The 57,671-nt window shown below is 42.9% G+C and carries 51 protein-coding genes, 1 rRNA gene, 3 pseudogenes and 1 riboswitch (1 of these 56 running past the window's edge); of the genes and pseudogenes, 44 read left to right on the top strand and 11 right to left on the bottom strand.

Annotated features, from left to right (window positions below):
• The 15 genes from ABHC48_RS15680 to ABHC48_RS15610 form a co-directional block, all read left to right on the top strand.
• Positions 1–362 carry the end of a DUF3825 domain-containing protein gene (locus ABHC48_RS15680; RefSeq protein ID WP_118581369.1) on the top strand. The gene continues 379 nt to the left of window position 1, outside the view, so only the last 362 of its 741 coding nucleotides appear in the window; the start codon falls outside the window, past its left edge; the stop codon is at positions 360–362.
• Between the two features lie 295 nt (positions 363–657).
• A complete protein-coding gene (locus ABHC48_RS15675) occupies positions 658–1,383 on the top strand; it encodes a hypothetical protein (protein ID WP_195700155.1) in 726 nt (241 codons plus the stop codon).
• Between the two features lie 332 nt (positions 1,384–1,715).
• Positions 1,716–3,821: an NAD(P)-dependent oxidoreductase gene (locus ABHC48_RS15670; RefSeq protein WP_195700154.1), complete on the top strand. Its 2,106-nt coding sequence runs from the start codon at positions 1,716–1,718 to the stop codon at positions 3,819–3,821.
• Positions 3,818–4,723: a hypothetical protein gene (locus ABHC48_RS15665; protein WP_118581381.1), complete on the top strand. Its 906-nt coding sequence runs from the start codon at positions 3,818–3,820 to the stop codon at positions 4,721–4,723. The genes ABHC48_RS15670 and ABHC48_RS15665 overlap by 4 nt, the downstream gene beginning before the upstream one ends.
• Positions 4,699–6,540 (top strand): DUF2194 domain-containing protein, encoded by a 1,842-nt coding sequence (locus ABHC48_RS15660; protein WP_207749356.1) that lies wholly within the window; start codon positions 4,699–4,701, stop codon positions 6,538–6,540. Before ABHC48_RS15665 ends, ABHC48_RS15660 begins: the two co-directional genes overlap by 25 nt.
• Positions 6,541–6,624: 84 nt before the next feature.
• Positions 6,625–8,049, top strand: coding sequence for a GT4 family glycosyltransferase PelF (gene pelF, locus ABHC48_RS15655; protein WP_195700153.1), 1,425 nt, complete (start codon positions 6,625–6,627; stop codon positions 8,047–8,049).
• A complete protein-coding gene (gene pelG / locus ABHC48_RS15650; protein ID WP_187565589.1) occupies positions 8,030–9,499 on the top strand; it encodes an exopolysaccharide Pel transporter PelG in 1,470 nt (489 codons plus the stop codon). The genes pelF and pelG overlap by 20 nt, the downstream gene beginning before the upstream one ends.
• On the top strand, positions 9,486–11,291 hold the full coding sequence (locus tag ABHC48_RS15645) for a CotH kinase family protein (RefSeq protein WP_272067051.1): 1,806 nt from the start codon (positions 9,486–9,488) through the stop codon (positions 11,289–11,291). Before pelG ends, ABHC48_RS15645 begins: the two co-directional genes overlap by 14 nt.
• A complete protein-coding gene (locus ABHC48_RS15640) occupies positions 11,281–12,009 on the top strand; it encodes a polyphosphate polymerase domain-containing protein (protein ID WP_177969031.1) in 729 nt (242 codons plus the stop codon). Before ABHC48_RS15645 ends, ABHC48_RS15640 begins: the two co-directional genes overlap by 11 nt.
• A gap of 106 nt (positions 12,010–12,115) precedes the next feature.
• Entirely contained in the window at positions 12,116–12,787 is a 672-nt protein-coding gene (locus ABHC48_RS15635; protein WP_118581390.1) for a DUF4956 domain-containing protein, read from the top strand.
• Positions 12,784–14,154, top strand: a complete 1,371-nt coding sequence (locus ABHC48_RS15630) for a DUF4832 domain-containing protein (protein WP_187565588.1) — start codon at positions 12,784–12,786, stop codon at positions 14,152–14,154. The genes ABHC48_RS15635 and ABHC48_RS15630 overlap by 4 nt, the downstream gene beginning before the upstream one ends.
• Before the next feature lie 63 nt (positions 14,155–14,217).
• Complete coding sequence (locus tag ABHC48_RS15625) at positions 14,218–14,454, top strand: hypothetical protein (RefSeq protein WP_173735146.1); 237 nt, start codon at positions 14,218–14,220, stop codon at positions 14,452–14,454.
• 169 nt (positions 14,455–14,623) lie between these two features.
• The gene (locus ABHC48_RS15620; protein WP_255610631.1) at positions 14,624–14,746 is read left to right on the top strand and encodes a hypothetical protein; all 123 of its coding nucleotides are present in this window, start codon (positions 14,624–14,626) and stop codon (positions 14,744–14,746) included.
• Positions 14,743–16,311 carry a recombinase family protein gene (locus ABHC48_RS15615; protein ID WP_187565587.1) on the top strand — a complete coding sequence of 523 codons (1,569 nt, stop codon included), beginning with the start codon at positions 14,743–14,745 and terminating at the stop codon, positions 16,309–16,311. Before ABHC48_RS15620 ends, ABHC48_RS15615 begins: the two co-directional genes overlap by 4 nt.
• 131 nt (positions 16,312–16,442) lie before the next feature.
• Positions 16,443–16,940, top strand: a complete 498-nt coding sequence (locus ABHC48_RS15610) for a GNAT family protein (RefSeq protein ID WP_187565586.1) — start codon at positions 16,443–16,445, stop codon at positions 16,938–16,940.
• Between the two features lie 107 nt (positions 16,941–17,047).
• On the opposite strand, the gene ABHC48_RS15605 is transcribed toward ABHC48_RS15610, so the two are convergent.
• Together ABHC48_RS15605 and ABHC48_RS15600 are read right to left on the bottom strand one after the other, a co-directional pair.
• Positions 17,048–17,746, bottom strand: a complete 699-nt coding sequence (locus ABHC48_RS15605) for an ABC transporter permease (RefSeq protein ID WP_173771055.1) — start codon at positions 17,744–17,746, stop codon at positions 17,048–17,050.
• On the bottom strand, positions 17,739–18,506 hold the full coding sequence (locus ABHC48_RS15600; RefSeq protein WP_118581408.1) for an ABC transporter ATP-binding protein: 768 nt from the start codon (positions 18,504–18,506) through the stop codon (positions 17,739–17,741). The genes ABHC48_RS15605 and ABHC48_RS15600 overlap by 8 nt, the downstream gene beginning before the upstream one ends.
• Before the next feature lie 144 nt (positions 18,507–18,650).
• Here ABHC48_RS15600 and ABHC48_RS15595 point away from each other — a divergent pair, with 144 nt between their 5' ends.
• The 6 genes from ABHC48_RS15595 (at position 18,651) to asd (ending at position 25,014) form a co-directional block, all read left to right on the top strand.
• Entirely contained in the window at positions 18,651–19,685 is a 1,035-nt protein-coding gene (locus ABHC48_RS15595; RefSeq protein WP_179988298.1) for a lysylphosphatidylglycerol synthase transmembrane domain-containing protein, read from the top strand.
• 24 nt (positions 19,686–19,709) lie between these two features.
• Positions 19,710–20,348, top strand: coding sequence for a CDP-alcohol phosphatidyltransferase family protein (locus ABHC48_RS15590; RefSeq protein ID WP_330386377.1), 639 nt, complete (start codon positions 19,710–19,712; stop codon positions 20,346–20,348).
• A 177-nt stretch (positions 20,349–20,525) separates the two neighbouring features.
• The gene (locus ABHC48_RS15585; protein ID WP_118581411.1) at positions 20,526–21,407 is read left to right on the top strand and encodes a phosphatidylserine decarboxylase; all 882 of its coding nucleotides are present in this window, start codon (positions 20,526–20,528) and stop codon (positions 21,405–21,407) included.
• Entirely contained in the window at positions 21,376–22,035 is a 660-nt protein-coding gene (locus tag ABHC48_RS15580; RefSeq protein WP_195700152.1) for an epoxyqueuosine reductase QueH, read from the top strand. Before ABHC48_RS15585 ends, ABHC48_RS15580 begins: the two co-directional genes overlap by 32 nt.
• Before the next feature lie 290 nt (positions 22,036–22,325).
• Positions 22,326–23,705 (top strand): argininosuccinate lyase, encoded by a 1,380-nt coding sequence (argH, locus tag ABHC48_RS15575; RefSeq protein ID WP_195409004.1) that lies wholly within the window; start codon positions 22,326–22,328, stop codon positions 23,703–23,705.
• Between the two features lie 223 nt (positions 23,706–23,928).
• Positions 23,929–25,014, top strand: a complete 1,086-nt coding sequence (asd, locus tag ABHC48_RS15570) for an aspartate-semialdehyde dehydrogenase (protein WP_118581417.1) — start codon at positions 23,929–23,931, stop codon at positions 25,012–25,014.
• Here asd and ABHC48_RS15565 read toward each other — a convergent pair.
• Positions 24,917–25,192 (bottom strand): DUF6783 domain-containing protein, encoded by a 276-nt coding sequence (locus tag ABHC48_RS15565; RefSeq protein ID WP_334285715.1) that lies wholly within the window; start codon positions 25,190–25,192, stop codon positions 24,917–24,919. The genes asd and ABHC48_RS15565 overlap by 98 nt on opposite strands.
• Positions 25,193–25,265: 73 nt before the next feature.
• Positions 25,266–25,382: pseudogene (locus ABHC48_RS15560) on the bottom strand (DUF6783 domain-containing protein); the annotation flags it as partial.
• On the opposite strand from ABHC48_RS15560, the pseudogene ABHC48_RS15555 reads away from it, so the two are divergent.
• The 4 genes and pseudogenes from ABHC48_RS15555 to ABHC48_RS15540 form a co-directional block, all read left to right on the top strand.
• Positions 25,359–25,469: pseudogene (locus tag ABHC48_RS15555) on the top strand (DUF6783 domain-containing protein); the annotation flags it as partial. The pseudogenes ABHC48_RS15560 and ABHC48_RS15555 overlap by 24 nt on opposite strands.
• 4 nt (positions 25,470–25,473) lie before the next feature.
• Positions 25,474–26,622, top strand: coding sequence for a selenide, water dikinase SelD (gene selD, locus ABHC48_RS15550; protein WP_243284577.1), 1,149 nt, complete (start codon positions 25,474–25,476; stop codon positions 26,620–26,622).
• 88 nt (positions 26,623–26,710) lie between these two features.
• Positions 26,711–27,466 (top strand): formate/nitrite transporter family protein, encoded by a 756-nt coding sequence (locus tag ABHC48_RS15545; protein WP_195700151.1) that lies wholly within the window; start codon positions 26,711–26,713, stop codon positions 27,464–27,466.
• A 1-nt stretch (position 27,467) separates the two neighbouring features.
• Entirely contained in the window at positions 27,468–29,561 is a 2,094-nt protein-coding gene (locus ABHC48_RS15540; RefSeq protein WP_195700150.1) for a DNA topoisomerase, read from the top strand.
• Positions 29,562–30,026: 465 nt separating this feature from the next.
• Here ABHC48_RS15540 and ABHC48_RS15535 read toward each other — a convergent pair.
• A pseudogene (locus ABHC48_RS15535) lies at positions 30,027–30,353 on the bottom strand (DUF6783 domain-containing protein); the annotation flags it as partial.
• Between ABHC48_RS15535 and ABHC48_RS15530 the strand changes: the two are divergent.
• Positions 30,291–30,452, top strand: coding sequence for a DUF6783 domain-containing protein (locus ABHC48_RS15530; RefSeq protein WP_306797080.1), 162 nt, complete (start codon positions 30,291–30,293; stop codon positions 30,450–30,452). The pseudogene ABHC48_RS15535 and the gene ABHC48_RS15530 overlap by 63 nt on opposite strands.
• Before the next feature lie 59 nt (positions 30,453–30,511).
• On the opposite strand, the gene ABHC48_RS15525 is transcribed toward ABHC48_RS15530, so the two are convergent.
• A complete protein-coding gene (locus ABHC48_RS15525) occupies positions 30,512–31,255 on the bottom strand; it encodes a TraX family protein (RefSeq protein ID WP_195700148.1) in 744 nt (247 codons plus the stop codon).
• A gap of 271 nt (positions 31,256–31,526) precedes the next feature.
• On the opposite strand from ABHC48_RS15525, the gene ABHC48_RS15520 reads away from it, so the two are divergent.
• The 4 genes from ABHC48_RS15520 (at position 31,527) to ABHC48_RS15505 (ending at position 35,460) form a co-directional block, all read left to right on the top strand.
• Entirely contained in the window at positions 31,527–32,219 is a 693-nt protein-coding gene (locus tag ABHC48_RS15520; RefSeq protein WP_118581434.1) for an iron-sulfur cluster assembly scaffold protein, read from the top strand.
• Positions 32,220–32,246: 27 nt separating this feature from the next.
• The gene (locus tag ABHC48_RS15515) at positions 32,247–33,257 is read left to right on the top strand and encodes a GGGtGRT protein (protein ID WP_118581437.1); all 1,011 of its coding nucleotides are present in this window, start codon (positions 32,247–32,249) and stop codon (positions 33,255–33,257) included.
• Positions 33,258–33,922: 665 nt separating this feature from the next.
• Positions 33,923–34,405, top strand: coding sequence for a Cys-tRNA(Pro) deacylase (gene ybaK / locus ABHC48_RS15510; protein WP_195700147.1), 483 nt, complete (start codon positions 33,923–33,925; stop codon positions 34,403–34,405).
• A 224-nt stretch (positions 34,406–34,629) separates the two neighbouring features.
• Positions 34,630–35,460 (top strand): hypothetical protein, encoded by an 831-nt coding sequence (locus tag ABHC48_RS15505; RefSeq protein ID WP_173719454.1) that lies wholly within the window; start codon positions 34,630–34,632, stop codon positions 35,458–35,460.
• A gap of 154 nt (positions 35,461–35,614) precedes the next feature.
• Here ABHC48_RS15505 and ABHC48_RS15500 read toward each other — a convergent pair whose 3' ends face one another.
• Positions 35,615–37,255, bottom strand: coding sequence for an ATP-binding cassette domain-containing protein (locus ABHC48_RS15500; RefSeq protein ID WP_118581462.1), 1,641 nt, complete (start codon positions 37,253–37,255; stop codon positions 35,615–35,617).
• 296 nt (positions 37,256–37,551) lie between these two features.
• Between ABHC48_RS15500 and ABHC48_RS15495 the strand changes: the two genes are divergently transcribed.
• The 10 genes from ABHC48_RS15495 to ABHC48_RS15450 all read left to right on the top strand — a co-directional run bounded on the left by ABHC48_RS15495 (position 37,552) and on the right by ABHC48_RS15450 (position 49,669).
• The gene (locus ABHC48_RS15495) at positions 37,552–38,073 is read left to right on the top strand and encodes a shikimate kinase (RefSeq protein WP_195700146.1); all 522 of its coding nucleotides are present in this window, start codon (positions 37,552–37,554) and stop codon (positions 38,071–38,073) included.
• A 154-nt stretch (positions 38,074–38,227) separates the two neighbouring features.
• Complete coding sequence (locus ABHC48_RS15490; protein WP_118581465.1) at positions 38,228–38,641, top strand: Rrf2 family transcriptional regulator; 414 nt, start codon at positions 38,228–38,230, stop codon at positions 38,639–38,641.
• A gap of 202 nt (positions 38,642–38,843) precedes the next feature.
• Positions 38,844–42,386 carry a pyruvate:ferredoxin (flavodoxin) oxidoreductase gene (gene nifJ / locus ABHC48_RS15485; protein ID WP_195588995.1) on the top strand — a complete coding sequence of 1,181 codons (3,543 nt, stop codon included), beginning with the start codon at positions 38,844–38,846 and terminating at the stop codon, positions 42,384–42,386.
• A 324-nt stretch (positions 42,387–42,710) separates the two neighbouring features.
• The gene (locus ABHC48_RS15480) at positions 42,711–43,526 is read left to right on the top strand and encodes a hypothetical protein (RefSeq protein ID WP_118581471.1); all 816 of its coding nucleotides are present in this window, start codon (positions 42,711–42,713) and stop codon (positions 43,524–43,526) included.
• A gap of 61 nt (positions 43,527–43,587) precedes the next feature.
• A complete protein-coding gene (locus tag ABHC48_RS15475) occupies positions 43,588–44,364 on the top strand; it encodes a DUF4428 domain-containing protein (RefSeq protein ID WP_195700145.1) in 777 nt (258 codons plus the stop codon).
• 185 nt (positions 44,365–44,549) lie between these two features.
• On the top strand, positions 44,550–46,217 hold the full coding sequence (locus tag ABHC48_RS15470) for a histidine kinase N-terminal 7TM domain-containing protein (protein ID WP_195700144.1): 1,668 nt from the start codon (positions 44,550–44,552) through the stop codon (positions 46,215–46,217).
• A complete protein-coding gene (locus ABHC48_RS15465; RefSeq protein ID WP_195700143.1) occupies positions 46,214–47,557 on the top strand; it encodes an ATP-binding protein in 1,344 nt (447 codons plus the stop codon). The genes ABHC48_RS15470 and ABHC48_RS15465 overlap by 4 nt, the downstream gene beginning before the upstream one ends.
• Positions 47,505–48,131: a response regulator transcription factor gene (locus ABHC48_RS15460; RefSeq protein WP_195700142.1), complete on the top strand. Its 627-nt coding sequence runs from the start codon at positions 47,505–47,507 to the stop codon at positions 48,129–48,131. Before ABHC48_RS15465 ends, ABHC48_RS15460 begins: the two co-directional genes overlap by 53 nt.
• A gap of 39 nt (positions 48,132–48,170) precedes the next feature.
• Positions 48,171–49,022 carry a hypothetical protein gene (locus tag ABHC48_RS15455; protein WP_195700141.1) on the top strand — a complete coding sequence of 284 codons (852 nt, stop codon included), beginning with the start codon at positions 48,171–48,173 and terminating at the stop codon, positions 49,020–49,022.
• A gap of 122 nt (positions 49,023–49,144) precedes the next feature.
• Entirely contained in the window at positions 49,145–49,669 is a 525-nt protein-coding gene (locus ABHC48_RS15450; protein WP_173719453.1) for a hypothetical protein, read from the top strand.
• A 212-nt stretch (positions 49,670–49,881) separates the two neighbouring features.
• On the opposite strand, the gene folK is transcribed toward ABHC48_RS15450, so the two are convergent.
• The 4 genes from folK to folE all read right to left on the bottom strand — a co-directional run bounded on the left by folK (position 49,882) and on the right by folE (position 52,730).
• Positions 49,882–50,715 (bottom strand): 2-amino-4-hydroxy-6-hydroxymethyldihydropteridine diphosphokinase, encoded by an 834-nt coding sequence (folK, locus tag ABHC48_RS15445; RefSeq protein ID WP_173716184.1) that lies wholly within the window; start codon positions 50,713–50,715, stop codon positions 49,882–49,884.
• Positions 50,716–50,829: 114 nt separating this feature from the next.
• Positions 50,830–51,639 carry a dihydropteroate synthase gene (gene folP, locus ABHC48_RS15440; protein ID WP_195700140.1) on the bottom strand — a complete coding sequence of 270 codons (810 nt, stop codon included), beginning with the start codon at positions 51,637–51,639 and terminating at the stop codon, positions 50,830–50,832.
• A gap of 39 nt (positions 51,640–51,678) precedes the next feature.
• Positions 51,679–52,176, bottom strand: coding sequence for an HD domain-containing protein (locus ABHC48_RS15435; RefSeq protein ID WP_195700139.1), 498 nt, complete (start codon positions 52,174–52,176; stop codon positions 51,679–51,681).
• Positions 52,173–52,730 (bottom strand): GTP cyclohydrolase I FolE, encoded by a 558-nt coding sequence (folE, locus tag ABHC48_RS15430; RefSeq protein ID WP_187565518.1) that lies wholly within the window; start codon positions 52,728–52,730, stop codon positions 52,173–52,175. The genes ABHC48_RS15435 and folE overlap by 4 nt, the downstream gene beginning before the upstream one ends.
• A 251-nt stretch (positions 52,731–52,981) precedes the next feature.
• A riboswitch (THF riboswitch) is annotated at positions 52,982–53,078 on the bottom strand.
• Between the two features lie 133 nt (positions 53,079–53,211).
• Here folE and ABHC48_RS15425 point away from each other — a divergent pair.
• The 4 genes from ABHC48_RS15425 to ABHC48_RS15410 form a co-directional block, all read left to right on the top strand.
• Positions 53,212–54,999 carry an aminopeptidase P family protein gene (locus tag ABHC48_RS15425; RefSeq protein WP_195700138.1) on the top strand — a complete coding sequence of 596 codons (1,788 nt, stop codon included), beginning with the start codon at positions 53,212–53,214 and terminating at the stop codon, positions 54,997–54,999.
• A gap of 105 nt (positions 55,000–55,104) precedes the next feature.
• Positions 55,105–55,566: an 8-oxo-dGTP diphosphatase gene (locus tag ABHC48_RS15420; protein WP_195379766.1), complete on the top strand. Its 462-nt coding sequence runs from the start codon at positions 55,105–55,107 to the stop codon at positions 55,564–55,566.
• 108 nt (positions 55,567–55,674) lie between these two features.
• Positions 55,675–56,895, top strand: coding sequence for a serpin family protein (locus ABHC48_RS15415; RefSeq protein WP_195700137.1), 1,221 nt, complete (start codon positions 55,675–55,677; stop codon positions 56,893–56,895).
• Between the two features lie 594 nt (positions 56,896–57,489).
• Positions 57,490–57,671, top strand: a 16S ribosomal RNA gene (locus ABHC48_RS15410); the annotation flags it as partial.

The following is a 57,671-nucleotide window of genomic DNA, read 5'->3' as shown; positions in this document are numbered from 1 at the left end:
CCAAGCTGCCGGTGGTGCCTCAGTATGAGCATATTTTTGATGATGAGGAAAATGTGCAGCGGCTTCCTTCCGCAGTGAGGGAGAGCGGCATGCGGGTACAGCTTTTTGATGGAGCCTTACAGCAGACCAGACGGATACTGGAGTCAGACTACAAGGCTGCAATTCCTCAGTATTATAACCATTCCATTCAGCTTTTAATCCCAATCTGCCTTCAGAATCCGGGAATTCCGGATCTGGCACTGGCCTGTATGAAAACTCCGGATGGGACCAAATATCTGGGACGAACCTGTCTGACTCTCCGGATGGCCTATCACAATGCCAGACTGCTTGCAAGGCTGGACGGGAGCTGGCTGAGGGCGTGAAGAAGTTAGAGAAAATGAAATACCTTCAAAGAGGATATTGGAACAGCAATCGGAAAGCTGCAGTTTCCTGGCAATGTCCTGCTGTTATGGGGCAGATTGTGAACAGGGATAAAGAGTGTGAAAGAACTGTGACTTTCTTTCGGAAAAACTGTTCAAAATATATAAAATGTGTTACAATATAAAACTATCACAGAGAGAAAATCAGAGGTAAGGACTACATAAGACAGCAAGTCCTGGATCAATCAGAGAGGCAGTAATCAGACCTTGGATTTTCTTATGGAACACAGGAGAATGTATGAGAATCGAATTAAAAGACGAAAATCAGGAAGAACCGCAGAAAATTGATGAGAACGACATCCGTTACAAACACGAGACCGATCTGACGAAGAAAGAGAAGCGTGAACTTGAGAAAATGAAGCTTGCCAGTATGGGCTGGAAGGGAAAGCTTCAGTATATCTGGGCCTATTATAAGCCACAGATGGCAGCCATTGTGGCGGTGATCGCCATAGCCTTTTTTGTAAAAGATCTTTACGAAAATTCCAGGATCCATACAGCACTTACGGTTATGGTAATTGACTCCTACGGAACGAAACAGGAGGAAGCCGAAGAAAAGGTACAGAAAGCGCTGGGAATCCAGGATGATCCATATGAAATCGTCACAGTAGATGAAAGCCTGCGCACCGGTGAAGACGGAGTTGCATTGGAATCCTACAGCCAGATGGCCTTTACCACCAAAGTATCTGCCAGGGCAGTGGATGTGCTTATTGGTTCCGAAGATTATATGGACGGTTTTGAGTTCAAAGATGAGTATTTTATGGATCTGGCAGAGCTTTTGCCAGAGGATGTTTACCAGGTATTTGGGGAGCAGAATGACAAATACAGCATTACCATTGATTCTGATGAACTGGCAGAGGAACTTGAGGTGACCTATGAGCCTGTTAAGATCGGAGTTCTCGCTAATTCAGAGAATGTGGAGAATGCAGTGAAATGGCTGACGAAACTGGCAGAAGAATTATCGTAAATAATGAAGGGAGACGTGTGAAAGCTGCCACGTCCCCCTTCCTTTTTCTGTAAAAATATGCCGGATTTTCTGGGTGCATTTCACATCAAAGCTTTTTCAGATAGTGTTTTTCAATAAAAGAGAGAACTCCATATAGCCCCATGGCAATCAGACACAAAACCACAATGGACATCAGCACCCAGGTAAGCTTGAAGAAGTGTGTCTGCAATCTGAAAGAAAATTATATAAAATTTAGAAAAAATTTCGTAAAAATGTCAATAGGATATTTGAACGAAATAAGATATCCTAAACAGACAGAAGAGATTCTAAAGGATAACAGGAGAGAGACGGATATGAAGGTTTTGCTGGTCGGGAATACCGGCTATGTGACAGAAGAATTTGTAGAAGAAGCATTTCCAGAATGTCAGGTAATGGTACTTGGAAATAAAATGATAAAGACAGTCCGGAGAAGGGAACTTATTTCCAGACCATTTCCCAGGACGGAACTGGAACTTGGAGATATTTTCAGAACATACGAATTTGAAGCTGTGGTATACTTTTCTAATTATCTGACCTTACATGGAGAACTGGAAGGGGAAGCAGAGAATCTGCGCAAGATCCTGCAATACTGCAGGAAAGGGGTTCAAAGCCATTTCCTTTACGTGACAGGACCAGAGGGAATGTATGATGTACCAACAGGCAAGACTCTGCTGGTGCAAAATGCAGAGGATGTGTGCAGACGCTATGCGGGACTGTACGGTCTGAAGGTAAAAATACTGCGGGTACCCTATTTATATTCAGGAATCTATAAAAAAGATTTTTTTTACAGAATTTTCCAAGCTTCGAAAGAGAGCCAGAAGCTGTTTTTTCAAGAAGCTTCGGAGCAGAAAGCCTGTTTTTTATATTCTATGGATCTGGCAGAACTGATGTACAAGCTTTTTGATAACTGGAATGATGAGGAAGAGGTATTGAATGTTCCAGATGTATTTGACATCTGTTTTCAGGATGTGACCGAAGAACTGAAAAAGGTTTTATCCCCGGTCTCCATTATCTATAAAAGCAGTGCCGTTGTAGAAAAAATAAAAGAAGACGACAGACAGATCCGAACAAACTATAACTGGTTTCCAAAGATTTCAGTATTAGATCATATTTCGGAAATGTATGAAGAATACAAAAAAAACAATGGAGAAAAAGCAAGCCGGTTTACCAGGCTTTTCAATCAGAACCAAAGATGGCTGCGGGTATGTGAGTTTGTGGTCTGCTTTCTGGCGTTCGAATTTTTGCAGCGTTTTCTGGGAAATCAGGCTCAGTTTAAGATGATTGATCTGCGTCTTGTGTTTATTGTCTTGTTTGGAAGTCTTTACGGTCTGGGATATGGAATTGCCGGAGCAGCAGCCCAGACAGTATCCTTACTTCTGGCATATGAAAGCCAGGGAACAAAGTGGTATACCCTTTTTTACGAACCAGCTAACTGGATCCCATTTATCTTTTATTTTGCTGCAGGTGCTGTGTGTGGTTATGTGCGAATGAAAAACAGGGAAAATCTGGAATTTATATCAGAGGAGAATCAGCTGATCCGGGAAAAATTTCTCTTTATGCGTGATTTGTACCAGGCGACCCTTCAGGACAAAAAAAGATACAAAAAACAAATTCTGGGCAGTAAAGACAGCTTTGGAAAGATTTTTGACATTACCAGAAAGCTGGATATTGTACAGCCAGAGGAATTGTTTATTGAAACGATGCACATTATGGAAGAGGTTCTGGAGAATGAAACCTTTGCGTTTTATTCCCTCAGTCAGAAAAACGGCTATGGCAGGCTGGAAGCTGCATCTCCCAAGTCTCAGGGAATGTACTCTGCTTCTGTCAGATTAAGTGAGTATACGCTTGCCCTGGAAACCCTGGAAAAAGGGCAGGTATGGGCAAATCGGGATTTTATAAAAGGTTATCCCATGTATATGGCTGGTATCCGGAAAGAAGGCAGTCTGGTGATGTTGATCTGTATTCAGGAGGTAAAAAACGGACAGCTGACTTTATACTATATGAATCTGTTTCAGATTTTATGTGGTCTGGTAGAAACATCACTTTTACGTGCTCTTGAATATCAGGAAGCCACGGAATACAAGAAATATGTAGAGAATACGAGGATCCTGAAGCCGGAATACTTTGAAAAAAGTCTGGAGCTTCAGCATTCTATGCGTGAGCAGAAGATGGCATCCTATATCCTTCTGAAACTGAAGTATGGGAATATGACCATTGAGGATGCGGATGAGGCACTGGACCGCTGTATCAGAGAAAACGATATCCGTGGTATTTCTCCGGAAGGGGAGTTGTATCTGATCCTGACCCAGGCAGATGACAAGGCATTGCCAGTCATCCTTGAACGTCTGAAAAGAAATGGATTTGAGGGAAAGGTGCTTGATGTTCCGGTAGGAAAAGAGACAGCAGGAGTGGAATCATGACAAAAACAGCAATTGGAATCACGGCACTGGCGATTCATCTGATCATCTGCATACTGATCTGGTCAGGAATACGCACAGGATTTCTGAAAGCAAAGATGTACATGCTGTCTCTTGCCGTATTTGTACCAGTCTGGGGACCGGTGTGTGTCCTGCTCATACATTTTCAGCTTTTTTCCGGTACGGATCAGGTGAAAACAGTGGGAGTTGAAAAGCTCAGGGTTAACGAGGAAATTTATAAGAACATGTTTCCGGCCATGGAGGAAAATGACAGGGATGTGGTTCCTCTGGAGGAGGCCCTTCTTCTGAATGATCCTTCCAGGCGCCGGGAACTGATCATGAACGTTCTGAATGATAACCCGGGGGAATATGTGGAATTATTAAAGCAGGCACGAATGAATGAGGATGTGGAGGTAGTCCATTATGCGATTACAGCCATGGTGGAACTGTCCAAAGAATATGATTACAGATTACAAAAAATTGAGAAAAAATATACGAATGATCCAGATGATCCTGTTATTCTGGAGGAGTACTGTGATTTCCTGAAAGAATATCTGAGTCAGGGCTTTATGGAGAAGCAGATGGAACAGATTTACAGAAACCAGTATACCCAGCTTTTGTTAAAACAGCTGGAACAAAAGGTGAATCTCCATACCTGTGTCTGCCTGATGGAAAATCTTATGGTGCAAAGGGATTTTTTTCTGGCAGAAAAAATATTGAAAATCATGGATCAGAACTGGCACAGAGGTGAAGAATACTGGATCTGGAAAATTCGGTATCTGGCAGAACGGAAAATGGGGAAAGAACTGAAACAGAGCTTACAGGCATTGAAGGAAGAGCATATCTATCTTTCTTCCAGAGGAAAGGAGGCACTTGGATTTTGGCTGGATGGATCAAAAAAGTGAAAGCTTTTCAATTTAAGGGAATTCTGGTGATCCTGGGCTGTTTTCTGCTTATAGGAGCTATTCTGTTTGCAGAACGATCCGGTCTGTCCTACCGGGAAAAGGCAAAGAAACTGACTTATCTGGATGCAGATAAAGTGGTTACGGAAGAAACCGCAGTAAAGACACTAAAGCCAACCTGCCTTGTTCTTACAGACAGCAGTCAGGCGAACAGCACCATGGCGTGGATCCAGTTCGAACAGATCTTTAAGGACATGAAGGTGGGTACTGATCTGGTTGATGTAAATCATGAAAGTATACCGGATGATCTGTCTGATTATGAGACTGTGGTCGTTCTTTTAAGCGATTTAAGTCCGCTGAAAGAAAATGTGCTGAAGATCAGCGACTGGGTAAAAGAAGGCGGAAGTGCCATGTTCGCCCTTACTCTTCAAAAAGATACTTATGTATCCCTTATTGAGCAGAAGCTTGGAATTGTATCTTCGGGTTACACAGAAGCCATGGTAAACAGCATTTATTTCGACAGTGAGTTTCTCGTCGGAGGAGGAAAAGCATACAAAGTCACAGACGGCTACGAATCGGCCTGGGCAGTGGAGCTGAGTCAGCGTGCAAGGGTATACGCCTGGGCGGATGATACGTCAGGCATTCCTTTGATCTGGGAAGCTGATTATGGAAACGGAAAGTTTGTAGTAGATAATTTTGGGTTTTATGAAAAAGCTTTCAGAGGCTTTTTTGCTGCATCCTACAGTCTTCTTACAGATGTGGGGGTATATCCGGTGATCAACGGATCCGTCTTTTATCTGGATGATTTTCCCTCCCCTGTTCCAAATGGAGATGGAACTTATGTAAAAAGGGATTATGGCACCAGTATTGCGGATTTCTATACCAATATCTGGTGGCCGGATATGATCGCCCTTGCTACGGCTCACAATGTGCAATATACAGGAGTTATAATAGAAAATTATGAGGATGAAACAGACGGAGAGACGGAACGCCAGGATGATGTACAGCGGTTCCAGTATTTTGGAAATATGATCCTTCATCAGGGCGGGGAACTGGGTTATCACGGTTATAATCATCAGCCGCTCAGCTTGTCAGACACGGATTATGGAGATGCACTTCCCTATAAGACCTGGACAAGCTTTTCTGCCATGGAAAAAGCAATGAAAGAGCTGATGGATTTTGGAAAAGAAATGTTTCCGGAGACTACCATGTCTGTTTATGTTCCTCCTTCTAATGTTTTGTCAGAAGCGGGAAGGAAACTGCTGGGTTCCCTGTATCCCAAGATCCGTACTATTGCCAGCAATTATTTTTCCGGCGACTATGCTTATGTGCAGGAGTTTGAAGTGGCTGAAGATGGAATCGTAGAACAGCCGCGTATTATTTCCGGTGCGATCATTGACGATTATATGCAGATGGCTGCTTTGTCTGAGTTGAATATGCATTTTGTAAATACACATTTTATGCATCCGGATGACCTTCTGGATGAGGACAGAGGCGCTGCCCTTGGCTGGGAAAAGCTGAAAAACCGTCTGGATGAGTACATGACCTGGCTGAATGAAGCAGCACCGGCACTCCGAAATCTTACAGGCTCCCAGTTATCCGGTGCCATTGAAAGATATGATGCCCTGACCGTGGAGAAAGACATTACAGACAAGGAAGTGCATCTTCATCTGGGAAATTTTTACGATCAGGCGTATCTGATGGTGAGAATGAATAAAGGAACTCCGGTGCGTGTGACTGGCGGAGACTTGACTCAGGCTGCTGGGAATCTGTATCTGCTGAGCGCAGAACAGGAAGATGTGTACATTGAGTTCGAATAAATATAATGACAGCAGTGTCAAAAGGTCTTTTACTATTGGTAACATAAACATATGTATTGAAAATGCAGATAAAAGGAGAAAACAGTGAGAATCTGTCTGGTTTTGGAAGGATGTTATCCGTATGTATTTGGCGGTGTTTCCACATGGATGCACCAGTATATCAATCAGATGCAGGAGCATGAATTTGTGCTCTGGGTTATTGGGGCAAATGCAGAAAAAAGAGGGAAATTTGTCTATGAACTTCCAGAGAATGTTGTGGCGGTTCATGAGGTTTTTCTGGATGATGCGCTCCAGGTGAAAGAAAAGGGGAAAATGTCCCATATTTTTTCCGAAAAAGAACTAGAAAGTCTGAGCGAGCTGATGCAGATGAGGAGACCGGACTGGGAGACGTTGTTTTCCCTGTATCATGATAAACATTTAAACCCTATGGCTTTTTTGAAAAGTGAGACTTTCCTGGAGCTTCTTATAAAAATCTGTAAGGAACAGTATCCGTATATTGCTTTTGCAGATGCCTTTCACACCATGCGTTCCATGCTCCTTCCTGTTCTGTATCTTATGGGAAGTGAAGTGCCAGAGGCGGATGTGTATCATGCCATATGTACCGGGTACGGCGGACTTCTGGCCTGTCTGGGCGGTTATGTGCACAAAAAGGATGTTCTTCTTACAGAACATGGAATTTATACACGGGAAAGAGAGGAGGAGATCATCCGTGCCAAGTGGGTGGTTCCATCCTTTAAGAAACAGTGGATTGCTTTCTTTTATATGCTGTCAGATATGATCTATCAGAGGGCATTTCGTGTGACCTGTCTTTTTACAAATGCAATGCGCACTCAGATTCAGATGGGTTGTGCACCTGGGAAGTGCCGGGTTATTGAAAATGGGATCGACTATGACAGGTTGTCTGGAATCCCCCTGAAAGAAGAGGATGGCTGGGTGGATATTGGAGCAGTAGTAAGGCTTGCTCCTATCAAAGATATCAAGACCATGATCTACGCTTTTTTTGAACTGTCTGCACATGTAAAAAATGTACGCCTTCACATTATGGGAGGAGTCGATGATGAAGAATATGCACAGGAGTGTTACGAGCTGGTGAAACAGCTGAAGCTGGAAAACATTATATTTACAGGGCGTGTGGACATTGTAAAATATATGGAGAAACTGGATTTTACCATCCTTACCAGCATTTCAGAAGGACAACCCCTGTCTGTGCTGGAATCCTTTGCTGCAAGACGTCCCTGTGTTACCACAGATGTCGGCTGCTGTCGGGAACTTCTGGAAGGAAAGGAAGAGGATGTATATGGAAAGGCAGGCTATTATGTGGCACCTATGTATCGTGACGGACTGGCTCTTGCCATGGAGAAAATGTGTGAATCCAGAAGAAGGCGGCTTCGTATGGGAAAAAATGGACAGGAACGGGTAAAGGCTTATTACAGACAGGAACGCATGATCCGTCTGTACAGGGAGCTTTATGAGGAGGTGATACAAAAGAATGGCCGGAATCGGATTTGAACTAAAAAAACTGTTTAACAGCCGGGGACTGTTTGCTTCCTTCAGAGCTTACGGATATGCGGGAGTCGTATGTACCGGTCCAATGCTTCTTGGAATTGTATTGCTTCTTGGTGTTATGTATCTTTGTGATAAAACAGGAGGCAGCAGACACAGCCGGGAACTTCTGGTGTGTATGATCACGTATACCCTTTTGTTTTCCCTGACAGTTACCAGTTTTTTGTCTATGGTAGTTACCAGGTTTATTGCGGATATGCTGTACGAAGAAAAATATGATATGGTATTGCCTTCTTTCTGGGGCTCTACAGGGATCATGCTGGTGGCCGGCGGGATTCTGTATGGAATTTTTCTTATCTTTTCCGGAGCAGGACTTATGGACAGCTTGCTGTGTCTGTGGCTTTTTGGAGAGCTGACCGTCACCTGGAATGCAATGAGTTATCTCACTGCAATCAAAGATTACAGAGGAATCATGCTGTCATTTACAGCTGCTATTGTGATCACATTTATATCCGGCTGGGTATTGCTGATGCTGGGGATTCCCCATGTGGAAGCTCTTCTGATTGCAGTGGCTGTGGGATACGGAGTGATGCTTTTGTGGGATGTGATCCTTTTGTATCAGTATTTTCCCCAAGGGGAAAAGGGTGCCTTCCTTTTCCTAAGATGGGTGGATCAGTTTCTGCCTCTGGCATTTACCGGGCTTTTTATCAATATTGGACTGTTTGCCCATTTGGTGATCATGTGGGTCGGACCGCTTCAGGTACAGGTGCAGGGACTGTTTGTTGGTGCACCCTACCATGATGTGCCAGCTCTTGTGGCATTTCTTACAATTTTGGTAACAACAGTAAACTTTGTGGTTTCTGTGGAGGTGAATTTTTATCCGAAATATAAAAACTACTACAGTTTATTTAATGATAAAGGTGCTGTAGGAGATATTACCCAGGCTGGTGAGGAAATGTTAAAGGTATTGAATGTGGAATTAAAATACACGGCCTTGAAGCAGCTCCTTGCTACAGCACTTGCTATTTCTCTTGGCGGACTGCTCCTGGAGTATGTGCCGCTTGGATTTAACGATCTTATGGAAGGGTATTTCAGAACCCTCTGCGTGGGATATGGCATTTATGCAGTGGCAAATACCATACTTCTGCTGCTTTTATATTTTACAGATTACAAAGGAGCGCTGGCGGCCTCCGGATGTTTTGCAGGAGGAACTGTGCTGTTTACAGTAATATCCCTGTTTTTCCCAAGAGTATATTATGGTTTCGGGTTTCTCACAGGCAGCGCAGTGTTTTTTCTGATTGCAGCCTTTCGTCTGGACTATTACACAAAGAGGCTGCCCTATTATATTTTGAGTGTACAGCCTGTGGTGGCCAGGGAAAAAAGAGGAACGTTTTCCAGACTTGGTTTTTTCCTCAGCAAAAAACTGGAAAGGAGTCAGAACAGTGAAAAAATATAAAAAACTTGCATGTATTCTTGCCGGAAGTATGACCATGACTTTATTCGCAGGCTGTATAGGAAATGGGGATGTAGTGCCGGAAGAAAAAAATGAGAGCACAGATACAGAAGAACCGACAGCATCCGAAACGTCACAGGAGATAAAAAAAGCAGATTCCCGGGATATTGACCAGATTCATTTAAGAGATAAGGACAGTCTTTATGAAAACGATGACGATACCAGCGTGGTTACCATGTACCTCACTGTTTCAAAGGGGAATTCTTCAGAAAATACAGATCATACCTGGGAAGAAATCAATAGTTATTCTGTCTATGATTATGAAGAGATGGGAGTAGACAGATATCAGGCGGCTGCACTTTTACAGATAGGGGATGAGAATGGTCCGGCAGAGGGAATGGTAGGATACGGGGAGAATGTTCCCAATGCCACGGTACAGATCCGTGGGCAGACTTCAAGCAAGAACGCCCAGAAAAACTATAAGATTGAGTTGAAGAAAAATAAAGGGACCTGGCGCGGACAGAGAACCATTAATTTGAACAAGCATATGACAGAAGGAATGCGGTTTCGGAACAAGCTCGCCTATGACCTGCTGAAGGGCATTCCCCAGCTGATCAGTCTGAGAACACAGTTCGTCCATCTGTATGTAAAAGATACCACAGATGGTTCTGCTGACGCTGAATTTGAGGACTATGGCTTGTATACCCAGGTAGAGCAGCTGAATAAGACTGGATTGAAGAATCATGGACTGGATTCCAATGGACAGCTTTATAAAATTAATTCTTTTGAATTTTACAGATATGAAGATGTGATAAAACTCCAGGATGATCCATCCTACGACAGTGCTGCTTTTGAAAAATTGCTGGAGATAAAGGGAAGTACCGATCATAGGAAACTGATTCAGATGCTTGAAGCAGTAAATGACTACAGTATACCAATTGATACGGTTCTGGAAGAATACTTTAATGAGGAAAATATTACATATTGGATGGGATTTCAGATTTTGATGGGAAATGTGGATACCCAGAGCCGAAACGTGTATTTATATAGTCCATTAAATTCAGATACCTGGTATTTTATTCCCTGGGATAATGATGGCAGTCTGATGAGACCTGAATATAAGATAACCGGTTTTAGTGATCAGAAAAGCTGGGAATCCGGCGTTAGTAACTATTGGGGAAATGTGCTGTTCCAGAGATGTCTGAAATCAGAGCGTTTCCGGGAAAAGCTGGATGAGGCCATTCTGGATCTGAAAGAATATCTCAGTGAAGAGAGACTGGGCACTATGATTGAAAAATACAAGACTGTGGTGAAGCCGTATCTTTATGAGATGCCGGATGTGTTTTATGCACCTCTTACCAGTGAACAATATGATGAGCTTGCTGCATCACTTCCGGAAGAAATAGAAAAAAATTATCAGCTCTATGTAGAAAGTCTTAGTAAGCCTATGCCGTTTTATATTGGTGTTCCTGTTGCAGAGGGAAATAAAATGAAAATAAACTGGGATAATTCCTATTCCTTTGACGCGGAGGATATTACTTATTCTGTAGAGATAGCAAAGGATTATCTTTTTCAGGATGTGATCTATACACAGGATGGTCTTCTGATCCCGGAAACGGAGCTGGAGCTTCCGGAAGCAGGACAGTATTTTATCCGTGTGCGTGCAACCAATGAAAAGGGAAAAACACAGGATGCTTTTGACTATTATGTTACAGATGAAGGAAAGCAGTATGGCATGAGGTGCATCTATGTAACGGAAGATGGTCAGATCGAGGAAGATATTTATGAGGAATAAAAGCAGGGAAGCATTTCGAAATGAATGGAAGTATCTGATCAGTACCAGTGAAAAAGAAATGCTTATGCTCAGGCTGAAGCCATTTCTACAGCCGGATCCCCATGCCGGGGAAGGGGGATATTGTATCCGCAGTCTGTATTTTGACGATTACTGGAATAGTGCATATGCGGAAAAGGAAGCCGGTGTACTGATGCGAAAAAAATACAGGATCCGGATTTATAACAATAATGACAAATTTATCAAACTGGAGCGGAAAAAGAAGTTTGGAAGTTATATTTACAAAGAGAGTGCACCGCTTACAAGAGAAGAGGTGGAGAAAATCCTGAAGGGGGACTATGCGTTCCTTTTGTACAGTCCCCACTCTCTATGCCGGGAATTTTACATAGAATGTGCCTGCAATATGATGCGGCCAAGGACCATTGTGGATTACGAACGGATTCCCTGGATCCTGGATGCCGGAACGGTAAGGATCACCTTTGATTCAGATGTGAGAGCGGCTATTGGCAGTTATGATATTTTTGATCCTGGATTGCCTGCTTTGTCTGTGCTGGAACCTGGAAAACTGATTCTGGAAGTGAAGTTTACAGAAATGCTTCCCCAGCTTTTACGCGATGTTCTGCCACCGCCAGCAGCGGAATTTACAGCAGTTTCCAAATATGTACTCTGTTATGAGAAAACCAGGTATATGAATGGATTCGAGTACTGGTATGAGACATAAAAAGAAAACGTATAACTGTGAACTATGTTCACAAAAAATATCTCGCAAAATACTGCCTTCTGAATAATTACAAAAAAGCACAAAGAGATAAGTGGAGGAATTTTTTATGAGTGTAAAGGACATGATCAAAAAATCAGTTCTGGAATCCGGAGCGTTTACCAATTATGATGTTCCGGGGATTCTCACAGCTCTTGCGGCGGCTCTGCTGTTAGGGGCGCTGATCTATCTGGTATACCGGAAGTTTTACGCAGGAGTTGTTTTTTCAAGAACATTTGCTGTTACTCTGGTTGGAATGACAGTGCTTACCTGTATGGTAACCTTGGCTATCAGTACCAATGTGGTAATTTCACTTGGTATGGTAGGAGCGTTGTCCATTGTCCGTTTTCGTACAGCAATTAAGGATCCTATGGATCTTTTGTATTTGTTTTGGGCAATCACCACAGGAATTACGGCTGGAGCGGGAATGTATGTCCTGGCGCTTCTGGCGGCTGCGATTATGATCCTGATGATCGTATTGTTTTATCACAAACAGCAAAGAGGAAAAATCTATATTGCAGTGATCCACTATACAGGAGACCAGGCAGGGGATGAGGTAATCCGCTGCTTTGGAAAAAGAAAGTATTTTGTCAAATCCAAGACCATGCGCAAAGAAAAAACAGAGATGGCAGTGGAATTGTACTGCCGACAAAATGACATGGATTTTATGGAAAAAATCCGCAGCATTGAAGATGTAGAAGATGTCACTCTGATTCAGTATAATGGAGAATATCACGGATGAAAAAGATTCTGGCAGCAATGTTGCTGATTCTGATAGTCATTCTGGCAGCTGGCGCAGGTTATCAATGGTGGTCTTCCGGAAATGGAAACAAAAAGCAGTTTCAGAAATCCCAGGAGATTTTTGGAAATCCGCTTATGGGATATGCACCAAGTGCCTGGTATGAGAATGTGTCAGAGGATATTTCGCTTTTGTATATGGACATTACCTGGGCAGAATTAGAGCCGGAAGAAGGGGTGTATGCCTGGGATTCCATAGAAGAGGAAAACCAGATAAACAGGTGGAAAAAAGAAGGAAAGCATCTGATCCTTCGTTTTGTCTGTGACATTCCAGGTGATGAGAAACATATGGATATCCCCCGGTGGCTGTATGAGAAGACGGGGGAAGACGGAACCTGGTATGACGGTGAATATGGAAAAGGATATTCACCGGATTACAACAATAAGGTTTTTATAGAAGAGCATGAGAAGGCAATCAAAGCCCTTGGAGAGCATTTTGGAAAAGACGGGCTGATCAGTTATATTGAGCTTGGAAGTCTTGGACATTGGGGAGAGTGGCATGTAAATTACAGCGAGGGGATTACGAGAATCCCTGAGGAAGCTGTAAGAAACCAGTATATTATGCCCTGGCTGGAAGCTTTTCCCGGCGTAAACAGGCTTATGAGAAGACCTTTTCATATTGCAGAAGCTTATGGAATGGGGCTTTATAATGATATGACCGGGCATAAAGAGTCCACAGAGGAATGGCTGACCTGGATTCAGGAAGGTGGAGATTATGGACAGGCAGAGGAGAAAGATGCGCTTGGCAGTATGCCAGACTTCTGGAAGACAGCTCCATCGGGCGGTGAATTTACCAGCTCTGTTTCCATGGAGCAGATGCTGGTGACAGATCTGGATCAGACTGTAGAACTGGTCCGGAGGTCTCACACTACATTTTTAGGTCCGAAATATGCAGACAGTCAGTATAAAGATGGCTATGACAAAGTGCTTTTGAATATGGGGTACCGCCTGTGGATCTCAGAAGCTGCCTGGAAAAGGGAGGGGCAGGAAGATTGCCTGTGCCTGACCTGGAATAATGACGGCGTTGCTCCGTTTTACAAAAACTGGCCGGTATATCTGTATCTGGAGGATCCTTCCGGAAATACAGTGGAGAAGACGGAAATCAATATGCTTCTTTCTTCTGTTTTACCGGATACACAGCTTATTACCCGGACTGTATTTGAAACCAGGGATATTCCGGCACTTTTGAAGGAGGGATATGCGCTGTCTGTGGGAATTGAAGATCCCATGACAGAAAAGCCTGGCGTAAGGCTGGCAATGGACTGCGCTTACCAGAATGGCAGAAATATACTATGGCAGAAGGAAAAATAGAGTGGCTTTCGGTCCCTTTACTTTCGGAAGAAACGGTAATGAAAAGTTGGAAGAGGTAGAGAAATGTCAGAAAAAATAGTGAAATACGAGTATGAATATGGCCTATGTAAACGGATGCACTATCGTGGATTATGGTGCGTGCGTTATGAAGGTGTTCCAGGGCATTTTGAGAAAGCGGGTATGGCCTGCGCCTGTGCAGTGGATGGCTGTGATAAGGACTGTGCAGTTATGGAAAGTGCGGATGCCGTTATTGATCCGGAGTGGGAGTGGCATATGCTGGACAATCCGCCTGGAAGATAGAAAAAAATTACGGCAGAGACAGGAAGAACTGCATATTATACCATAAGGCATGAAAACCGGAGTTGATAGTATGAGTCTGGCGGAATCCTTAAATTGGGAGCAAGAAGAGCAGTACACATCCGTTTTTCCACGGTCTGTTACCAGCCGGAAAAATCAGGAAAATTTAAAATTGTCAGAGAAAAAGGAACTATTAAAGAAAATCGCAGATATTCTTGCAGAGGAAAAATGGATTACCTCAGCTGAATTGTTGGTTTTGAAGGAAAAAATAGAAAAATACGGTGGCACTTTATGACCAGGGCAGTGATCTACTGCCGGTGCAGTACAGAAGAGGAGTGCCAGAAGGATGCGCTTATAAGACAGGCGGCGGAGGCAAGAGAATGCGTCCGCCGCCTGAACTGGTCCTTAGAGGATGAATATATAGAAAGCAGGTCCGGCACCAGCACCCGGGGACGGGAACAGTACCAGCGGCTTTTTTCTGACCTTCTTAGAGATAAATTTGAGATTGTGGTGATAAAATCCCAGGACAGACTGATGCGAAACACAAAGGACTGGTATGTTTTTGTGGATCGTCTCGTGACTTGTGGCAAACGGCTGTATCTCTATCTGGAAAACCGTTTTTACAGTGCCGATGACAGTCTGATCACTGGAATCAAGGCAATTCTGGCAGAGGAATACAGCCGGGAATTAAGCCGTAAGATCAATAACGCCCACCGGAACCGGCAAAAGACTGGAAGTGCCCTGATGCTTACTTCCAATACCTATGGATATCGGAAGCTGCCAGATAAAAGCCTGGCGATCATAGAGGAAGAGGCGCAGGTGAAAAGAAAAATGTATGAGCTTTGTGCAGGAGGTCTTGGCAGCAGATGTATCGCCCGGATCCTGCGGGAGGATGGTGTGCAGAAACGAAATGGAAGCTTTTTTACCGATTCTGATATTCGCCGCATGATCCGAAATCCTGTCAATAAAGGCACTGTGGTCATGAACCGGAAGCATTATGATTTTGATACCAGGCAGGTGATAAAAAATCCACAGGAACAGTTTTATATTTATGAAAACCGGATTCCGGCAATTGTGTCAAAAGAACTGTGGAAGGCTGCCAATGAAGAAATCGACAAAAGAAAGAAACCTGTCGGAAATCAGGAGAGAACGGCCAGGTGCTTTGGAGTAAATCCGGGAAAGCATGTGTTTAGCGGAAAATTGGTCTGTGGTTTGTGCGGGGCCCCTTTTTACCGGACAACAAGAAAGAGAAAAAACCATAAAATCCATGAATGGAAATGCAAAATTTATCTGGAACAGGGGAGAAAAAAGGAGGAAAAGACAGGTGGGTGTGCCAATGTCCATCTGGAAGAGGAAAAGTTGTTTCTTCTTCTGGAAAGGTTCGGAGGAAAAGAAATCCTGCCAGATCAGGAAAGAAAGATTACGGATATTTTCAGGCAGCTTTTGAAGGAAAGTCTGGAAGAAAACCAAAAGAAGAATTTGGAAAAGTACGAACAGCTGGAAAAAAAGATTAAATACCAGCAACAGCTTTTGCTGGACAAATATCTGGAAGGCCTGGTGGAAGAATCTCTTTACCAGATCAAGGAAAGGGAACTGCAAAATAAATTAAAGAACAACACCGGCAGCAGAACGTGCAGGCAGAAGAACAGGGATTTTCTGGCAGAGGAACAGGAAGAAGTGGAAAAAAGGCTTCGAAAGACAGAGCAGTTTTTAAAAGAACATCATGTGGTTCTAAAGGCCCACGTATTATGTGAGTTAAAAATGGTGGATAAAATTCTGATTTATCCGGATCATCTGAAAGTGGTAAAGAAACAGGGAAAATGCATTATTGCGACAGAGACCTTTGATATGCTATACTGAAAAAATCGTAACTGCCCGTAATGTCTGCAGTTACAGACATTACTTAGAGCCTGTTTGAAAAATCATTCTCGCAATCTGCACGCCTTGCTGTGCGGTATATTTTGTCCGAAAAGGCAGAAAGGAACAGTATTATGAATATCAGAAAATCTACACTTCAGGATCTGCCACAGATACTGAACTTATATAAAATTGCCCGGGAATTTATGAAAAACAACGGTAATCCAAACCAGTGGGAGGACCGCTACCCGGAAGCTTCCACGGTAGAAAATGATATAAAAACAGGAATTTCCCATGTATGCGTGGAAAATGGGGAAATTGTTGGAACATTTGTATTTTATACAGGAGAAGATCCTACTTACCGTGTGATCGAAAATGGTGAATGGCACAGTGACAGGGAGCCCTACGGCGTGATTCACAGAGTTGCTTCCAATGGGGTGACAAAGGGTGTGACCAGGGCTGCATTTTCTTATGGGTTGGAGAGAAGCGGATATGTGCGCATTGATACCCATGAGGACAACAAGCCCATGCAGGGCGCTTTGAAGAAATTTGGTTTCAGGGAATGCGGTGTGATCCATCTGGAAAGAGGAGCGGAGAGGATAGCCTTTGACTGTCGGAAAGAGTGGTTTTGAAAAATAAAATTAAATTTTTTTTTTGAAGAAATACGGGACTGCACTTCGTTATAGAAAATTGGAAAGAGAAGAGGACAGCATTTTGGGGAAACTGTCAGAATGCGTACTCACTGGAATGTCTGACTTCCATATATGATCAGGTAGCCAAGCCCCTGTCTTGCACCGATGAATTCGCCTATGATCACCCCTACCAGGCAAAGACCGATATTTACTTTCATATTTGCAAGAATAAGGGGCACGGAGGAGGGCAAAACAATTTTTAAAAGTTCTTCTTTTTTACCGCCTCCAAGTGTGCGGATCAGCTTCAGCTTTTCCTGGCTGATCTCCCCGAAGCCTGTATACAGGTTCAGAATCGATCCAAAAATTGCCACAGACATACCTGCAACAATGATGGTCCGCTGACGGGCACCCAGCCATACAATGAGAAGGGGGGCCAGGGCAGACTTGGGAAGGCTGTTCAGCACTACCAGATAAGGCTCCAGTACTTTTGCAAGTCTGGGGCATCCCCACAGCAGAATGGAAATGCCAAGACCCAGGACTACTACGAAGAGGAAACTAAGAAGAGTTTCTTTCAGGGTGGCGCCAATGTGGATGAACAGCGAGTGGTTTTGGGCCATCTCCATAAAGGTTTTGAAGATCATGGAGGGGCTGCTGAAGATGAAAGAGTCGATCCAGCCAGCCCTTGCCAGGATTTCCCATTGTGCCAGAAAAATAAGAAAGACCAGAAGCCTTGCGCTTACAACAAGGCGACGGTCCCTTTTCTGACGGGCAAGATATGCTTTTTGAGTGGGGGAAGGTTCATGCATTCTGATTCAACTCCTTCCAGATCAGATTAAAGTAGGATTTGAAAGCCGGGGCATTTCTCGAAGAAAGGGGCGTGCGGTCTTTCATATCCAGATCAATGGGAACAATCTTTATTACAGTGGCAGGACGCTTTGAAAGAATCAGTACCCGGTCTGCCATGCTGATGGCTTCGGAAATATCGTGAGTGACAAGAATAGCCGGCTTTCGTTGTTTTTTTAGGATTTTTCCAATGTCATCACTTACATTCAGCCGTGTCTGGTAATCAAGTGCGGAGAATGGTTCGTCGAGAAGCAGAAGATCCGGTTTTAATACAAGAGTGCGGATCAGTGCCGCTCGCTGCCGCATGCCGCCGGAGAGCTGGCTTGGACGACTGTTACGGAATTTGTCCAGCTCATAAAGCTTTAACAGTTCATCTACATAGGAAAGATTGTCTTTTGTGAGTTCGCCTTGTATTTCCAGTCCAAGGAGAACATTGCGGTAGATGCTGCGCCATTCCAGAAGGTGGTCTTTTTGAAGCATATAGCCAATACGGGCGCTGTCCTTGTTCAGTGGCTTTCCATTCATAAGAATGGTTCCGCTTTCCGCATGTAAAAGCCCGCAGATCAGATTCAGCAAAGTGGACTTTCCACAACCGGAAGGCCCTACGACAGCCAGAAACTCTTCTGGCATAAGATGAAAAGATATATGAGAAAGGGCAGCCGTTTCCCCGGATAAGCTATGGTAAGAAAGGCACACATCCTTTACTTCCAGAAGCGGATTCATAATCAAACCTCCATTTTCGTATAATTTATGATATGCTTTTGGGGTGGGGTGTGTTATAATGAAGTGATTTATCTATGTGCAGAGTGTAGCGAAGCGGAGTTCGCGGTTCCTGTACCGACAATTTTTTAGAAAGAAAATAATATTATGAGTAAAAAGCAAACGGTTTTCAACCTGTTATTTCTGGTGATCGTTTTCGGTCTTACCGTGTACCTGGTTTTTCGCGGCAAGGACATCGGGGATATTATCCGTACTGCCAGGGAAGCTGATGGAAGATATCTGCTTCTGAGTCTTGTGTGCGTGGTATTTTTTATTCTTGGTGAATCGGTTATCATTTTTTATATGATGAAAACACTTGGAGCCAGTGTGAAAATGACTCATTGTGCACTGTATTCCTTTGTTGGATTTTTTTTCAGCTGTATTACTCCGTCTGCATCAGGCGGACAGCCCATGCAGATCTTTTACATGAAAAAAGATAAACTGCCTATTCCGGTAACCACTCTGGTTTTGATGATCGTTACCATCACCTACAAGGCAGTTCTTGTAGTGATCGGTGTTCTGATCTGTTTTCTGGGCGGTGATTTCCTGAGAGGCTATCTTGGGGACTATATGTGGGTGTTTTATCTAGGCGTGGGTCTGAACGTGTTCTGTGTTACCTTTATGATGATATTGGTGTTTGCCCCAGGCCTTGCGAAATGGATCATGGTAAAAGGTCTGAAGATCATTGAGCATGTCCGGATTCTGAAGCCAAAAAAAGCAAGGCTTGAGAAGCTGGAGGCTTCCATGGACCAGTATCACGCAACGGCAGCCTTCTGGGCCAGCCATAAGCGGATCATACTGAATGTATTTATCATTACATTTGTGCAGAGGTGTATTCTGTTTACGGTCACTTACTGGGTGTACCGCGCTTTGGGACTCCATGAGTATGGAATCCTGACCGTTACTATTTTACAGGCGGTGATTTCCGTATCTGTGGATATGCTTCCTCTTCCGGGAGGCATGGGAATCAGCGAGACTTTATATATGGTGATGTTTGTGCCCGTATTTGGACCGCTTTTGCTGCCATCTATGCTGCTCAGCCGTGGGATTTCCTATTACGGACAGATGCTGATCAGTGCACTTATGACCTGTGTGGCACATCTTACCATTGGAAGAAAAAACGAAGAGATACAAAGGATGTAATTAACTGCAATGAAGGAAGAACGTTTGAAAAAGGAGAAACAGGATATGCTTGGATTTTATGATTATACGGTGGTGCTTACATACATCAGTCTCGCTGTTTCCGTATTTGGAATGACAAGAGCACTGGAGGGAGACTTCAAAGTTGCAATTTTGTGTCTGGCACTGTCCGGACTTTGTGATATGTTTGACGGGAAAATCGCCCGTACAAAGAAGAACCGTACAGAGGATGAGAAGAAATTTGGAATTCAGATCGATTCCCTGTGTGATGTGGTATGTTTTGGTGTGTTTCCGGCAATGATCTGTTATTGTCTGGGAATGAACCATATCCCAGGAGTGATCATTCTCTGCCTGTATTGTGTAGCTTCTGTAATCCGTCTGGGTTACTTTAACGTAATGGAAGAGAAGAGACAGAACGAGACCTCCGAGCTTCGTCACTATTACCAAGGTCTGCCAATCACTTCGATGGCGATCATCCTTCCGTTCCTTTATCTGCTGAGAAGAGGATGCGGGAAAAATTTCCTTCTGGTGATCCATGTGGCAGTGGTAGTAGTCGGAGTGCTGTTTATCAGTGATTTTAAGGTGAAAAAACCTCAGAATCCAATGGTGATCCTTCTGGTTGCCCTTGTGGCACTGGCGCTTTCCATGATGTTTCATCTGTTATAAAACGGATATTCACCATATATGAAAGTCAGCTGTCTGGCGCCTGTTGCGCTCCTGCAGCTGCCGGCTGCATTCGTAATCCGGGCTGTCGCCAGACGATATCCATGAATTCGCTTATGCAGGCATGGCTCTTTTGTGGATGCCATCGGGAACTTTTATAGCAAATGCAGGGGAGGTATTATGAAATATATAGACAGAAAAGGCAACATCACAATAGAGGAGAACAGACAGGATAAATTTTTGCGCCATCTGTATAATGACTGGGGCGGACGTCTTTGCCTGAAGATCATAATACAGCCTTTTGTTACCAGACTGGGCGGCTGGTTTTTGAATACCAGGCTTTCTGCGAGGATGATTCCTGGATTTGTGGAGCGCAATCACATTGATCTTTCCAGCTGCACCAGACAGGAGTTTGCTTCCTATAACGACTTTTTTACCCGCAGGCTTAAAGAGGGGCAGCGGCCTGTAGCAGCGGATGACAGCGTACTGGTCAGTCCTTGTGACGGAAAGGTTACCGTGAGCCGTATTGGCAGTGATTCCAGATTTTATATAAAAGATACTCTGTATACTCTGGAACGCCTGCTGAAGAATAAAAAGCTGGCAAAGCGGTATCTTGGCGGTTATGCAGTGATCCTCAGGCTGACAGTCGATGATTATCACCATTACTGCTATGTGGCAGATGGAGAGAAATCTCCGGATGTAAAGATCCCCGGTGTTTTTCATACGGTAAATCCTGCTGCTAATGACGTATGCCAGATTTATCATGAGAATACCAGAGAGTATTGCCTGTTAAAAACAGAGCAGTTTGGAACCATTGCTATGATGGAAGTCGGAGCTATGATGGTGGGGAAAATTACCAATCTGAAACCTGGTGCCTGTGAAGTGAAAAAGGGTGAAGAAAAAGGTTATTTTGAATTCGGAGGTTCTACCATTGTCCTGCTTCTTCAGCATGGAAAGGTAAGGCTGGATTCTGATTTGATAGAGAATTCTGAAAATGGATATGAAACGATTGTAAGAATGGGTGAGAGAATTGGCAAATGTAAATTACCAAAAAGAGCTTGAAAAATTAATCGAACAGCATGAGAAAGAAGGAAAGGTTCCCAGACTTTTTCTTCATGCATGCTGTGCGCCCTGCAGCAGTTATGTCCTGGAATATCTTTCCAGGTTTTTTTCTGTTACAGTATTTTTTTATAATCCCAATATTTCTCCCAAGGAGGAATATGAGAAGCGGGTGGCAGAAATCCGCAGGCTGATCAGCGAGATGGAGTTTCTTCATCCAGTCGATCTGGTGGAAGGCGCGTATAGACCAGAGGATTTTTATGTCATGGCAAAAGGGCTGGAGGATGTACCGGAGGGAGGAGAACGGTGTTTCAAATGTTATCGGCTTCGAATGGAGGCAGCAGCAAAGCTGGCTCAGGAGGGCGGATATGATTATTTTACCACAACACTTTCCATCAGTCCTTTAAAAAATGCAGGAAAGATCAATGAGATAGGCCAGGAACTTGCACAAATCTATAAAGTGGAGCATCTTCCGTCTGATTTCAAGAAAAAGAACGGATATAAGCGGTCTATAGAACTTTCCCATGAATATGGGCTGTATCGGCAGAATTATTGCGGGTGTGTGTTTTCTAAGCGGGAGAGCATGGAGCGGGAAAAGCAGAAACAACAGAGCTGCATGGACTGTCAGTGAAACCATCCGATATTTTGCAAACAATAGTGCAGAGTCATGCACTTGCATGAATTTTGTGCATTGCAAAACGGTTTGATGCAGTAATGTATAGCGAAAATCATAATGAAAGACTCTTTGCAATTAGCAGAAAGTGTGATAAACTAGCACTTGATTGTAGTAAAGTTAGAAAGAATTTGTAAGGTTCCTATAATACTTCAAAGTGTATTTCTGTAAAATTCTTAAGCATCTTGCTTTTGGAATAAAAATATTGAAAAATTCGTGGAACTTTGCAGGAAATGAGGGAAAATATTATGGCACAGCTTTGGGGCGGACGCTTCACTAAGGAAACCGATAAACTGGTTTATAATTTTAATGCATCCATTTCATTTGACCAGAAATTTTATGAACAGGACATCCGTGGCAGTAAGGCACATGTAAAGATGCTTGCAAAACAGGGGATTCTGACAGAGAAAGAGAGAGATCAGATATTAGAAGGACTGGAGGGAATCCTGGCAGATGTGAAAGCAGGCAGACTTGCAATCACATCAGAATATGAGGATATCCACAGTTTTGTAGAGGCAAACCTGATCGACCGTATTGGTGATCCGGGTAAGAAGCTTCACACGGGAAGAAGCCGTAATGACCAGGTTGCACTGGACATGAAGCTTTATGTGCGTGATGAGATCGATGAGATTGACCAGGAAGTAAAATCACTGCTTGAGGCTCTTCAGAAGATTATGGAAGAGAATGTGCATACGTATATGCCCGGCTTTACCCATCTCCAGAAAGCCCAGCCAGTTACGCTGGCGCATCATGTGGGAGCATATTTTGAAATGTTCCGCCGTGACAGAGGACGTCTGTTTGATATCCGCAAGAGAATGAACACCTGTCCTCTAGGCGCGGGAGCTCTTGCAGGAACTACCTATCCGCTGGACAGAGAATACACCGCACAGCTTCTGGACTTTGATGAGCCAACCAGAAACAGCATGGACTCTGTATCTGACAGAGATTATGTGATTGAACTGTTGTCCGCACTTTCTACGGTTATGATGCATCTCAGCCGTTTTTCCGAGGAGATTATTCTCTGGAATTCCAATGAGTACCGTTTTGTGGAAATCGATGATGCATACAGTACCGGAAGCAGTATTATGCCTCAGAAGAAGAACCCGGATATTGCTGAGCTGGTAAGAGGAAAAACAGGACGTGTTTATGGAGCACTGACATCAATTCTTACTACCATGAAGGGAATTCCGCTGGCATACAATAAGGATATGCAGGAGGATAAGGAACTTACATTTGATGCTATTGATACTGTGAAAGGTTGTCTGGCTCTTTTTACCGGCATGATATCCACCATGCAGTTTAACAAGGCGAACATGGAAGCAAGCGCAAAGAATGGCTTTACCAATGCTACTGATGCGGCAGATTACCTGGTAAATCATGGCGTGCCTTTCCGTGATGCGCATGGAATCGTTGGGCAGTTGGTTCTAAAATGTATTGACAAGGGAATTTCCCTGGATGAACTGTCCCTTGAAGAGTATAAAGAAATCAGTCCTGTGTTTGAACAGGATATTTATGAGGCTATCAGCATGAAGACCTGTGTGGAGAAACGTATGACTCTTGGAGCTCCCGGCCCGGATGTGATGGAGCAGGTAATTGCAGGAAATAAAAAGTATCTGGAAGCGAACTGAAAAGAGGACACATCCTGCAGAAAGCCTTTTTCAAACATGCTCTGGGCAGTTCGGTGGAAAGTAACGAAAGAATCTTGTTTTACAGGATTTTTTTGGTAAATCAGATAAATTTATTGCTTTAATATGATAAAATTTAAGAAAGTACTTGCATTTTCTCAGAACATGGTATAGTATGTCATAGAAATACACATGTACGCAGAGGAAAGAATGAGGAGAGAATATTATGAGTGAAAAGCTTAGAGTTGGTATTTTAGGTGCTACCGGAATGGTGGGTCAGAGATTTATTTCCCTGTTAGAGAATCATCCATGGTTTGAAGTTGTAACTGTTGCAGCAAGCCCGAGAAGTGCTGGAAAGACTTACGAGGACGCTGTAGGAGGCAGATGGAAAATGGATACTCCAATGCCGGAAGCAGTGAAAAAGCTTGTTGTTATGAATGTAAATGAGGTAGAGAAGGTTGCGTCAACTGTTGACTTTGTATTCTCTGCTGTAGATATGTCCAAGGACGAGATTAAAGCCATCGAGGAAGCATATGCCAAGACTGAGACACCAGTTGTTTCCAACAACAGCGCTCACAGATGGACACCTGATGTGCCGATGGTAATTCCGGAAATCAATCCAGAGCATTTCGAAGTTATCAAACATCAGAAAGAGCGTCTGGGAACAAAGAGAGGTTTCATCGCTGTTAAGCCAAACTGTTCTATTCAGAGCTATGCACCTGCACTTACTGCATGGAAAGAATTTGAGCCATATGAAGTAGTTGCTACTACATATCAGGCAATTTCCGGAGCTGGAAAAACATTTAAGGACTGGCCGGAAATGGAGCATAACATCATTCCATATATTGGTGGCGAGGAAGAAAAGAGCGAGAAAGAGCCACTTCGTATCTGGGGTAAAGTTGAGGACGGCGTGATTGTTCCGGCGAAAGAGCCTGTTATCACATGTCAGTGCGTTCGTGTGCCGATCCTGAATGGACACACTGCAGCTGCATTTGTAAAATTCAGAAAGAAACCTACGAAAGAGCAGCTTGTAAAAGCACTTGTAGAGTTCAAGGGAGTTCCTCAGGAACTGAATCTTCCAAGCGCACCGAAGCAGTTCATTCAGTATCTTGAGGAGGATAATCGTCCACAGGTTACAGAGGATGTGAACTTCGAGAACGGAATGGGCGTATCAATCGGAAGACTTCGCGAGGATACTGTTTACGATTGGAAGTTCATTGGACTTTCCCACAACACTGTAAGAGGTGCTGCAGGCGGTGCTGTTCTTTGTGCAGAGACATTGAAGGCGCAGGGATATATCCAGGCGAAATAAATTGAAGAGTGAATAAATGCAGGGAGAATGCTGCCGGATGTGGTGGCATTCTCCCTTTTTGGGGATAGTCGGCAATCTGCACGCCCCACTTTGTGGTAGATTTCACTCGAATTCGTCTGCCGTAGCCCATTACGGCGCATTCATCCAGGCGAAATCTCCCGCAAATTGTGACGTACATCTTGCACCTTTTTCAAGAATAGTAACAGATAAACAACTAAAATAAAAAACTGACCGTTTACGATAGGGGAGATTCATGTTAAAATAGATAGCACGTTAGAGCCTGTTTGAAAAATCATTCCCGCAATATGCACGCCCCACTTTGCGGGAGATTTCACCCGAATTCGGTTGCCGTAGCCCGCTACGGCGCCCTCATCCGGGCGAAATCTCCCACAAAATGTGACGCACATCTTACAGAAAGCCTTTTTCAAACACGCTCTAGAAATGACAGGAGGTGAGTCCATGAGTGACAGAGAGCGAATCCGCCTTACCCAGTATTCTCATACATCTGGCTGAGCGGCGAAAGTAGGTCCGGGGACCCTTGCCCAGGTTCTGGGTAAGCTGCCGAAGTTTTATGATTCGAATTTACTGGTCGGAACGGAATCTTCCGACGATGCTGCTGTATATCGTATATCTGATGATCTGGCCATGATCCAGACCGTGGATTTTTTTACACCGATCGTGGACGACCCTTATACTTTCGGACAGATTGCAGCGGCAAATGCGTTAAGTGATGTGTATGCTATGGGTGGAGAGCCTAAGCTGGCATTGAATATTGCGGCCTTTCCTAATTGTCTTGATCCGGAGATTCTGGGCGAGATTCTGCGAGGAGGTGCAGACAAGGTAATGGAGGCTGGTGCTTCTCTTGCGGGAGGACACACGATTCAGGACGATGAGCCGAAATATGGCTTGTGCGTTACCGGATTTGTAAACCCTGCCTCAATGTGGAAAAATATTGGAGCAGAGACCGGAGATGTTCTGATTCTTACCAAGCCTCTTGGAACCGGAATTCTTTCTACCGCAGTGAAAGGAGAGATGGCATCTGGGGAAGAGACTGCCTATGCAGCTTCTGTGATGGCGACTTTGAATAGGTATGCCAGAGATAAAGTGGCAGATCTGCAGATTCATGCCTGCACGGATGTAACAGGTTTTGGTCTTGCCGGACATGCCCTGGAAATGGCGAAGGGAAGTGGGAAGACCCTTTGTATTTCTCTTGGTTCCCTGCCGATTATGAAAGGAGCACTTGACTATGCTTCTATGGGATTTATTCCTGCAGGTGCATACCGCAATCGGGAATTTGCAGGGGGAGAGTGCGAGTTTTCATGGAAGAATCACAGTGGGGAAAGCAGTGAGAATTTCTGGCTGGAAAAGACCAGGTGTGAAGCTGTGGAAAATGAAACAGGCAGAAGTGAAACCATCATAAATGAAGCAGAGCTTGCTGCCCGTGAGGATATAGTATTTGACCCGCAGACTTCCGGAGGGCTTCTCCTGAGTATAGATTCTCAGGATGCGGACAGGGCAATTAGTCGACTGTCTTCTCTGTCGCTTCCCTGTGCTGTGATTGGACGGGTAATTAATTTACAAAAGAAACATCTCGTTTTTGTGAAATAGTTCCTAATTGATAAAAAATTATCAACTTCTATTGTGAAAAATACATCAAAGTGTTATAATTGTAAAAAACAATACGGAGGTGTTTTTTATGAACTATGAAGATGTGCAAAAACTTTCAAACGCAGCCAAAAACAAAATCGGGCTGCTGAACGGCAATTTCCTGAAGTACTTTCTTCGGGCTGTAATGGCTGGTTTCTTTATTGATGTGGCAGTTATTTACAGCAATGTTATAGGAAGTGTATTTTCAGGATCAGATCCTGCCTGGGGCAAGTTTCTTGGAGCTGTAGTGTTCTCCATTGCTGTTCTTCTGATCAGCCTGGTTGGCGGCGAGCTGTTTACCGGTAATAACATGGTAATGGCATTCGGCGCCTTCGACAAGAGTGTATCCTGGGGGGCTGCAGGCAAGGTATGGCTGGTAAGCTACCTTGGCAATTTCGTTGGATGTGCAATTATGGCACTTCTTTTTGTAGGAGCAGGTGCATCCGGCTCAGCAGATTATTTCGCAGGCTTTATTAACAACAAGCTGACGATCCCTATGGGACAGATGTTCATGCGTGCAATTTTGTGTAACTTCTTCGTATGTCTTGGTGTACTCTGCGGAATTAAGCTGAAAAGTGAAACCGGTAAATTCCTTATGATCGTAATGTGTATCTCTGCATTCGTTTTCAGCGGATTTGAGCACTGCATTGCAAACATGGGAATTTTTGTAGTAAGCCTTGGTCTGGTAGATGGCCTTTCCGTTGGTCTCATGCTGAAGAGTATGCTGATCGTAACCATTGGAAATATGGTGGGAGGTGCTCTTTTACTGGCATGGCCATTAAGAAAGATGAGCGCAGATAAATAATATGTCAAAAGCTTTATACATAGCAGAGAAGCCCAGCGTGGCTCAGGAATTTGCGAAAGCTTTAAAATCTGGCGGACAAAGACGGGATGGCTATATCGAGTCTGATACCTGCGTGGTGACCTGGTGTGTGGGACATCTGGTCACCATGAGCTATCCTGAGAAATATGATATGAAATACAAAAGGTGGAGTTTAGATACCCTGCCTTTTTTGCCGCATGATTTTAAATACGAAGTGATACCTGGCGTGGAAAAACAGTTCCAGATCGTGAAAGGGCTTTTAAACAGACCTGATATTGATACCATTTATGTGTGTACCGACTCTGGGCGTGAAGGTGAATATATTTACCGCCTGGTAGCACAGATGGCGGGAGTGAAGGACAGGACGCAGAAGCGTGTGTGGATCGACTCCCAGACTGAAGAAGAGATTCTTCGGGGAATCCGTGAGGCAAAGGACATCTCAGAATATGATAACCTTGCCGCAGCCGCCTATCTTCGGGCAAAAGAAGATTATCTGATGGGAATTAATTTCTCACGTGTACTGACTTTGCGTTATGGAAACAGCGTAACCAATTATCTTGGAGGCAAATACCAGGCAATTTCCGTTGGACGGGTTATGACCTGTGTCCTTGGGATGGTAGTTCGCCGCGAGCGGGAAATCCGCGCATTTGTGAAAACACCTTTTTACAGAGTTGTGAGCAGCATTGCTCTTGAAGGAGAAAGCTTTGAAGGAGAGTGGAGAGCTGTAGAAGGCAGCCGCTATTTCCAGTCCCCTGTTTTATATAAAGAAAATGGTTTTAAGAAAAAAGAAGATGCCCAGAAGCTGATCTGTGAATTAAGTACACAGCAGCCTCTTATATGTACGGTGGAGAAGATTGAGCGAAAGAAGGAAAATAAGAATCCGCCTCTTCTGTTTAATCTGGCAGAGCTTCAGAATGTCTGTTCCAAACTGTTCAAGATCAGTCCGGATGAGACTCTTTCCATTGTGCAGGATCTTTATGAAAAGAAACTGGTCACATATCCCAGAACAGATGCCAGAGTTTTATCGACAGCTGTGGCAAAGGAGATTTATAAGAATATTTCCGGGCTTCGGAATTATCCTCAGGCCGGGGAAGCTGCGCAAGGTGCGTTAGAGCTTGGCGCATACAAAAATATCGCGAAGACACGTTACACCAATGACAAACAGATTACAGACCATTATGCTATTATTCCTACTGGCCAGGGACTTGGCGCACTAAAGGGACTTTCTCTGACAGCACAGCGGGTGTATGAGACGATTGTGAGACGATTTTTAAGCATTTTTTATCCACCGGCTGTTTATCAGAAGGTAAGCCTTGTGACGAAAATGGAGAATGAATCTTTCTTTTCTTCTTTTAAAGTTTTGCTTAGTGAAGGGTATCTGAAGATTGCTGCAAATTCTTTTGCAAAAAAGAGTATGGCAGAAGCTTCCGGAAAAACTCCCGAAAGTGAAGGAGAAGGTGAGGTTTCCTGCGACGAAGCTTTGTTAGCTGCATTGCAGAAACTGAAAAAGGGTGATATACTAAACATAAATGGTCTTGGTATCAAGGAAGGAGAGACATCTCCACCGAAACGATACAATTCCGGTTCTATGATCCTGGCAATGGAGAATGCAGGCCAGCTGATCGAGGATGAGGATCTTCGTTCACAGATCAAGGGAAGCGGAATTGGTACCAGCGCCACCAGAGCAGAGATTTTGAAGAAGCTGTTTAATATCAGATATCTGTCTCTGAATAAGAAAACCCAGGTAATCACACCTACCCTTCAGGGGGAAATGATTTATGATGTGGTAAACTGTTCTATCCGTCAGCTTCTGAACCCGGAACTGACTGCCAGCTGGGAGAAGGGACTTACCTATGTAGCAGAGGGATCTATTACAGAGCAGGAATATATGGATAAGCTGGAGCACTTTGTAAGGATTCGTACCAAACAGGTGGAGGACAGTCATTTTCAGTATGCGCTGAGGCAGTTTTTTGATGCAGCTGCGCAGTTTTATAAGAAGCCGGAGCGTGAAACTGCTGTGAAAAAAGGCATAACACGCTCTGATACAGATTTGGGAATAAAGGAAATCATTCATTAAATTAGATTTATATGAGGAGGATGTATTATGTTAAAAGATTTTACCATCGCAAACATGCTGGATATGACCCAGACCATCGCAGGAGAGCTTTTCCAGGGGAAAACCTATCCGTGGGAAGTTCTTCCGGAGATTGGTGATTTCATTGTGAAATTGGGAAAAACATTGGATCCAGAGGAATATGACTATCTGGAGGGGGGTATCTGGATTGCGAAATCTGCCAAGGTTGCACCTACCGCCTGCATTAACGGACCAGCCATCATCGGCAAGAATACAGAAGTGCGCCACTGTGCATTTATCCGCGGCAAAGCTCTTGTAGGAGAGGGCTGTGTAGTGGGAAACTCCACAGAGCTTAAGAATGTAGTCCTTTTTAACAATGTGCAGGTTCCCCATTACAATTATGTAGGAGACGCTGTACTGGGTTACAAATCCCATATGGGTGCAGGTTCCATCTGCTCCAATGTAAAGTCAGACAAGAAACTGGTTGTTGTAAAAGACGGCGAGGAGAAGATTGAGACAGGACTTAAGAAGTTTGGTGCCATGCTGGCAGATCATGTAGAAGTTGGCTGTGGTTCGGTTCTGAATCCGGGAACTGTGATTGGAAGAAACACTAACATTTATCCGCTTTCTCCAGTACGTGGATGCGTTCCGGCAAACAGCATTTATAAGAATAAAGACGAGATTGTAACAAAGAATTAAACTAGAGCGTGTTTGAAAAAGGCTTTCTGCAAGATGTGCGTCACAATTTGTGGGAGATTTCGCCCGGATGAGGGCGCCGTAGCGGGCTACGGCAACCGAATTCGGGTGAAATCTCCCGCAAAGTGGGGCGTGCAGATTGCGGGAATGATTTTTCAAACAGGCTCTAGTATAATAAAATGGCTTGGCAGAAAATGAATTCTGTCAAGCCGTTTTTTCTGGACATGTCCATAAATGATTTTTATATCATAGCTGTTCTAAATTCCAAACCACATCTTGCGGATTACGGTCAGTATAGCAATATGTACCGGATAAAAAGCATAGAAGAGGTATTTTACCCATTTCCTCTGAATAAATCCCCGTTTTTCATTGTACATATTCAAAGGAATAAAAGCAAAGCAAGCCTTCCATTCATAGATCAGCCAGCAGCTTCCAATAACTGCCTGTGCAGGTTTGTGCTGATGCAGCCAGTACATGATCAGGAGAAATACAAAGCCTTTATATCCGTAATCTGCTTTGAGAAAATAGGAGACTGCAAGAAGCAACAACATGCAGACAAGCTGCATGGAAGCATTTTTTTCAAAGTGTTCGACCAGGCAGAATGCAAGATATCCCAGAAATAAGGTGAAAAAAACGTTCTGCTTATCTGGATACAGCAGAGTGCCATTTTGTGCAAAATTCCATGGAATTTCTGAAATACAGGCGAAAATCAGAAGATTTCTTCCATATTTAAAGCGGTTATGGGTGTGAAGAAATCCTTCCACAAGCAGGAAACAGAAAATAGGGAAAGCTGCACGCCCCACGTCACGCATTACCCGGTATAGGGAATAAGTGGTGCTGCCTATTTGAAACCAGGGCGCAATGGCTGGCGGGTAGTGACGCAGAAGGAAAGAAGCGGTATGGTCGATCAGCATAATCGCCATAGCCAGTATCTTCAGGGCACTTCCGCTTAGGATTCTCAGTTTTTCGGGCATAAAAGAAGTTGAAGTTTGCAATGACATATCTATGTAAGTCCTCCTGTTCTGAATATAGAGTATTGCTGGATACTTTTGGCTATGAAAGTTCCGGGCGGCAGCTGTGATCGGAATGTTCTTATGTAGTTTATCATGAAAATAAAATTTCTACAAGACAAGTTCAATAAATGGTACCGACAATTTTTTCGTAAATTTTGCAAAATATGACTAGACGAATGAAGGATTTTGTGAGAAAATAACACTAGGTTGTTAGGTCTTTAACAACGATTAAGTAATCAACACTGAAAGGAGTCTTAAAATGATTTACACTACTGAAGTTGAAAACATGTGCCCAGTAGCTAAGGGTGCAAAACATGAGCCAGCTCCGATCCCGGAAGAAGGCCAGTGGGTCCATGCAAAGAAAATTGAAGATATCTCTGGTTTTACACATGGTGTAGGCTGGTGTGCTCCTCAGCAGGGTGCCTGTAAACTGTCCTTAAATGTTAAGAATGGTGTAATCGAGGAAGCCCTTATTGAGACAATCGGATGCTCCGGTATGACACATTCTGCAGCTATGGCAGCAGAGGTTCTTCAGGGTAAGACAATTCTTGAAGCATTAAATACAGACCTTGTCTGTGATGCAATCAATACAGCAATGAGAGAACTGTTCCTTCAGATCGTTTACGGACGTACTCAGAGTGCTTTCTCTGATGACGGTCTTGCTGTTGGTGCAGGTCTTGAGGACCTTGGTAAAGGCCTTCGTTCCCAGGTTGGTACAATGTACGCTACCAAGGAAAAAGGAGTTCGTTACCTGGAAATGGCAGAGGGCTATGTAACAGGTATTGCTCTTGACGAAGACAACGAAGTAATCGGATATCAGTTCGTTTCTCTTGGAAAAATGACTGACTTTATCAAAAAAGGTGATGATCCTAACACTGCATGGGAGAAGGCAAAAGGTCAGTATGGCCGTGTAGCTGATGCTGTTAAGATTATTGACCCAAGAAAAGAGTAAGCCACAAGCGAAAGGAGACGAACAGAAATGGCATTATTTGAAGGATATGAGAGAAGAATTGCTCAGATCAATTCTGTATTAAATAGCTATGGAATCAGCTCTATCGAAGAAGCTGAGAAAATCACAAAAGACGCTGGTCTTGATGTATATGACCAGGTTAAGAAAATTCAGCCGATCTGCTTTGAGAATGCTGCATGGGCTTACACAGTAGGTGCTGCAATCGCAATCAAGAAAGGTTGCAAGAGAGCTGCTGACGCTGCTGCAGCTATCGGAGAAGGACTTCAGGCTTTCTGTATTCCTGGATCTGTTGCTGACCACAGAAAAGTAGGTCTTGGACATGGAAATCTTGGTAAAATGCTCCTTGAGGAAGAGACAGAGTGCTTCTGCTTCTTAGCAGGACATGAGTCTTTCGCAGCTGCTGAGGGTGCTATCGGTATCGCTGAGAAAGCAAACAAAGTACGTCAGAAACCATTACGTGTTATCCTGAACGGACTTGGAAAAGATGCTGCCCAGATCATTTCTCGTATCAACGGATTCACATTTGTTGAGACAAAATACGATTACAAAGAAGCTAAATTAAACGTAATCTATGAGAAACCATATTCAAACGGACTTCGTGCTACTGTAAAATGCTACGGTGCAGATGATGTTCAGGAAGGTGTTGCTATCATGCATCACGAGAACGTTGGTGTTTCCATCACTGGTAACTCCACTAACCCGACTCGTTTCCAGCATCCGGTTGCAGGTACATACAAGAAAGAATGTATCGAGCAGGGTAAAAAATACTTCTCCGTTGCTTCCGGCGGTGGTACAGGACGTACTCTTCACCCAGACAACATGGCAGCAGGTCCTGCTTCCTACGGTATGACAGATACTATGGGACGTATGCACTCTGATGCACAGTTCGCTGGATCCTCTTCCGTACCGGCTCACGTTGAGATGATGGGTCTTATCGGAATGGGTAACAACCCGATGGTTGGTGCTACTGTTGCTGTAGCTGTTTCTGTTGAGGAAGCTGCTAAGGCTGGTAAGTTCTAATAATTGAATAAACTATAATTGCTATGCAGCAATGAAATTGGGCATTCTGTACAAAATACAGGGTGCTCATTTTTTATCCGCAAAGTCAACACGCAGGCTCTGCCTGCGTCATGCCCACACAAACAATTTCGCGTGGGCAAAATGAGAGTGGAATTCTGAATGCATATATATAATGATACCAGTGTCAAAAGGTCAAAAAGCTGTTCGTGCTTGCACGATAAGGCTTTTGAGCTTGGGACACGCCAAATATGAGAAAGTAGCGATTTACGCAGTAAATCAGCGGATTTCGAATATTTGGAGGATTGCGGGAGCAGCGTAGCTGCGTAGCAATCCGGGTATCAAATGAGTGTCAAAAGACCTTTTGACACTCATATCATATAATGTGGATGCTAAAATCTGACTTCTATTCACAGAAATTTTCACAAACCCATCAAATCTCCCTCACAATTTCATCACAGATTTCAGGTATATTAATAATCAAACAAAGGCGATAACCTTTTTAATCGTATAGATCATATTTTCTTTTTCATACTTGCCAGGACTTTTTGATAAGCCCTGGCCCTCCTTTTTTCGGGGCAAAATCAGCCCGACAGATTCCATTGACGAAAACATAATTCTATGGTAAAACTTTACTATGCCAATACATTACAGGAGGTTGACCCGAAATGGCAAAAGAAGCAAAGACAAATGCAATGCGAATGCTGGACAGACAGAAGGTAAAGTATGAAACACTTGCCTATGAATGTGATGAATTTATTGATGGAATCCATTGTGCGGATATTACAGGAGCGCCTTATGAGCAGTCCTTTAAAACGCTTGTGATGGAAGGGAAAAGCGGCGAATATTATGTATTTGTAGTTCCGATCGAGAAAGAAGTGGACCGGAAAGCGGCTGCCAAGGCTGTAGGAGAGAAGGCTGTGGATATGATCCATGTGAAAGATATTACGAAGATCACAGGCTATGTTCGCGGTGGCTGCAGCCCTATTGGAATGAAGAAACCTTTTCCCACGGTTTTTGATGCTTCGGCAGGAAATTTTCAGGAAATTTATGTAAGCGGGGGGAGAATCGGCCTGACCTTGAAAGTGCCGGTAGCGGATCTTCTGAAAGTGACAGGCGGCAAACTGGCTGCAATCACAGCAGAAGAGTAAGAAACATATATTTTACAGAAAACAAAGCGAAATATGCTAAAATATTTATAAAGAAAACACTGCATGCTGCTATATGTCAAATGCCTTTTTCAAACACACTCTGGCACAGTCGGCAGTGCGAATCAGAAACAAATGATAAAGTGTTCCTGATAAGGGTTCGGTAAGCAAAAGCCACCAGCAAATGTATTATATTAAGCTCGCCAGACGAGCAGCAAGGAGGATTTATGAGAGAAGGAAAGAAGTTTAAGAAACTATTGATCGGGGTCGCAGCGGCTGCTATGACCATGCTTTGTACCTTGCCGGTATCAGCGGCAACTAAATCGTTTAAACCGATCACAGTAAAAGCAGGCAGATGTATTCATTTATTGAATACCAATATTCAGTCAAATGCGATTACGAATTACAGTTACCGCATTCAGCCGCAGAGTTCCGGCACCAGATATGATATTGTATATGCATATGGCGGAGAAGCAGAAGCTTTGAAGGGCGCCAGAACAGATTCCGGCCAGATCATTAACAACACATACATTAAGAGCAGCACCTCTTCCAATCAGGGAATGATCGCCTGCCTTAAGGTTACATCAGGTTCTGTGAAGCTTAGCGTGAAAATTACCTCACCGAATGCCAAGAGCAAGATTACAGCAGCATACCAGAGTTCCAGTCACAGTCCATTGAAGAACACAAGGACCATCAAGAAAGGTCAGTGGATCAAGATGACAAGAACCGGAAGCAATCTTTCTACTTTACCATTAATTGTTGCGGCTAAAAAGGGTGCTAACATTAATCGCAGATTAAACACAACCTCTTATGAAAATTACAGCTTCAAGTCCAAGTATGTGGCATTCAGACGCTACACCAATAAGAAGGGCGGCAAACTCTATAAGAGAAAATATCTGACTACCAATGGAAGCACCAAGTATCATTTTATGCTGATTCCACAGAGCTCTGCCGGAAGATCTTATACAGGTGTTCTGACCACGAAGAAAGGCAATGTAACTTATTACTATCCGTCTGATTATATCAAGGTAAGCGGATATGCAGGAAACAGTAAATAAACCCTGAACCCATTTTCAAACATGCTCTAGAAAAGCAAACAGCAATATCTGCGAAAAGCTCCTCCTGTCAGTTGATTTGACAGGAGGAGCTTTTTAAGAATGTGTTTGGAAAATTTGCGTCGTATATCTTGCGGAAAGACTTTTCAAACGCGTTTTAATTATCCTGAGCGTCTTCTTCAGTAATCTCAAAGACATGGCGCTTTTTAGCCATCTCATCACTTGCAAGATATTCGTCATAAGTAGTGATCTTGTCAATCATAGTACCATTTGGAAGGATTTCCATAATACGGTTTGCAGTTGTCTGAACAAACTGATGATCATGAGAGGTGAAAAGAATTACCCCCGGGAACTTGATCAGACCATTGTTCAATGCAGTGATGGACTCCATGTCCAGATGGTTGGTAGGCTCATCCAGAATCAGGATGTTGGCACCGGAAATCATCATTTTGGAAAGAAGGCAGCGAACCTTCTCGCCACCGGAAAGTACGCGGACACGTTTCACACCATCCTCACCAGGGAAGAGCATACGTCCAAGGAAACCACGCACATAAGTGGCGTCCTTGATCTCAGAATACTGTGTCAGCCAGTCTGTGATCGTAAGATCGTTATCGAATTCCTGAGTATTGTCTTTGGGAAAATAAGCCTGGGTGGTAGTGATTCCCCATTTGTAATTACCTTCATCCGGTTCCATTTCTCCAGTGATGATCTTGAAGAAAGTAGTGATCGCCTGCTCATTGGCACCAACGAAAGCAACCTTGTCCTCACGTCCAAGAGTGAAGGAAATGTTATCCAGAACCTTCACGCCATCAATTGTTTTGGAAAGATTTTCGACCATGAGAACTTCATTTCCAATTTCACGGTTCGGGCGGAAATCAATGTATGGATATTTACGGCTGGAAGGACGCATGTCATCCAGCTGGATTTTCTCAAGGGCTCTCTTACGGGAGGTTGCCTGCTTGGACTTGGAAGCGTTAGCACTGAATCGGGAAATAAATTCCTGGAGCTCTTTGATCTTCTCTTCTTTTTTCTTATTTGCTTCTTTCATCTGCTTGATCAGAAGCTGGCTGGATTCATACCAGAAATCATAGTTACCAGCGTACAGCTGAATTTTGCCATAATCAATATCAGCAGTCTGTGTACAAACCTTGTTCAGGAAGTAACGGTCATGGGATACCACGATAACAGTATTATCAAAATTGATCAGGAATTCTTCAAGCCACTCAATCGCGGGAAGATCCAGATGGTTGGTAGGCTCATCCAGCAGCAGAATGTCAGGATTTCCGAAAAGTGCCTGTGCAAGAAGAACCTTGACCTTCATGCTACCGGTCAGGTCAGCCATCTGTGCATAGTGGAATTCAGTGTCAATTCCAAGACCGTTCAGAAGAGTAGCAGCATCGGATTCTGCTTCCCATCCGTTCATCTCTGCGAATTCACCTTCAAGCTCGCTGGCACGGATTCCGTCTTCGTCGGTAAAATCCTCCTTGGCGTAAATGGCTTCCTTCTCTTTCATGATCTCATAGAGACGAAGGTTACCCATAATTACAGTGTCGAGAACTGTATAGGCATCATATTTGAAGTGATCCTGCTGTAAAAAAGAGAGACGTTGTCCTGGTGTGATCACAATGTCGCCCTTGGTAGGCTCCAGCTGACCGGAAAGAATCTTCAGAAATGTAGATTTTCCTGCACCGTTGGCGCCAATAAGTCCGTAGCAGTTTCCTTCTGTAAATTTGATATTAACATCTTCGAAAAGAGCTTTCTTTCCAACTCGCAAAGTAATATTGTTTGCTGAAATCATATTTTCCTCCTATATTAAAACGTTATCCTTATAAATACACATATAATGATAAGTATAGCCGATTTTCATTTTATCGTAAACTGGCAAATTTGCAACAATTATTTCTTGTTTAAAGGCTGTTTTACAGCAGAAACATGGAGAAAACTTACAAAATCCAAAAACCTTAGACTTTACAAAAAAAAAAGCCGCTGTTATAATGGCTGAATATAATGCCAGAATGAATAAAAGCTCCGGAAGTTTTTTCTAAAAGGTGGTGTACGGTGCTGCTTCCCTGGCATTCAACTGGAGGAAAAATTATGCCGAAGAAACAGATATATCTTACCGGTTTTATGGGAACCGGTAAAAGTATGATCCTGAATTGCCTGCATGAGGTATGCGGTTTTGACAAAATTGAGATGGATGAGCAGATTGTTCAGGAACAGGGAATGAGCATTCCAGAAATTTTTGAAAAAAAAGGGGAAGAATATTTTCGGAATCTGGAGACCGAACTTGTAAAAAAAATTTCTGCCATGGATAATATCGTAGTATCGTGTGGCGGAGGAACTGTAATGCGTCAGTGCAATATAGATGAGATGAAGAAGAATGGAACGATTGTTCTTTTGACAGCAGAACCAGAGACTGTTTACGAAAGAGTGAAAGGCAGCCACAACAGACCTCTTCTGGAAAAAAATATGAATCCGGAATACATAAAAGAATTGATGGAGGCAAGGCGTCCCAAGTATGAAGCTGCTGCAGACTTTGTTATAAAAACAGACAATCGGACAGCGGAAGAAATCTGCCTGGAAATAAATAAACGTCTAAAAATAGTCGATAACTAAAAATAGTGTGAAATTAATGTTAAAAAAATTAAAAAACTATTGAAATAGAAGTTGAAAATTGCTATAATTTGAACATACTGGGAGGGGAAGAGAAGAAAAGGGACATAATATAAGAATCAGTATGATTTGTGTCCAGTAAGGAGAAGGTACAGACATGTTTATTACAAGAGAGTGCGATTACGCAGCAAGAGTTCTTCGGGCACTGTCAGGGGAAACTCGCCTTAGCGTTAATGAAATCTGCGAGAAGGAATCCATTACCGCTCCCTTTGCCTATAAGATACTAAAGAAACTTCAGAAAGCCGGTATTGTGAAAGGATATCGCGGAGTCCATGGTGGATATGCCATGAATAAATCACTTGGTGAACTGACTCTGTTTGACGTATATAAGGCTATTGACCCGGATTTGTTCATTATAGAATGTATGGCTTCAGGTTATGAGTGTCCAACAGATGGAAAAGGAGATCATCTTCCTTGCTACATGCACAGAGAACTCTGTGAGATTCAGCAGGGGGTGTGGGAAATGCTTAAGAGAAAATCCCTTCAGGAAGTTCTCATGCCGGAAATGTAATATGCTAAAAAGCTGGTCAGACTCCATAAAGGAGTATCTGGCTGGCTTTTTTTATGCTTACTGGTAATCTTTGTATGTGATAATATACAAAAATCAAAATAGACATCATTGGAAGATTATGCTATAATGTCATATGGACTTTTAGACACATTGTGTCTAGAAATATTATTTTCATCATACCTTTAAGGAGGAAAAACAAACTATGGCAAGAAAGATGAAAACCATGGATGGTAACCATGCAGCCGCTCATGCATCATACGCTTTTTCTGATGTAGCTGCAATTTACCCGATCACCCCTTCATCTGTTATGGCTGAGGCTACAGACGAGTGGGCAACCCAGGGAAGAAAGAACATCTTTGGACAGGAAGTACAGGTAACAGAGATGCAGTCTGAGGCTGGTGCAGCTGGTGCAGTACACGGATCTCTTGCAGCTGGTGCCCTTACTACTACCTATACAGCATCCCAGGGTCTGTTACTGATGATCCCGAACCTTTACAAGATCGCTGGTGAGCAGCTTCCGGGTGTATTCAACGTATCCGCTCGTGCACTTGCTTCCCACGCACTTTCCATTTTCGGAGATCATTCCGATGTTATGGCCTGTCGTCAGACTGGTTGCGCAATGCTGTGTGAGTCTTCCGTACAGGAAGTTATGGACCTTACTCCGGTAGCACACCTTGCAGCAATCAAGGGAAAAGTTCCGTTCATCAACTTCTTCGATGGATTCCGTACATCTCACGAGATCCAGAAGATTGAGACATGGGATTATGAAGACCTGAAAGATATGGCAGATATGGACGCTATCCAGGCATTCCGTGATCACGCACTGAATCCGAACCATCCATGTCAGAGAGGTTCCGCTCAGAACCCGGATATCTTCTTCCAGGCAAGAGAAGCATGTAACCCATACTACGATGCTCTTCCGGCAGTCGTACAGGAGTACATGGACAAAGTTAACGCTAAGATCGGTACTGATTACAAGCTGTTCAACTACTATGGAGCAGCAGACGCAGAGCACGTTATCGTAGCTATGGGTTCTGTAAATGATACCATCGAGGAGACAATCGACTACTTAATGGCAGCTGGCAGAAAAGTTGGTGTTGTTAAAGTTCGTCTTTACAGACCATTCTGTGCACAGGCTCTTATCGATGCTATTCCTGAGACAGTTAAACAGATCACAGTTCTGGACAGAACAAAAGAGCCAGGAGCTCAGGGCGAGCCTCTGTATCTTGATGTTGTTGCTGCACTTAAGAACAGCAAATTTGACGGCGTTAAGATCTTCTCCGGACGTTACGGACTTGGTTCCAAGGACACTACACCGGCTCAGATCGTAGCTGTTTATGACAATGCTGAGAAAGAGAAATTTACTCTTGGTATCGTTGATGATGTTACAAACCTTTCCCTTGAGACAGGCGCTCCGCTTGTAACCACTCCAGAGGGAACAACAAACTGTAAGTTCTGGGGACTTGGTGCTGATGGTACTGTAGGTGCTAACAAGAACTCCATCAAGATCATCGGTGACAATACAGATATGTACGCTCAGGCATACTTTGATTATGACTCCAAGAAGTCAGGTGGTGTTACAATGTCCCACCTTCGTTTTGGTAAGAAACCGATCAAATCTACCTACCTGATCCACAAAGCAAACTTTGTAGCATGCCACAATCCGTCCTATGTGAACAAATATAACATGGTACAGGAACTGGTTGACGGCGGTACATTCCTTCTGAACTGTGCATGGGATATGGAAGGTCTTGAGAAACATCTTCCAGGACAGGTTAAGGCATTCATCGCTAACCACGGTATCAAATTCTACACCATCGACGGTGTTAAGATCGGTATCGAGACTGGCATGGGACCAACACGTATCAATACAATCCTTCAGTCCGCGTTCTTCAAACTTACCGGAATCATTCCGGAGGAGCAGGCTATCGAGCTTATGAAAGCTGCTGCGAAAGCAACATACGGACGTAAAGGTGATGATGTTGTTCAGAAGAACTGGGCAGCTATCGATGCTGGTGCTAAGCAGGTTGTTGAGATTCAGGTTCCAGAGAGCTGGAAAGATGCTGCAGACGAGGGTCTTCATATGACTCACGCTACAGAAGGACGTCAGGAAGTTGTTGATTTCGTTAACAACATCCAGGCTAAGGTTAATGCTCAGGAAGGTAATACACTGCCTGTATCTGCATTTAAAGATTATGTTGACGGTACTACACCATCCGGTGCTGCTGCATACGAGAAACGTGGTATCGCTGTAAATATCCCTGTATGGAATCCGGAGAACTGTATCCAGTGTAACAGATGTGCTTATGTCTGCCCGCACGCAGTTATCCGTCCGGTAGCTCTTACAGCTGAAGAGGCTGCAAATGCTCCAGAGGGAATCAAGACATTACCAATGACTGGTATGAAAGATGAGTATCAGTTCACAATGACTGTATCCGCTCTTGACTGTACAGGATGTGGTTCCTGTGCGAACGTCTGCCCAGGCAAGAAAGGTGCTAAGGCACTTGCTATGGAAAACCTTGAAGCAAACATGGGAGAGCAGAAATACTTCGATTACGGTGTAACTCTTCCGGTTAAAGAAGACGTTATCGCTAAATTCAAAGAGACAACTGTTAAGGGAAGCCAGTTCAAACAGCCGCTTCTTGAGTTCTCAGGAGCTTGTGCTGGATGTGGTGAGACACCTTACGCAAAACTGATCACCCAGCTGTTTGGTGACAGAATGTACATTGCAAACGCTACAGGATGCTCCTCTATCTGGGGTAACTCCTCACCTTCTACACCATATACCGTAAATGCTAAGGGACAGGGTCCTGCATGGGGCAACTCCTTATTTGAGGATAATGCTGAGTTCGGTTATGGTATGCTTCTTGCTCAGAAAGCTATCCGTGATGGCCTGAAAGCAAAAATTGAAGATGTTGTAGCTAACGGTGACAATGCAGACGTTAAAGCTGCTGGTCAGGAATGGCTGGATACTTTCGCATGCGGTGCTACCAACGGTGCAGCAACAGAGAAACTGGTTGCAGCTCTTGAGGCTTGCGGATGCGACAAAGCAAAAGACATTCTTACACAGAAAGACTTCCTTGCTAAGAAATCCCAGTGGATCTTCGGTGGTGACGGATGGGCTTACGATATCGGATTCGGTGGTGTTGACCATGTTCTCGCAAGCGGACGTGACATCAACGTTATGGTATTCGATACAGAGGTTTACTCCAACACAGGCGGACAGTCTTCCAAGTCTACACCTACAGGTGCGATCGCACAGTTCGCAGCTGGCGGTAAAGAGACCAAGAAGAAAGATATGGCTTCTATCGCAATGAGCTATGGTTATGTATATGTTGCTCAGATCTCTATGGGAGCTGACTTCAACCAGGCTATCAAAGCAATTGCAGAGGCAGAGGCTTATCCGGGACCATCCCTTATCATTGCATACGCTCCATGTATCAACCATGGTATTAAGAAAGGTATGTCAAAAGCTCAGACAGAGGAAGAGCTTGCTGTTAAGTGTGGATACTGGCACAACTTCCGCTTCAATCCAGCTGCTGAGGGAAGCAAGTTCAGCCTTGATTCCAAAGCACCGGATATGACAGATTATCAGGAATTCCTGAACGGTGAGGTTCGTTACAACTCCTTACAGCGTCAGAATCCTGAGAAAGCTGCCAGACTGTTCGCTAAGAACCAGTCCGAGGCTAAGGCAAGATACGAGTATCTGCAGAAGCTGATCACTCTGTACGGAACAGAGGAATAAGAATTACCCGCGGCAAGTCCGCATTATAAATATATAATATAAACATGTAATGTTTATTATGTCGTAGCGTAAAGTGAGCCTGCGATACTGCCTGAAAAGGGTGGTATCACAGGCTTTTCTTGTGTGGATTAAATTCTGGGTGGCTACGGTGACTGACGTAGGCGCAGCAGATGAAAAATCAGACAAGTCAATATGGCGGTTGCTTAATATTCGATGTACCCGATCAGTTCAGTTACTGTCAGAAGTGCTAGTGCAAATAGGAAAGCATTCACGTATAATGAAAATAACAAAAAACACGATAATAACAAGAAGGGAGATGTTTTTATGAACAAAAAAATGAGACTGTGGGTGGCTGGAACAGTTGGAGTCTTAATGACAGGCCTGATGAGCGTGAATGCTTATGCACTTGAAGAAAAGGATGTTATTGGAACCTGGTATGTAAATGAGCTTTCCATGGGTGGAGACATTTTGTTTCATCCAGGAGTAATGGGAATGGAAGTGACCGTGGATATTAAAGAAGGCGGTCAGATGGAAACCATAACGTCCTACAGTGGGGAAGAACCAGAGGCAGATCAATCAGAGTGGAAAATAGAAAATGATAAATTGTTGATGACTTATAGCGATCAAACGGTAGAATGTGAGTATGCTGATGGCAAAATAACGATAACTGCAGATGGAACGACAATGATCCTAAGCCAGGAAAAGGAAGAGTATGAGCCATATGTACCAGGCAAACCGGTGGAAAACCCGACCATGGAGGATTTCAAAGGAGAATGGATCTGCACTTTGATGGATGCATTTGGAATGCAGATGCCTGTCAATTCTGAACTGACCGGATTTGAGATGATGTTGTCTATTCAGGAAGATAAGTCTGAGCTTATCGTAATTGAAAGCGGAGAAGAGGGCAGAGCTGAACTCCAGGGAGAAATGGATGGAAATATTCTGGTATTGAAAACTGCAGCGGGAGATGAGGCTGGAACTATGCTTTTCAGTTGTGATACTATGAGGCTCAGTTTATTAGATGATGGAAAACTGTGTTTTGAACCAGAGTCTGATGGCAGTGAAGAAGAAACTTCTGAAACAGATGGGGAGGACTTCTCCGTAAAGACATATTTTGACAAAATAGATGTTGTAGAATAGTGTAAAATACTGCCGCACCAGAATTGCATGATTCTGGTGCGGCAGAAAAGAAAGGAAAGCTATGGGATTATTTGATAAGAAAATCTGTGATATCTGCGGAGAAAAAATAGGTTTACTGGGAAATCGAAAATTAGATGACGGAAATCTATGTAAAAACTGTGCCAAAAAATTATCACCATGGTTTGAGGAACGGCGGCACAGTACGGTAGAGGATATAAAACGTCAATTGGAATATCGTGAAAATAACAAAAAGGCAGTAATGGATTTTGGCATAACCCGTCAGATCAGTACCAGAAATTATACTGTTTTCATTGATGATCATAAGAGAAATTTTACTGTTGCACGAAAACTGGATGTCAATGAAAATCCGGATATAGTTCCTTTATCCGCTATTGTACAGTGTAGAGTAGAGGTGGATCGACAACAGATTGAGAAAACCTATACAAAGGATGGAAAGACAGTAAGCTATCAGCCGCCAATATATGACTATGAGTTTGATTATACTATGCGCATTAAGGTTAACACTCCCTGGTTTGACAATATGGATTTTCGTCTGAATACTTTTTCCATAAGCAGTGAAAAGAGAGACGAATTGATGGAAGTGGAACAGACTGGACATCAGATCATTGCGGCTTTGACACAAAATGATGCCGGAATACAGCCTGGAACGAGCATGAACACAGGAATGCAGCCTGGAATGAGCATGAACGCAGGAATGCGTCCTGGAATGAACATGAACCCAGGAATGCAACCTGATAGCGGATCGTGGAGATGCCAGTGTGGTGCAGAGAATGTGGGAAGGTTCTGCGAATATTGTGGTCAGCCAAGACCGTTTTAAGTAATGAAAAACAGAGTGGACATGATTGTTCACTCTGTTCGTGATAATAGGGTTATTGTTCATTCTAAACCAGTGACCAATAATCGGAAAACTCTGAAAATTGACAATTTCTCTAAAAACTATATAATAAAACAGAGCTTTATAGTATACTTGTTATAAAAGTATACAATGAGAGAGGAATTTTCATGACATATAATAAAAAGAGGATGTTGTCGTATGGAGTAATTCTGATAAGCGTGCTTCTGGCTTATTTCTGCAGGCTGGTAAGACCGAAAAATACTTTTGCAAGAAATTTTGCAGACCAGTGCCGCAATTGTATTTACCTGGGGCTGTACTGTGCCTGGGTAATCTATCTGGAAAAGCATGTAGTATATAAAAAAATGCGCAGATGTCTGACTGCAATTGGTTGTCTGATGGTATTCTGGTTCTTTGTAAGAACAGTGAAATTTCATATTTTTCATGAACCTCTTGGAGAACATATATGTTGGTATCTGTATTATATTCCGATGATCTTGATCCCTGTTTTAGGTCTGTCAGCAGCATTGTTTTTTGTTGAAAAAGATGAAGAAAAAACGGTCAGACAAATCATAATTCTTTTGACTGTGGCGGCAGTATTGATCATAAGTGTTTTTACAAATGATTTGCATCAGCTGGTGTTTCGGTTTTCTAAACAGCCTCCATTTTCGGATAGGGATTATAGTTATGGTATTCTTTTTGCAGTGATTCAGGGGTGGATGCTGAGTTGTCTGACAGGAATGGAAATTATTCTGATCAGAAAAAGCAGGATTCCGGGAAAGAAACAGTTTTGGCTGCCAGTCATTCCAGGAATATTGCTTCTGGGATGGAATGTTGGAAATATATTTCATTTGTCTTTCATCCAAACCCTTGCAGGGGATATGACAGCAGTGTGTTGTCTTTTAATGGCAGCAATTTATCAGGGCTGTATAGTATGCGGATTGATACAGACAAACAATCGATATTTTGAATTATTCCAGACTTCAGGAGGGCTAGACGCAGAGATTACAGATGATTCTTTTCAGCGTTATTATCATTCTGGTGATTTTCCCAAGCTTTCTCCTGAAATGCGTACAATGATCATTCACAGATCATCTGTGCAGGAACAGGGAATCCGGATCAACCATATTCCCATAAGGGGAGGACATCTGTTTTGGTCAGAAGATATTTCAATATTGCTGGATCAATATCAGGATATTCGGGAACAGCAGGAAGAACTGACTGCCAGAAACAGACTGCTGCAGAAAACCTATGAGAAAGAAGCGGAGCGAAGAAAAACAGAAGAACAGAATCGGCTGTTAAACATGATACAGAATCAGACTGCCGGACAGCTGGAATTGCTGTCGCAGTTGATGGATGAACTGGAAAGGACGGAATCAAGGGAACGATATGATCTGCTTCTCGGTAAAATTGTAGTTATTGGTACATATTTGAAGCGGAGAAAAAATCTGGTATTGACACAATATACATCAGATGGAAATGTGCTTACTATGGAAGATCTCAGGCAAAGTCTTGCAGAATCCTGTGACAGTTTAAAATTATGCAGGATCCGGGCTGCTTATTATGTGGAAAATGGAGATATTCAGCTGAATGCAGAGGATATACTAAAATGCTATGATACCTTTGAATGGCTTGCAGAACGGCTATCTGATGTGATGCAGTCTATGTTTTACCGTGTGTCGCAGATTGATGATGATCTTCGGATTTCCGTTCACATTGCATCAGAGGCAGATCTGTGCGGCTTAATGTCAGAAAGACCGGACCTTAAAGTGCAGCAGGAAGATGAAAAAGAATGGTTTGTTGGGTGCAGCATATTCAGAAAGAGAGGCGGCAGATGAATAGTTTTGTAGAATGCAGCATAGCAATGCAGAATTTTCTGATGATTCTTCTGGAAATCTGCCTGATTTTGGAACTTATTCTCTTTCTGCTAAGAATCACCTGTTTTTCCGGGAAAAAGAAAGTGATAACGACAATAACTGTTTTTGCAGTTTCTTTTGTTCTTATGGTTTCTTTGATGAATGAGCATAGATATAGTATTGGAGAAAGTGCATATCAGCCAATGCTCCAGGATTATCCGGTCAGTATTTTAGCAGCAGGGATTGTTGCATTGACATTTTATCTTTGTTGGGCAATCTGGAAGGAGAGATACAAATATAATCATTCCTTGTCGTACTGGTCTGTGAATGAAGCTGTGGATGACGTTCCGTGTGGAGTATGCTTTTCGGATTCACTTGGAAGGATCGTTTTGTGTAATACCAAGATGCAGGAATTGTGCAGAATGATGACGGGGGCTTATCTGCAGGATTATGATACATTGCGAAAAGCAATGGACAATGAAATTGTATCAGAAGGGCTTATTAGATTAAGCAGCGACAGTAACGTGTTTTATTTGCCAGATGATTCTGTCTGGATGTTTCAGGAATATCGTCTGCAGGAGCCTGATTGTGCAGGATATCTGCAGACAGTAGCAGTTAATGTGTCAGAAATTTATTATAATAGTGAAAAGATCAGGGCAAACAATAAAAAGCTGGAAATCCTGAATCATAAGCTGGAGGAAATGTACGAAAAAATCGGTGATAAAATCAGAGAGCAGGAAACGCTTGCTATGAAAATGCAGGTCCATGACAATTTTGGGCGAAGTCTTCTGTCAATACGTAGAATATTGGAGAGAAAAGAAAATCAGGACAAAATGGATAAACAATTGTCTGCATTGAAGCATCTGGTTTATATTCTTACCGGTTCTGCCGTAGAGAGTATGGAAAAACTGTATGAGGATACGATTAAGCATGCAGAGGAGCTTGGGATTTCGGTTCAGATCAGCGGAAACTTTCCTTTGTATCCATCTTACAGAGTTCTGGCAGACAGAGCAATCCGTGAATGTGTGACAAACTGTGCCAGACATGCCCACGGCAATGTTGTTTTTGTGAAGATAGACAAATATGCAAATGAATACAACATCCGGATCACCAATGATGGAGATGCGCCTGAAAAAAATGCGGAAGAAGGCGGTGGTTTGTCTGCACTGAGAAAAGCAGCCGAATCAATGAACTGCATAATGCAAATTTCATTTGTCCCTGAGTTTTGTCTGATATTGAAGATGCCGCTGACAGAAAGGATGAGATTGGATGGTACGTGTACTGATAGTAGAAGATCAGAAGATCATGCAGAAGTATTTTGAATATATTCTTATGCAGAATCCGGAATTTCGACATGTTCAGACAATTTCGGATGCCCGTGAAGCTGTAAAAATCTGTGATTATTCAGTAATAGATCTTGTAATCATGGATGTTCAGACATTTCATAATCACGATGGGCTGAGCGCCGGAAAAATGATCAGGGAAAAGTACCCATATACAAAGGTATTGGTTGTTACGTCTTTGATCGATCCCAAGGTGCTGGAAAGAGCAAAAAGCGGATGTGCGGACAGTCTCTGGTATAAAGATCACGGTGAAGAGGATATACGGAGTGTGATTTACAGAACCTTAAATGGTGAGCGTGTATTTCCGGATATAACGCCAAAGGTGGAACTTAACTGGATCACAAGCGGTGATATCAGTCCAAGACAACTGGAGATGCTGCGTTTGTATATTCATGGGATGTCCTATTCGGAGATTGCAAGGAAAATGGATTGTTCGACTTCCGGGGTAAGGTGGAATTTTCAGGAAATGATTGCCAAGGCAGGATATAGCTGTAAGGAAGATCTGATAGCAGCTGCGTTGGAAAGTAAATTGATTGTAACCACACTGAAATAGAAAGGCATAGGCATATTCTGACAGGAAGGAGCTGAAAGTATGAAAAAATTTTCTATTGCTGTATGTGTTTGCGCAGTACTGTTTTCTTTTAGTAACTACGGTGAATGTGTGAGAGAAGTATCTGCCCAAACTTCTGGGGCAGAAGAGAATCTGGCAATTTTGCAAGACATTATCAGAGAAAATGAATGCCAGGCTGGAATGGCATTTCTGGGCTACACTTATGAAAATGCAGATACATCAGAGATACTTGAATATACCAGGCAGGAAGAATTGGCTGCGGCTTATCCTTTTTTGCAGGATGGAACTGTTGTTGATGCAGGAGGTTATGAAATCTATGCTATTGTTCCAGGACTTGATTGTAAGATCAGTATTTATCCGACTCAGGTTACGGAAGAAGGGGAATATTTGGAAGATCTGAACAATCCATGGTATATGGGGCAGGAAAATGAAGTCATTATCCTGCGCTGCAATATGAGCGAGATTTTTTCCAATGTAATGGTTTCTGTGCAGAAGCAAAATATGAGTGTGCAATACCATCCTATGGTATCGCTAAAGGATGGACACCTTGCAGCGGAAGCCTACTGCTATGATTTTTCAATATATTATGATTGGGATGAGTATCAATTAGAGTATGATTATTCATTGGATATAAATATTGCCAGGGACTTGATTGCGCAAACAGACGAAGTTAGTTATTACCTTGGTCTTGGAATGTCCCTGTGGTATACCGGTACGGAGGAGTATATTGAGGGAAGAAACTGTCCGGTATTTGTTATAGGGACAGATCATGAGGAACATTTTACAAAAGAAAAATATTATGCGGCAGGAGATAATGTGGTTTATTATTACGATCCGTTAGGCGATGCGTGGCTTTTGCTGGGAGCTGGCTGACAGACGGATTTTGGTATATGCTGACAGAAGATTCATCAGGGCGTGCAGATTACAGGAATGATTTTTTAAACAGGCTTTAGTATATAACAGAGATTGATTAATTGGGGAAAGAGGAAACAGACATGAATGATTTTTTAACAGAAAAGAATAAAAAAACAGGAGTGTTAGGAAAACTGAAATGGGTTCTTTGTGGCTTCTGTATACTTTTTACTCTGGGAGCTATTGGCGCAGCAGAGAAATATATTGGTGAAGGACGCTGGGGAATGGCAGCAACGGAGATTATACTGGGATTGTTATTTTTGTATCCCACCTTCCGGGAAATCCAGAAAGCATTGAAGAAGAAAAAAGCCAGAGAAATAGCCTGTTGGTTTGAATCTTATGCCCAGAGCACGCTCTCATTTGAGAAGTTTGAGACTGAGATGGGAAAAGATGCTGTAAGGAAATTGGAAAAAATGATTGCCAAAGGGTATATTCGAAATATTCAGATAGACAGAGAAGAAAATTATATATTGATTACTGCACCAAACAGACGTGTGAATGAGAAGATTTATATTACAGTTACCTGTCCCAGCTGCGGTGCAAAGAATCAGATAATAAAAGGCCGCCTGTGCAACTGTGAATATTGCGGACAGCGTCTCACTTCCTGACAGCAGATGCGAATTATTACACAAGGGGCTGCCTGTTTTCCGGCAGCCCCAATGTTAGATTGTCACTTGTTAAGTTGGTTGAACCGCTGTATACGGAACCGTACGGTGGCGTGATAGCACGGATTACGAATGCGGTCGGCAGCTGTGGGAGCGTCATAGGCGCGGAACAGCTGACTTTCATATGTGATGTAGCCGGTAGGCGACATGTTCGTTTAGCGGCAAAGAAGAATATTTAAAAGCTGTGAAATTGTCTGATTTAGTACAGGATGCCTGAGGTAAGGGGCAATCTGGTTCATAGGAGCCAGCACAAAGTCACGATTCTGCATATCCGGATGGGGGATGTGAAGATCTGCAGTATCAATGATTTCCTGATCATAAAAGAGAATATCCAGATCCAGAGTACGAGGACCCCAGTGAATAATACGTTCCCGGTTTGCCTCCTGTTCCAGCTGATGAAGACGTTCCAGTAATTCTTCCGGTGAAAGAAGGGTACGCATTTTCAAAACTCCATTCAGAAATTCATCCTGATCGGTAACACCATAAGGTTCTGTTACAAGATAATCAGAAACGGCCTCTATCCGGCATCCTTTTGTTTTTTTCAAACCACGTATCCCATTGTCGATGAACAGCTTTTTATCTCCCATATTAGAGCCAAAAGCAATGTATGCAGTATGCCATTTTCTTGTGATTTCCACAGATACGGTTTTCAGTGGAAGACCAACAGGAGCCCAGGGCTTTTCAATTTTCAGTGTGATCTGTTCCAGATCGGAAAGAGAGTCGAGCAGCATCTCTGCAAGATTTTCTGCAAGCGCTTCCAGAAGCTTAAAAGTATGTTTTCTGGTGAAATCTGTAATCATGTGGCTGACTTCCCCGTAATTGATAGAAGCAGACAGATCGTCCGTTAACCCGGCCTGACGTGTGTGGGTAAAGAGGGTGGCAGAAATAACAAATTTTTGTCCAAGTACATTTTCTTCCGGATAGACACCATGGTTGGCAAAAATTTCCAGTTCTTTAATTTCTATTTTATCAAATCTGGTTTCATCCATAACAGTTGTTCCTTTCTGTTGACTATTTACAATTTTGAGGAATTTGAACGCAATCGTTTCGCGACTGCGTTCATGAGCAAGTAGCAAAGCGGATTGCGAATGTCCTCTTTACTCTCAATTACAACCCCAAATTGCTTCTGTCATCTGGATCACGCGTCTGTTCTCCTTGACATCATGAACACGCACAAAAGAACAGCCCTTCATCACACCAATTACACTGGTAGCCAGTGTTCCCTCTACACGCTGGTCTACAGGCAGGTCAAGTGCCAGTCCGATCATCGACTTGCGTGAGGTGCCAAGAAGAACCGGAAAGCCCAGATTCTTAAAAAGCTCCAGATGATTCATAGTTTCCAGATTCATCTCAAATGTTTTTCCAAATCCAACCCCTGGATCGAGAATGATTTTCTCATCTTTGATTCCTGCTTTTCTTGCAAGATTGACACATTCCTGTGTCTCAGAAAGCATATCAATGAGAAAATTGTTATATTCTGTATTGGACTTATTGTGCATGAGACAGCATGCAGCATCATATTTGGCAATTACAGCGCCCATTTCAGAATCATATTTTAATCCCCAGATATCGTTGACCAGATCTGCACCGGCCTGAATCGCACTTTCTGCCACGCTGCTTTTGAAGGTATCTACAGAAATGGGAATGTCAAAACGTTTTCTGACCGCTTCGATAACGGGCAAAACTCTCTGAGCTTCTTCCTCTGCACTGACCGGCGTGTGTCCGGGACGCGTAGACTCCCCGCCAATATCGATAATATCCGCACCATCCGCGATCATGGCTTCTGTATGCCGCAAAGCTTCATCTAAATGATTCCATTTCCCGCCATCGGAAAAAGAATCAGGAGTAATATTTAAAATTCCCATTATATAAGTGTGATTTTGTGTATCAAAAAAACGATTTCCAATTTTCATAAATAGAAACCATCCTTTCTGTTAGATTTTTTAGAAGGCTTAATATTCAATTGTCAGATTTTTTTTCTCAGAAGGCCAGTAACATTCTGAAGCTGCTGAACATGAAAAACAATTTCTGGACTTTTTATCAGCCTTATATAGCAGCATAGCCAACACATTATCAGATCCATCCGTCCTGTGCTGACTGATCGCAGATAATATTTCCTCTTTTTCCTGCTCTGTAAAATGCAGATCTGCCAGAATCTTTCCGGCTATTTCAGCTCCTGCAATGTCATGAGAAATACCCGACAGATATTGCTGCGCACGGCCAATGTCATGAAGAAGAGCAGTGGCATAAATGATTTCCCTGGACAGATTAAGCTTGTTTTCCAGAGAATAAATATACATCAGCCTGGCAACATCCAGAAAGTGTTCCGGCGTATGTCTGCAGAAAATACGATCTTTTTCAAGCTCCTGTATTTTCTTACAGTGCTTTTGATAAAGGGGATGCCGCCAGATTAAAGAAATACGGTTTGTTTCAGAAAAAGAACTGCTCATTTTCCGACCATGGAAAGGAACATTTTCTGCAGCTCCTTATCTTCTTTGAAGGCTCCGCGGGTTACAGTCGTAATTGTTTTGCTTCCTGGCTTTTTAACGCCTCGCATGGTCATGCAGGTGTGTTCTGCTTCCAGCATAACCATAATTCCCTTCGGAGAGAGGGCACGCTCCAGAGCGTCCGCAATCTGTACTGTGAGGCGTTCCTGGATCTGCGGTCTTCTGGCATAAACCTCTACCGTACGTGCCAGCTTGCTTAATCCTGTGACTTTTCCATCGGGAATATAAGCCAGGTGCGCCTTACCATAAAAAGGCATCAGATGATGCTCGCACATAGAGTAAAAAGTAATATCTTTTTCCAATACGATCTCATTATTTTCTACTGGAAACTGCTTCAGTAAATGGGGATCTGCTTCCTGATCGAGACCACCGTAAATTTCCTCGCACATACGTGCAATTCTGTCGGGAGTATCAATCAGTCCCTCCCGGGTAATATCCTCACCGATTCCTTCCAGAAGCAGGCGGATGGCCTGTTCTACTTTTTGTTTGTCAACCATTAAAAATAACCTCCTTTGTATTTGATTGCGGAGACTATCCTTTTTTGATAAAACCGGGGAAGGATTTTCGAATTCGAATATCTGCCTGCTTAATACGCAAAAAAGGATATCTCCAATTGTGATAGAATGTATGTCGAAAACATTCCCTTGAGTCTGTTAAAAAACGTTTCCACAAATCGCAACGTGCGTCTTGTAGAAAATCCCTTTCAGGCAGGCTCTGACACAATATGAGATATCCCTCTTATAGTGCTTGCAACGGGTGCGGATAATATACCGTAAGACGTGCTTTTCGTTTCAATGACAACTCCCCATTCACCGAACACTTGACGCATAAAATCCTATTTTGCATATCATTCATTTCGAAAGTTAGTATATCACGTCTTTTGGGAATAGAAAAGTGTTTTTTCTTAAACAGGTTGCGAAAGGGTAACGTGGATATTATAATAGGAATAGACAAAATTCACTGGAAGGAGTCAGTTTTATGACAGTTAAAGAACGAATCACCGCACTTCGGGAAGTAATGGCAGAGAAGAAAATAGATGCTTATCTTGTTCCCACAGATGATTTTCATGCATCTGAATATGTAGGAGAATACTTTAAGTGCAGAAAATATATTACAGGTTTTACCGGATCTGCCGGCAGAGCAGTCATCATGCAGGATATGGCTGGATTGTGGACAGATGGAAGATATTTCATCCAGGCGGCCGCACAGCTGGAGGGAACGGGTGTAGAGCTTTTTAAAATGGGAGAACCAGATGTTCCCACTGTGCACCAGTTTCTGGAAGAAAAATTAGGCGAGGGAATGTGCCTTGGTTTTGACGGAAGAACCGTCAGCGCCGAAGAAGCAGATGAACTGGCCGAACTTCTTGCAAAAAAAGGAGCCACTCTTCAGACGGATTCTGATCTGGTAGGAGAAATCTGGGAAGATCGTCCGGCACTTTCCTGCGAACCGGTTATGGAACTGGATGTAAAATGGGCAGGCGAATCCCGTGCTGACAAATGTGCAAGAATCCGTAAATCAATGGAAGAGAAAGGTGCAGATGGATTTGTACTGACTTCTCTGGATGACATTGCATGGCTGCTGAATATTCGTGGCGGCGATGTACATTGCTGTCCGGTTGTTCTCTCTTATCTGATAATGACAAAAACAGAAATCAGGCTGTTTGCAAATGAAAAAGCATTTTCGGCTTCAATTCTGGACGCATTATCTAAGGATGGCGTAACCATTCTGCCCTATGACAGCATTTATGAATATGTAAAAACATTTGAGAAAGACATGACAGTTCTTCTTTGTAAAAAGAAAGCCAACTGTCGTCTGGTAAACAGTATTCCGAAGGAAGTAACGATTCTGGATGAAGCCAACCTGACTTTTCTTCCAAAATCAATTAAAAATCCAGTAGAAGTAGAAAATGAACGTATCGCTCATATCAAAGACGGAGTTGCGCTTACCAAATTCATCTGCTGGCTAAAGAAAAATGTTGGCAGAATTACAATGACAGAGTTAAGCGCAGGAGAGAAGCTGTACAGCTTCCGTGCCCAGCAGGAGAACTTTATCGACAACAGCTTTGACCCCATTATTTCTTATGGCATTCATGCTGCAATCAACCATTATTCTGCAACACCAGAGACAGATATTGCCATTGAGCCTGGCAATTTCCTTCTGGCAGACACAGGCGGACACTATTACGAAGGTACTACAGATACCACCCGCACAATTGTTATGGGCTCTGTGAATGACGAGCAGAAGAAATATTTTACCGCTGTTTTACGTGGCATGCTGAACCTTGGAAATGCCAAATTCCGTTATGGCTGTACTGGTGTAAATCTGGATTATCTGGCGCGTGGTCCGTTATGGGAAATGGGACAGGATTTTAATCATGGAACAGGACATGGAGTTGGTTATCTTCTGAATGTTCATGAAGGACCAAACAGCTTCCGCTGGAGAATTATTCAGGGAGATAATGCAGTACTGGAAGAGGGTATGATCACATCAGATGAGCCTGGATACTATGTGGAAAACCAATATGGAATCCGCCACGAAAACCTGCTTGTATGCAAAAAAGCAGAGAAAACCTCATTTGGCCAGTTTATGTGCTTTGAACATCTGACTATGGTACCGTTTGATCTGGATGCTGTTGTTCCCGAGCTGATGACTGTGCAGGAACGGGCACTTCTTAATAATTATCATGCACAGGTATATAAAAAGATTTCTCCATATCTGGAAGAAGAGGAAAAAGAATGGCTGAAAGAAGCTACACGCGAAATCTGAAGCTAATCATTTAAAACAGTAAACAGGGGCATGTATAAAACTGATATGCATCGCCCCTGTTTTATATTTCACAGAAAAAAGCAGCGCCTGCGGGAAGGAGAATAAATGACAATAACTACTTTATGCTATATCGAAAACGATGACAAATATCTGATGCTTCACAGAGTAAAAAAGCAAAATGACATAAATAAAGGCAAATGGATCGGTGTAGGTGGACATACAGAAGATCAGGAATCCCCTGAAGAATGTCTTCTGCGTGAAGTAAAAGAAGAAACAGGACTCACACTTACTTCCTACAAATTTCGTGGCCTGGTAACCTTTATAAACAGCGAATGTGAATCTGAGCTTATGTGTGTATTTACAGCCGATGGATATACCGGGGAACTGATTGAATGCAATGAAGGCGAACTATGCTGGGTTGATAAGAAAATAGTGCCAGAGCTTCCTACATGGGAAGGTGATAAAGTTTTTCTGAACCTGCTTCTTTCAGAGGAAAAACGTTTTTTCTCTGTTAAACTACAATATGAGGGAGAGCTGCTTGTAAATACGGAAATTCGCTTATACTAAATGAAAATTAATATAACAGAAAGAAGAAACAAATATGTTAAAATAAAACAGAAACTTGCAGAAAACCTTTGCAAAAAGGACTTCATCGACCGTACAAGGAGGTTATACATGAATAAAATAAAACTTTTTGCTGGAGCACTGACGTTCATGACAACCATAGCTCCTCCAATCCATGTATATGCTGCCACAGCCAGTCACGCAGAATTAAATGCAGCTGAAAAGAACATTGATCTTGATAAATCAGTTAATCTGCAGAATTCTATTAACCTTACAGATGAAATAGCAAAAGAAAATCAGGATTCCAATATAATGTTCAGCCCCACAAGCCTTAACTTTGCTCTTGGTATGCTTGCAGAGGGAGCCAAAGGCGAAACGAAAAACGCATTAAATGAATATTTAGGAACCGATGATTTTGCAGCATATGCCAGAAAGTATATGAATGTAATTAAAAACTATAATACAGAAGACGAAAATTATGGTTATACATCGAAATTAAAAATTGCAGATGCTTTATGGGTAAATCGGGGACTGACTCTGCAGGAACAATTTCAAAAAAATGCAGAAGATAATTTTGAAGCAAAGGCTGAAATTCTTGATTTTTCTGATAAAGAAAACACATGCAACACTATTAATGCATGGTGCAATGAAAATACAGATGGGCTGATTCCGGAAATTATGAAACCTGATATGCTTAATGAAAACAGTGAATTGTGTCTCACCAATTCATTGTATTTTGAATCCGGATGGTCCCAGGATTCATGGGATGTTTCTGATGAAAAAGAAAAATTCGGCGATAACGAAGAAACAAAGTACATGACAAGCATCGGTGATAATTACTATGAAAATGATGCGGCAACAGCATTTGAAAAATACTATGCAAATAATCTGAGTTTCATTGGAATTTTGCCGAAAGCAGAAGGAGATTTTACTCTTGATGAGCTGGATATTGAAGGTCTTCTGGAATCAGAACCGGAATACGATGAAGTTAATTGTAAAATGCCTAAGCTGAATTTTGAAACAACCGCTGAGTTAAGTGATATCCTCAGTAGAATAGGACTTGAGAATGTTTTTTCGGACGATGCTGATTTTTCAGGCATTGCAGATAAAGCGGTCCATGTCAGTTCTGTTTTACAGAAAACAAAGCTGGAACTAGACGAAAATGGAACTAAAGCTGCCGCTGTGACTGCAGTGACAATGGAGTGCATGTCTGCAATGGATACGGATCCGATTATAAAAGATGTTGAGTTGACACGGCCATTTGCATTTCTGATCTACGACAGTGCAAATGAGGAAGTGCTGTTTATGGGAAAAGTTCTAACGGTACAGTGACAGAAACTCTTCCATTATGAAAACAATTTAATTAAAAAGTGAAAGAAAATATATTTGATGTATATTATGGCGTACTTGTTATGATAGGACTTTTCAGATTGAGTGTTTTATTGGGCTGCAATATGGAGATTGCTGCGAAAAAATCTAAAAGATTTTTGTAAGATTTTGTAAAAAGTGCTTGACGATTCCTTGCGGCAGTGGTATAGTAAACAAGCTGTCACAAGGAATTGCTTCTGAAATACTGAAAAATAAAATAGTTTTCAGAAAATTCAAATTAACTGTTGACAATCGACTGAACTTATGATAAAGTAATCAAGTCGCTTGAACAGAACGACAGAAACAAACGACTTTATACAGCTTCTTGAAGGTCTGAAAAACTTTTGAAAAAAGTGCTTGACAAGATCTGAAAGATATGATAAAGTAAACAGGCTGTCGCAAAGAGATGACAGACAAACAACCTTGATAACTAAACAGTGAAACACATACGATTCTCGAAAATTCTTAACGAATCATCATTCAAAAGAATAAACTTTTTATAACAGTAATGACGAGAGATAACTAAGCTAGTTGGTTGTCTTGAGTGAATCAAACATTTTATCAGAGAGTTTGATCCTGGCTCAGGATGAACGCTGGCGGCGTGCTTAACACATGCAAGTCGAACGGGAAACATTTCATTGAGGCTTCGGCGGATTTGGTCTGTTTCTAGTGGCGGACGGGTGAGTAACGCGTGGGTAACCTGCCTTATACTGGGGGATAACAGCCAGAAATGGCTGCTA

It is taken from the genome of Ruminococcus sp. 1001136sp1 (assembly GCF_039841815.1).
Classification (GTDB): domain Bacteria; phylum Bacillota; class Clostridia; order Lachnospirales; family Lachnospiraceae; genus Blautia_A; species Blautia_A faecis.
Note: the sequence above shows the minus strand (reverse complement) of the source record. Positions and strands in the feature narration are given on the sequence as shown.

Excerpts from the sequence above, each read along its gene's own strand:
- ABHC48_RS15675 (WP_195700155.1), top strand. The coding sequence starts at position 658 with ATGAGAATCGAATTAAAAGACGAAAATCAGGAAGAACCGCAGAAAATT.
- ABHC48_RS15670 (WP_195700154.1), top strand. The coding sequence starts at position 1,716 with ATGAAGGTTTTGCTGGTCGGGAATACCGGCTATGTGACAGAAGAATTT.
- ABHC48_RS15665 (WP_118581381.1), top strand. The coding sequence starts at position 3,818 with ATGACAAAAACAGCAATTGGAATCACGGCACTGGCGATTCATCTGATC.
- pelG (WP_187565589.1), top strand. The coding sequence starts at position 8,030 with ATGGCCGGAATCGGATTTGAACTAAAAAAACTGTTTAACAGCCGGGGA.
- ABHC48_RS15640 (WP_177969031.1), top strand. The coding sequence starts at position 11,281 with ATGAGGAATAAAAGCAGGGAAGCATTTCGAAATGAATGGAAGTATCTG.
- ABHC48_RS15635 (WP_118581390.1), top strand. The coding sequence starts at position 12,116 with ATGAGTGTAAAGGACATGATCAAAAAATCAGTTCTGGAATCCGGAGCG.
- ABHC48_RS15630 (WP_187565588.1), top strand. The coding sequence starts at position 12,784 with ATGAAAAAGATTCTGGCAGCAATGTTGCTGATTCTGATAGTCATTCTG.
- ABHC48_RS15625 (WP_173735146.1), top strand. The coding sequence starts at position 14,218 with ATGTCAGAAAAAATAGTGAAATACGAGTATGAATATGGCCTATGTAAA.
- ABHC48_RS15615 (WP_187565587.1), top strand. The coding sequence starts at position 14,743 with ATGACCAGGGCAGTGATCTACTGCCGGTGCAGTACAGAAGAGGAGTGC.
- ABHC48_RS15610 (WP_187565586.1), top strand. The coding sequence starts at position 16,443 with ATGAATATCAGAAAATCTACACTTCAGGATCTGCCACAGATACTGAAC.
- ABHC48_RS15605 (WP_173771055.1), bottom strand. The coding sequence starts at position 17,746 with ATGCATGAACCTTCCCCCACTCAAAAAGCATATCTTGCCCGTCAGAAA.
- ABHC48_RS15600 (WP_118581408.1), bottom strand. The coding sequence starts at position 18,506 with ATGAATCCGCTTCTGGAAGTAAAGGATGTGTGCCTTTCTTACCATAGC.
- ABHC48_RS15595 (WP_179988298.1), top strand. The coding sequence starts at position 18,651 with ATGAGTAAAAAGCAAACGGTTTTCAACCTGTTATTTCTGGTGATCGTT.
- ABHC48_RS15585 (WP_118581411.1), top strand. The coding sequence starts at position 20,526 with ATGAAATATATAGACAGAAAAGGCAACATCACAATAGAGGAGAACAGA.
- argH (WP_195409004.1), top strand. The coding sequence starts at position 22,326 with ATGGCACAGCTTTGGGGCGGACGCTTCACTAAGGAAACCGATAAACTG.
- asd (WP_118581417.1), top strand. The coding sequence starts at position 23,929 with ATGAGTGAAAAGCTTAGAGTTGGTATTTTAGGTGCTACCGGAATGGTG.
- ABHC48_RS15565 (WP_334285715.1), bottom strand. The coding sequence starts at position 25,192 with ATGTACGTCACAATTTGCGGGAGATTTCGCCTGGATGAATGCGCCGTA.
- ABHC48_RS15545 (WP_195700151.1), top strand. The coding sequence starts at position 26,711 with ATGAACTATGAAGATGTGCAAAAACTTTCAAACGCAGCCAAAAACAAA.
- ABHC48_RS15540 (WP_195700150.1), top strand. The coding sequence starts at position 27,468 with ATGTCAAAAGCTTTATACATAGCAGAGAAGCCCAGCGTGGCTCAGGAA.
- ABHC48_RS15530 (WP_306797080.1), top strand. The coding sequence starts at position 30,291 with ATGTGCGTCACAATTTGTGGGAGATTTCGCCCGGATGAGGGCGCCGTA.
- ABHC48_RS15525 (WP_195700148.1), bottom strand. The coding sequence starts at position 31,255 with ATGTCATTGCAAACTTCAACTTCTTTTATGCCCGAAAAACTGAGAATC.
- ABHC48_RS15520 (WP_118581434.1), top strand. The coding sequence starts at position 31,527 with ATGATTTACACTACTGAAGTTGAAAACATGTGCCCAGTAGCTAAGGGT.
- ABHC48_RS15515 (WP_118581437.1), top strand. The coding sequence starts at position 32,247 with ATGGCATTATTTGAAGGATATGAGAGAAGAATTGCTCAGATCAATTCT.
- ybaK (WP_195700147.1), top strand. The coding sequence starts at position 33,923 with ATGGCAAAAGAAGCAAAGACAAATGCAATGCGAATGCTGGACAGACAG.
- ABHC48_RS15505 (WP_173719454.1), top strand. The coding sequence starts at position 34,630 with ATGAGAGAAGGAAAGAAGTTTAAGAAACTATTGATCGGGGTCGCAGCG.
- ABHC48_RS15500 (WP_118581462.1), bottom strand. The coding sequence starts at position 37,255 with ATGATTTCAGCAAACAATATTACTTTGCGAGTTGGAAAGAAAGCTCTT.
- ABHC48_RS15495 (WP_195700146.1), top strand. The coding sequence starts at position 37,552 with ATGCCGAAGAAACAGATATATCTTACCGGTTTTATGGGAACCGGTAAA.
- ABHC48_RS15490 (WP_118581465.1), top strand. The coding sequence starts at position 38,228 with ATGTTTATTACAAGAGAGTGCGATTACGCAGCAAGAGTTCTTCGGGCA.
- nifJ (WP_195588995.1), top strand. The coding sequence starts at position 38,844 with ATGGCAAGAAAGATGAAAACCATGGATGGTAACCATGCAGCCGCTCAT.
- ABHC48_RS15480 (WP_118581471.1), top strand. The coding sequence starts at position 42,711 with ATGAACAAAAAAATGAGACTGTGGGTGGCTGGAACAGTTGGAGTCTTA.
- ABHC48_RS15475 (WP_195700145.1), top strand. The coding sequence starts at position 43,588 with ATGGGATTATTTGATAAGAAAATCTGTGATATCTGCGGAGAAAAAATA.
- ABHC48_RS15470 (WP_195700144.1), top strand. The coding sequence starts at position 44,550 with ATGACATATAATAAAAAGAGGATGTTGTCGTATGGAGTAATTCTGATA.
- ABHC48_RS15465 (WP_195700143.1), top strand. The coding sequence starts at position 46,214 with ATGAATAGTTTTGTAGAATGCAGCATAGCAATGCAGAATTTTCTGATG.
- ABHC48_RS15460 (WP_195700142.1), top strand. The coding sequence starts at position 47,505 with ATGGTACGTGTACTGATAGTAGAAGATCAGAAGATCATGCAGAAGTAT.
- ABHC48_RS15455 (WP_195700141.1), top strand. The coding sequence starts at position 48,171 with ATGAAAAAATTTTCTATTGCTGTATGTGTTTGCGCAGTACTGTTTTCT.
- ABHC48_RS15450 (WP_173719453.1), top strand. The coding sequence starts at position 49,145 with ATGAATGATTTTTTAACAGAAAAGAATAAAAAAACAGGAGTGTTAGGA.
- folK (WP_173716184.1), bottom strand. The coding sequence starts at position 50,715 with ATGGATGAAACCAGATTTGATAAAATAGAAATTAAAGAACTGGAAATT.
- folP (WP_195700140.1), bottom strand. The coding sequence starts at position 51,639 with ATGAAAATTGGAAATCGTTTTTTTGATACACAAAATCACACTTATATA.
- ABHC48_RS15435 (WP_195700139.1), bottom strand. The coding sequence starts at position 52,176 with ATGAGCAGTTCTTTTTCTGAAACAAACCGTATTTCTTTAATCTGGCGG.
- folE (WP_187565518.1), bottom strand. The coding sequence starts at position 52,730 with ATGGTTGACAAACAAAAAGTAGAACAGGCCATCCGCCTGCTTCTGGAA.
- ABHC48_RS15425 (WP_195700138.1), top strand. The coding sequence starts at position 53,212 with ATGACAGTTAAAGAACGAATCACCGCACTTCGGGAAGTAATGGCAGAG.
- ABHC48_RS15420 (WP_195379766.1), top strand. The coding sequence starts at position 55,105 with ATGACAATAACTACTTTATGCTATATCGAAAACGATGACAAATATCTG.
- ABHC48_RS15415 (WP_195700137.1), top strand. The coding sequence starts at position 55,675 with ATGAATAAAATAAAACTTTTTGCTGGAGCACTGACGTTCATGACAACC.